This is a genomic window from Microbulbifer sp. (assembly GCF_051659245.1).
GTDB lineage: Bacteria > Pseudomonadota > Gammaproteobacteria > Pseudomonadales > Cellvibrionaceae > Microbulbifer.
On sequence record NZ_JBOFOC010000037.1, the window covers coordinates 1 to 57,671 of the forward strand.

The window sequence follows — 57,671 nt, forward strand, 5'->3', positions numbered from 1 at the left end:
CCACCCCGCTGCCGTTGGGGCTGGAGCATCGGCAGACCGAAGCGAAACTGGCCGGGTCCGGCCTCCCCCACGCGATCCTGCGCAACGGCTGGTACAGCGAGAACTATACCGCCGGCGTGCCGGTGGCACTGCAGTTCGGAGCTGTCATGGGCTGCGCCGGCGACGGCCGCATCTCGTCCGCCTCACGGGCCGATTACGCCGCCGCGGCCGCAGCCGTACTCCTGGCCGAAGAGCAGGCCGGCAAGGTCTACGAGCTGGCGGGAGACGACTTCTACACCCTGGGCGAGTTTGCAGCCGAAATCGCAGCGCAGTCCGGCAAGGCGATCAGCTACCAGGACCTGCCGGAAGCGGAGTACCAGCAGGCGCTGGTGGGCGCCGGACTGCCGGAACCGATCGCAACCCTGCTGGCAGAGTCCGATACCGGCGCCTCCAAAGGCGGCCTGTTCGACGACAGCAAACAGTTGAGCGCGCTGATCGGTCGCCCGACCACGCCAATGGTCGAATCGATCCAACTGGCGCTGGCGTCTCTGGGATAACCCTCCAAAGGCCGGACCAGCGCCCGGCCTTTCCCGTGCGCGTATCTATCTACTATCGAGGAAAAGTTGCCGCCGATTCTCGACAGGTTGCAGATCGATCCCCAGCACTGGCTCTACCTGAGCCGGAACTTCGAGAGCCGCTTCAAATCGCTGGTAGCTGCCGCCCACTCGGTGCGCAGCACCTGCGAACAGCTCGGCAAGCGCTGGGGCCAGGGTATCCGGAATTGCGAGCGCTATTTCCCGCCACCCGCCGATTCCTGACCTTTTGTTTTTTCTCTTAAGGAGCGCCATCGCAGGCTTGCTGCGAGGGTTGCTTTGCCTCAAAAACGCTGCTTGGCGCTTCTATATACAATCTGCTTATCGAAATCAGGCAGTCGTCGTATTTCAAAAGCTTCCGTATAACTCAGAAACTGCCTCGGATTTGCTTTCTCAACTGGTGGCTGTCCAGTTTTTCGTTTTTCGGAAAATACTGCGCCGACACGCCATTAAAATTGCAGCACCGCACGTAAGTAGCTCATTTTCAATGGCAGGTCCTAGGAAGAAACGGCCTTGCCAGTCCCTGTTCTTATCATCGAGAAATAATGTGCTGCCTATTACTGTGAAATGGTAAGTGCCTGAGCCGTTTCATAGTCATACACAATCAACTGACCAGGGCTCCGTCCCAGATAAATATAACCAGTCTTCGGATCAACAATGCCCCCATCACCGATACTAACCCCAGAGGAAACCCTATTTTCCCTGTCACCCGTTTCCAAGTCTACAAATACCATCCCCGGCCGACCACTACTGCCATTGGTATTAGCTACTATCAATTTGTTTCGCACTGGGTCCAACCTGATTTCCATAGGTCCAGCAAGTGATGGACCTTCCCCTACTGTATCCCCAGAAAATATCGCTCTTTTCCCCGTAACCAAGTCAACCTGATAAATAGCATTTTGTTGCATATCTGATATATAAGCTTCAGACTTACTGACGCCCAAGGCAATTCCCTGCGGGGAATCCCAGTTATCTCCACTACCAGAAACTCCCACTTGACTCAGCACTGTTCTGTTACCTGTCGCTATATCTACGACAAATAGCGCCTCTAGTCCCACATCCAGCACGTAGAGTGCCTCCTTTGACTCATCTATCTCAATACCCGTCGGCCACTCCAATTTGGGTCCCAGCCCGACATCTGCACTTGAGACCTCCACCGCCTCCTTACCGGAAAAATCTAGCTCAACAAGCCTGCCATTCATTCCATCTGTAGCAAATATTCTTCCAGACTCACTTCCAATAACAAAATCAATAGTCCCGGACAACGCTGGTGTAGCGTCAGTAATTTTCTTCAACAGTATTTCCCGGTCTCCGCTATTCGAGTTTACAGCCATAATCCCCGGGGCATAGCTTTCACCAAAGTTATTAACCAAGACAATGCGCTCGTTTTCCGAGTCATAACGCATAGACCCAAAATAGTTAACAACTGGTCCCTGTCCACGATAATCTCGAGTCAATTTTGACCTTTGCCCATCATTTAAATCCACAGCCAATAGCCGATTTGCCTCGCAACTATCCAGATACAAAGTATCTCCAGCTGGATCAATAGACATATCAAAATGATCCCTGAATACAAGGTTAGACTCTAAACTTTGCTCAGCTGAAGAAACCACTTCCTGAAAACCGGAAGTCAAATCCACTTTTATAATCTTATCCTCAATATCAGCCAAATAGGCATGCTCTCCTGCCGCATCCAGAACCAACCCCATAATCCAGGTAATCTCACTACCTTCAGAATTCGAAGCATCAAATATTTTGGTCCGGTCACCAGAAGACGGGTCTATTTTCAGCAATTTATCTTCGTTAAATACAGCATAGATTTCCCCCTTCGACATCTTTATCGATGAAAACTCATTGAGTTGCGGACCGGATCCGACTCCCATGCCAGACACTATAAATCTAGACCCAGATTTCAAATCCACCGTATAGACAGCCCCCTCCTCTGACCTGGAGTACACATAAACCCGCCCAGAAAGATCATCAAAAACCATTGAAATAAAGCCATCCTGGAAATACACCTCATCTGTCCCCTCCTGAGATATAAGCTTTGCTTCGTTATTCGACAGGTCGATCTCATACAAATCGCCGTCAACATCCACCCCGTATAATCGGCTATTCCATGAATCAAACCCCAAAGCCATCCAAGATTTCGCCCCAACATCATGAAAAACCATGCGACCGGAATCTAAATCCGCTTCCACAAGGTCAACGGCAGCAATAAATGCTTTCCTGCCCCCATAATCCACTGCCATATTCCCACAGACAGGAAGTGAAAGTAATCCACTCTTACCACTATAGCGATTAATCATTCGCGTATCTGCATCTTGCGTTATATTACCAGACGTATCTTCAACCTCCACCGTCAAGGCTTCTATTCCTTCTGTGAGAGAAACCGTTGCCTGCCAAGTATGAAAGTTATCTTCTGAAGTGGCCGAAACACCATTGACGCGAACTGATCTGATTCCGCGATCATCATAGGCAGTGCCCCGAACTACGAGTGGATAAGTAACAGCCCAAAGGCCATCCAGGTGTGGAAAATGAATCTCTGCAGTAGGCGGTGTAACATCATCTGGGAGAGGAATTGTCTCATCGCCTCCGTCATCAGATCCACCACCAGACCCACCGCAAGCGACTAAAACCAACCCCAAAACCAACACACTGGCGCCGCGAATCCCATCTAATAATTTCACTTGAACTCCCCAAAAACATTCCAGAGTACATTTATATTCATGATATACAGGCAGTAGTAAGCGGTTGACTCAGCCGCGGCTATTTATTCATTCAAGGGCAATCAAACCCAGTACGCAAGTAATATCCGGTGCGCGCTGAAAAGCCGTCGCGGCTGCATGTATCCCCCAAGACTTTAAAAATTACTGCAAACTATCTGGTTAATATTGTGCGCTATGCACGATAAAAACCGGAACAATGTCACAAAATTAAACCATAGATAAGACCAAAATTCCAAAGATAAGGGAAAGCTAGAAGACAATAATTGCGCCAACCATCAACTAGTGCGGAAATTTTAGACAAACCTGTAATCGGGGTGTAATGGCTACAGGTTAAATAGGCTGGTTAGTACGTATTGGGCAGATTTTTCCCATCTTGCTCTTGGCTTCGAGTACTGATTTGGAGGGCACCCCCAACCGGAGGTGATCGCCTGCAAGCAGGCTCCTACAGGTATTTTGCAGGAACCCGCTTGCAGGCGGGATGGAAGGTTGGATTAAAACTCGGCGCTGGCTCTCAGGTACCAGAAGCCACCGTTAAATCCGAAAGGCGACGTCAGGGATTGGCGCACTCCAAGATATCTGAGATCACCATTACCTTCATCATCTGCCTTTACATCGAATATATTCTCACCGCCAAGCGCCAACTTGTACTTATCCTGAACGGTAAAAGTAGCTTCCAGGTCAACCAGCACCTCACTGCCATAACTAGTGACATCGGGACCAAATAGTCCTCCGGTAGACTCCCAACTGCCGTAACGATTGAGACGGAGATAGCTGCTGAACAGCTCGCCGGTGTCGTAGGAAAAAGTTAGCGTGGTGCGGTCGCTCGGCACTTGGTTTTCCAGATCGAACACCCGCGATTCATCGATGGTATTGGCAGCTACATTGCTCACCTTCTGCTTATTGTGATTGTGGCGCAAGTCCACGGTCAGCAGGTTACCGGCCAACTCGAAGTCGCTGGTAACCGCCAGGTCGATACCGGAAACTTCCGAATCATAGGCATTCACGAAAAAGTTCGCGTTGCTGTCTTCCAGCAGCGCGGCATCTTCGATCCCCGCGTTGGTCAGCAGCTCCACTTCCGCAGCGCCGATGGGGTTGTTGCGCAATGCCAGGCGATCTTCGATATCGATATTGTAGTAATCGATGGTCACGCTGGTGTTGTCGAACGGAGAAATCACCAGGCCGAGGGTAAAGCTCTGCGACTCCTCCGGTGTCAGCGAAACCGCACCCAGGGCTTCGGCGATTGGATGACTGACCGGGTAAGTGCCGTTGGGAATCAGGTTGCCGTTGGAATCAGAAGTGGTGGTGACGTTGAGAGTGTTCACCTGCCCCGGTGTGGGCGCGCGGAAGCCAGTGTTGGCGGTGGCGCGCACGGCAAAGTTCTCGGTGAAATCGAAACGGCCGGAGAGCTTCCAGTCGAAGGTGGAACCGAACTCCTCGAAGTCTTCATGGCGCAGGGCGGCCCCCAGGGTCAGGCGGTCGGTAATATCGGTCTCCAGGTCCACATAGCTGGCCCAGCTGTCGCTTTCGAAACTGCCGGCGGCTTCCAGCGGGAAGCCCTGGAAACCGTCTGAACCCACACCAAACTGCGCCGCGGTGGGGCCGGACTCTCTGGAAGCCTCGTCGCCGGCACCGATTTTGTAGGTCTCGTTGCGCCACTCCACACCGAATGCCAAGTTCAGCGGGGAAGCGAAAGCGGCTATGTCGATGGGTTTCACGAAATCCGCGTTAACACTGGTTTCTTCCTGGGTCAGGGTGCCCGGGTTAAAGCTGGTGGGAGACAGTGCGCCCAGGCTCGGGTTGATGGAATCCTTGAGCACATAGGATACCTCGCTCTCCGCAGTGCGCGCGCGCAGATCCCAGCTGATGCCATTGACCCATTCGCCGCGGGCACCGACCACAGCGGAGAAGTCTTTGATATCGGCGCCGAACTGCGGGTTGTAGCCGCCGGGGAACTGGCTGTAGATGGGGTTGCGCAGCACGTAGCCGCTGGGGCTGGAGGAGTCCGCCACCAGGTAATCGGACGGAGTCAGGCTCTGGGCGAGAATATTGTCAATTAAAGACTGCGGTGCCGGATCGGGCAAATAATCCCAAGTAGAAGGATCCCTGGGGTTTCCATCTGTTTGTAAGGTTTCACGCGCGCGGGATTCATATTCCGAGCCCAATACCGGAGGGCGGTAGAAAAAGTCGGAAATGGTCTCGTTATCCGAGTAGCCGAAATTGCCGTACAGCTCAGTGCTATCACCGATCTCGTAGCCGGTGTTAACGAACAGCTTGAGGATTTCCACATCCGGATCGCCCCAACGTTGCCCCAGTCCGTCCAGCGGCACCTTGTCCTCGCCCACCACGCTGCCGACGAATTCCGCATCGGGGCGCGCCTCACCGCGCCAGGTTTTGTCTGCGGTGGAGTGCTCGACGGTGGTGTTGACGAAGCCCCGGTCCCCCAAACCAAAACCGGCGTTGGCGGCCACACTGGTGCGGGTGCCGTCGCCCTCGAAGTACTCGCCCCGCTGCGCGGAGATGCTGAAGCCCTCGGCAGCATCCTTGAGGATCACGTTGACCACCCCGGCGATGGCGTCGGAACCGTACTGGGCCGAGGCGCCGTCGCGCAGCACTTCCACCCGTTTGATGGCGGCGGAGGGGATCGCGGAGAAGTCCACTGCCTGGGACCCCTGGTTGGTGGTACCAAGGGGAGCCAGCTGCAGGTTGACCAGCGCGGAACGGTGGCGGCGGGTGCCGTTGACCAGCACCAGGGTCTGGTCCGGCGACAGGTTGCGCAGGGTCACCGGGCGAATGAACGCCGTGCCGTCGGCGATGGGAAAGCGCTGGGTATTGAACGAGGGTGCAACTTTGGCCAGGGACTCGGTGAGGTCGAAGCTGGCCTGCCCGGAAAGGTTTTCACCCCCCACCACATCGATCGGCGAAAGCGTCTCGAGGGGGGAGACACCCTCCTTGCGGGTACCGGTTACCACCACTTCCTCCACGGTGTCGTTGGACTGCGTTTCCGCGGTCTGCGCCGAGCCGATGGTGGGAAGTGCGAGTGCCGCAGCGATGGCCAGGGACAAAGGTTTAATAGAATAGCTATGCATAGTGTGCCCGTCCTCTCTCATTATTCATTTATCGAGTCGAACATCGCGCCTTGTCTTACCCCAAGACAAATAGCACGATGTCGTTTAATAGATTTTTTTGTTTGTCACGCGAAGGCGTTGGGGGAGAATATTGCAATCGGGTGGGGGCTTCAATTGATTGTTTGTGGTTGGGTAAAAACGCCAATAATGTCACAGCAATCCTGGTAGGGCGGGGGAGGTTCAGGGGGACGAAAATAGCGTGTAGGAGCGGCGGGGCGGCCATCCGCCCGTGGCCGCGATCGAGGGTGGTTCAAATCACAGACCGATCGCGGCCGTGGGCCGCTCCTACAGCGGAAGAGATGTTAGCGGAAATCAGCTCTTGGCCGCTTCCTTTTGCTCTTTACTCCCCTCCGCTGTCTGCTGTGGCTTGCCCTCTTCCTCTGACTTCCGTACCAATTGCGGCCGGCGCAGGTCGGCGATGCGCTCGTAGCTGTAGCGGCTCAGTTCGAAGAGCTGCTCCCGGTCGCTGCGGCGTACGAAATACTTGTCGTCCGCGTGCAGGAACTGGTAGCTGAACTCGCCGCCATTTGCGGTGACCTGGATTTGCAGCGGCTCGGCTTCCGGCACCTCCTCCGCGGGTTTCTGTATCCGCAGGCCGGACAGGGCGTTCGCCAGTTCGCGGGCCTTGTCCGCATCCAGCTCACCCTCCGCCTCCGCGAACTGCCACTCTCCGTCGACTTTGCGCAGCTGGTAGTCGGGCCCGCTGATCGACTCCGGTTCCCCGGCCGCCAGCAGTTTTTTGTCCAGCCAGTCGTCGCCCTTGGCGGGCATTTCGTAGCTGTTCAGCTCCACCGCGTAGATGGCGTCGTCGCCGGCGCGGCGCAGGTGTACCCGGCGGAAGCCCGGCGAGGTGCCGATAAAAAACTCCGCCGCCACTTCGCCGTCACTGTACAGGCGAAGGCGCTTCTGGAATTTTTCCTCAGCCACCTCGAAGCGCTCGCGGGCGGAGCTGGTAGTAGCCACCGGCCAGCCGCTGCGCATCTCTGCGAGTTTGTCCAGCAGACCATCCAGTTTCGCGGCGTCCACCGGCAAGCTGTGCAGCTCCGGCAGTTGCCATCCGCCATCATTTTTCTGCAGGGTGACGGAATTGTCGTCGCTGCTGATTTCCAGCCTCTGCAGTTGCTCCGGCTGCAGGGCCAGCAGTGGTTCGCTCTGTTGCTGCAGTTCCTGCTGGCGGTGTTCCCGCCAGAAGAGCCCGGCGGCCAGCACCAGCTGCAGGGCGAGAAATCCACTCAGGTAGAATTGCATTTTTTTCATGGGTTTTTTCCTTCTAATTTGTAACTGCTCACTCATAGGGAACCTGCATTGGCTTAAGCGAGCCACCCTGCAGGAGCGGCGGGGCGGCCATCCGACATGCCCGCGATCAGGCTCTGTTCGCGGGCATGGCCCGCTCCTACAGGGGTGAGCGGTTACTTTTTGATTTCGCCGCGGTCGCCCCCTATCCCGCCAGCAGTTCACGGTAGCGGCTCTGCCGCGCGCGCTTGCGCAGCTGCTGCACAATCGCCACCAGCGCCAGGGCGAGGGCGGCACAGATATAGTTCAGGTATTCCCAGAACAACTGGGTACCGTGTTCCATGGGTGGCAGGGTGCGGTTGAAGTGGCCGCGGGAACGAATGCTCAGCAGCCCCGCATCCTCCAGCGCCCAGTCCACACTGTTGGCCAGCAGCTGCAGGGTATTCAGGTATTCACTGCCCGTGGCGGAGCCGCTCATGCGCACCACCTGGTCGCGCAGGAAGTCGTTGGACGAGAAGAGAATAATGCGCGCGGATTCCGGCGAGCGGCCGATCAGCGACGGCAGGGTCTCCAGCTCGCCGGCTTTTTGCCCTTCACCTTCCTCCGCGTTCTCTTCCTCCGTTTCTTCCCTTGCCGCCAATGGCGAAGTCTTGCCGGCGAAGTAGGAATCGAACCGGCCGGCGCTGATCACACCGAGCAGTTGTGCGCCCTGCTCCCCCTGCGGTTTGAAACCGCTGACCGCGCCGTTTTCCAGCCGCGGCATCACATCGGTGGAAGTGGACAGCCAGCTGCCCGCGGAGCTTTTCAGCAGTTCGGTGACCTGGCGCCCGCCCTGCTTCTCGCTGTCCACGCGGATGGGCGATGCCCAGCTCAGGGTGGCCTGGGGCAGACCGGCGGTGATGGGGTTGTCGCCGTTCAGTCCCTCGCCGCGCACGTCGACGAAATAGGGGTAGTCGAGCATGCGCAGCTCCTGCATCTGGAAGCCGCCGATATTGCGGCTGACCGGAACGGGAAAGGCGCTGTTCTGCGGGTCCAGTACCAGTTTCTTGTCGATGTCGAGGCCGTTGTGGGCGAGCCATTTTTCCAGGCCGCTGGTCACCGGGGACAGGCTCAGGCTGCGGTTGCTGAGGCTGGCGCTATAGGGCGAGGTGGCGGCGACCACGGTGCCACCCTGCATCAGAAACTGGTCCACCGCGAACAGCTGCTTTTCATCCAGGTTTTTCGGCGCGAGCAGCAGCAGGATATCCGCGGCGCCGGATACCCTGCCGTCGCTCAGATCCTCGCGCTCGATATTCAGTTCGGCGCCGAGCAGGTTTTCCAACTGGCTGAAGCTGGGTCCGCCCATGCCGAACTGCGCGTGCGTGGGATCGCCGGGCGGGGTTACCAGGGCCACTGTCTTGGTAAACCCGCTGGCAAAGCGCTTGATGCCCGCCTCCAGGTTGCGCTCCAGTGTCTCCTTCTTCAGGTCGTCCAGCGGAATCTGTACTACCTGGTCGCCGCGACCCAGGGTCAGGTAGAAATAGAAGGCGTCGGCGCTGAACAGGCCCGCGGCCATCGGCTGGAAGCCGTAGTCGTCGGCGATCTGTTTGGCCACTGCGCCGCCGTCCGCGTCCGGGTCGATAAAGCGCACCTGCAGCCGCCCGCGGGCGTCTGTCTGCAGTTTTTCTGTCACTTCGCGCACCGCGCCTTTGAATTCCACCAGCTGCTGCGGCAGATTTTCATCCGCGGACACATAGGCGTTGAACACCAGTTCGCTCTTTACCGTATCGAACAGGTTGCCGCCGGCCTGGTAGCCGTGCAGCACCTTGCGGATGGCGCGGGTGACGTCCAGTTCCGGGTTGCGCAGTTGCACGTCAATATCCGCCTCGCTGGCCGCCTTCACTTCGATCAGGTCGCGGAAGCCCAGCACCTGGTATTCGTCGCCGTACTGCACCAGCACGTCGAAATAGGAGCTGACGATGGAGGCCTGGTAGCGATCCGCCACCTGCAGGGGCACCGGCGCTATGCCGTATTTCTGGTTGGCCTCCTTTTCCAGTTCCGGTTCCCGCGCCGGGTCCACGAACTCCACCCGCACCTTGCCGCCGCCGGCCACCTGGTATTCCCGCAGCAGGTCGCGCATTTGCGGTACCAGCGGCGAGAGCAGCGGGTGGGTCTTGGCGCTGAAGTAGCCGCGGATCAGCAGCGGCTCCTGCAGCTGTTCCAGGTACTGGTGGGTGGCCGGGGAAATGGAATAAAGGTTGCCGCGGGTGGCGTCCAGGCGCAGTCCGTGCACCTGGCCCAGCCAAAGATTGGCCCCCAGGGCATTGGCTACCAGCAGCGCGGTGACCGCGCGCCAGCGGTTGCGGTTGCCGGCGTCACCGCCGCCGGACCAGCGCTCGCGCTCCAGCACCAGGGTGTTGAGGGCGAGAAATACCGCGACCATGCTCAGGTAGTAATAGAGGTCGCGCAGGTCGATTACCCCGCGGGTGATGGCGTCGAAGCGCGAACCGGTGCCCAGCAGACGCAGCCACTCGGCGGCGGTGTTGCCGAAAAATCCGGTGACCAGCGGCGAGCCCAGCAGATAGAAAAAGCCGCACAGGGCCGAGGCCAGGATCAAGCTCACTATCTGGTTGTTGGCCCGCGCGGATACGAACAGGCCGATGCTGAGATAGGCCGCGCCCAGCAGGAAAGTGGCGAGATAGCCGGCCCACACCGGCCCCCAGTCCAGTTCGCCCATCAGCGAAACCGTGACCGGCAGCGGCAGAGTAATGAGCAGCGCAATGGCCAGCAGCGCCAGGCAGGCGGCAAACTTGCCCAGCACGAAATGCCACAGCCCCGCGGGCTGGGTGAGCACATGCTCCAGGGTGCCGCTGCGCCGTTCCTCGCTCCACAGGCGCATGGTCAGCGCCGCGCACAGGAAAATCAGCAGCAGCGGCATCCACTCGAACAGCGGGCGCACATCGGCGATATTGCGCGAGAAGAACGCCTCGCCCCAGAAAAACACGAACAGGCCGATGGCCGCAAAGCTGGCCAAAAACAGATAGGCGATCGGCGAAGCGAAAAACAGGGTGATCTCCTTGGCGGCGATTCGGCGCACCAGGGAACCGTGAGACAGGTTGTTATGCGGCATGGCTCAGCTCCTCCTTCCCGTTGACCGCGGCCTTCTCGTTCACCTCCCGGAACAGGGCCTCCAGGTCCCGCTGCTCCGGCTGCAGCCGGTAGAGTTCTCCGCCGCCCTGCACTACTGCGCTGGCGACGGCGGCGCCCACCGCGCGCGGATCTGCGTCCGTCTCCAGAGCAATGCAGTAATTGCCCTTGCCCGCGTCCTCCACCGAAGCGACGCCATCGATCTCCGCGATGCCGGGCGCGGCACTGGCCTCCAGCAGCAGCCGGTTGCCGCGGCGCAGCGCGTCCAGACGCTCGTCCACCGCCAACCGGCCGGCGCTGACGATCAGCACCCGGTCGCAGAGCGCGTCCACCTCCTGCAGGATGTGGGTGGAGAGGATCACCGTGGCCTCCCGGGAGATCTCGCGGATCAGTTCGCGCATCTGCTGGGTCTGGCTCGGGTCCAGGCCGTTGGTGGGCTCGTCGAGGATCAGCAGCCTGGGCCGGCCGAGAACCGCCTGGGCCACGCCCACCCGCTGCTTGAAGCCGCGCGATAAGGTGTTGATGGGGGAATCCAGTTTGGCCGCCAGTTGGGTGGCGGCTATGGCGCGGCGGATCTCCGCGCGTTTTTCGTCGCCGGTGAGGCCCTTGAGGTCGGCGGCATAATCCAGGTAATCCGCCACGCTCAGTTCCCCGTAGAGGGGCAGGTTTTCCGGCAGGTAACCCAATTGGCGCTGGATGCGTTTGGTATGGACGGCCAGGTCCAGGCCGTCCATGCGCACGCCGCCGGCGTCCGGCTCCAGGTAGCCGCTGAGCATTTTCATGATGGTGGTTTTGCCGGCGCCGTTGTGTCCCAACAGGCCGACGATCTCGCCCTTGCCAATGGCGAAGCTGACGTTGTCCACGGCCTTGAAGGCGCCGTAGCAACGGCTGAGGTTGCTGACTTCCAGCACGATGTCCTCCTTTTTTCTACGGTTTATTCTTCTCCGGGTAGCTGCGGAATGGCGGGCTCAGCGCGGCGGAGGACGGGCCGCGAGGCGCTTGTCAGTCGAGAAAACCATTGCTCTTATTCCGGTAAAAACAAAGCTCAAACGAGTGATGGGCGGTTAGATAGGGGCGTTTGGGAAAAGTTCAAGTGGTTGGAGGCTGGGGACTCGCCATGGTTATCCGCTGTAGGAGCGGGCCATGCCCGCGATCGAACTCTCGGCTGGCGGAAAGGCCGATCGCGGCCATGGGCGGATGGCCGCCCCGCCGCTACAAGGACAGCACGTAGGAGCGGCTTGTGGCGTATTCACTGGATTTGGGGGTCGCTGTTGGCGCGCAGGTTGTCGGCCGCGGCCCAGAGGTCGTTTCCCAGTTGTTTCAGTTGTTCTGCGTTCATTAGTTACTGCTTTCAAATTTGGGGGTCAGCATACTGACCGGAACGGCGAACAGTCGCTCGCCAAAGGGCGGTATGTTTTCCCCATCGTAAAACACCACACCTGCGGCAAACTGTTTGCCGCAGGCATCTTTCAGTTTATTCAGGCCTTTGAAATCACTTTGGGTGACGGTGGCGGCGGCCTTGATTTCTATGCCGGCCAGTTGCCGGCCCTGTTCGATGACGATATCCACCTCCACTTTGTCCTTGTTGCGGAAGTGATAGAAAGCCAGGTTTTCTTCGTGCCAATCCGCGTATTTGCGCAGTTCCTGATAGACGAAGGTCTCCAGCACCTGGCCGAGCAGCGCTTTGTCCTGCCACAGGGCCTGGCTGTTGACACCCAGCAGGGCACACGCGAGACCGGTATCCGCGAGATGCATTTTCGGGGTTTTGATCAGACGGCTGAGCCGGTTGTTGTGCCAGGGCTGGAGTTGTTCGATCAGGAACAACTGTTCCAGCAGCGCCAAGTATTCGCGGATGGTGGGCCGGCTGATGGCGAAGGGGGCGGCAAGGTCTGAGGCGACGAACAAGCGCGCCGTTTGGCCAGCGGCGAGGGTGATCAGCTTGGGCAGGATGTCCAGGTTGTGGATGCGGGCTATTTCCTGCACATCCTGCTGTATCAGGGTACTGATGTAGTCCCGGTACCAGGCCCTTTGCCGCCTGGCTGTGTCGCGGGCAATGGCTGCGGGATAGCCGCCGCGGCAGAGGAGTTCCGCCAGGGAATCGCCCAGGCGCGGGTTCGTCCATATGAAAGAAAGTTCTCGTCCAAATGAAAGAATGGTTTCGGCCAAGTGTAAATTTGACTTGGTGGTGGCCGGTTGGTCAGAAGATCTCGGCACCGGGGGTGCCGTCGAGGTGGAGCTGCGGAGCTGGGCTCCGCGGTCCCGGGGGGAGGGTTAAAAGAGTGGTTACGGAAATGAATCAGGCTTCAGTCTTTCGCCTTCCTGTAGGAGCGGCGGGGCGGCCATCCGCCCATGGCCGTGATCGGACTTAGGAATTACTCGTAACGGTCGCGGCCGGGGGTGTCCTCTCCGTTTCCCTTTACCGGCGGAGGCGGCAGGGCTTCCGATTCCAGCTCGCGGCGCAGCAGGTGGGAGCGGGTTTCCTCAAGTTCGTGCAACCGCTGCTGAACCCGCCCGTTGAAGGAGTGCTCCGGGAACGCCCCCAGCTTGTCTGCGCGGCCCACTTCCAGGCCGGTGAGCAGGGCCAGGGCCTCATCCACCTCCTTCACTGCGCAGATGGAGAATTTTTTCTCACGCGCCGCTTCGACCACCTCCTGCTTGAGCATCAGGTGCTGGATATTGGCCGCGGGAATAATCACGCCCTGGGTGCCGTCCAGCCCCCGGGCCCGGCAGAGTTCAAAGAAGCCCTCGATTTTTTCGTTGACGCCGCCCACCGCCTGCACCTGTCCGAGCTGGTTGACGGAGCCGGTCACCGCGTAGCACTGCCGCAGCGGCACCCGAGCGATGGCGGACAACAGTGCACAGAGTTCCGCCAGGGAGGCGCTGTCGCCGTCCACGGGGCCGTAGGACTGTTCGAACACCAGACTGACGGACAGGGACAGCGGCTGCGACGGGGCGTAGCGGTTGGCGAGGAAGGCACCCAGTATCAATACACCCTTGGAGTGCAGCGGCCCGCCCAGTTCCGATTCCCGCTCTATGTCCACCATCTTGCCACTGCCCAGGCGCGCGGTGGCGGTGATCCGCGCGGGCCGACCGAAGGCGGTGTCTCCCAGCGGAATGACGGAAAGGCCGTTGACCTGGGCCACCTGTTCGCCGGCCACGTCGATCATCAGGATGTCCCGCTCGATCGCCTCCTGCAGCCGTTCCTGTAACTGGCGCTGGCGGTATTCCCGCCGCTCTATGGCCTGCTGCACATGCGCCCAGCCCACCTGCCCGCTCTCTTCCCGGCGGCAGAAATAATCCGCCTCGCGCAGCAGTTCGACCAGTTGCCCGCGGTGCAGGGACAGTTTTTTTGCATCCCCGGCGAGACGCGCCGCCTGCTCGACCACCCGCGCGACCGCCTCTTTCGACAGCGGCCGCAAGTTTTCCCGCTTGGCCAGGGCGAGCATCTGTCGCGCATAGGCGGCCACGCTGTCGCGCTCGCGGGTAATGTCTTCGGAGAAGTCGGCGAAGACCTTGAACAGCTGGCTGAACTCCGGGTCGTAGGTCTTCAGCAGGTAGTACAGCCAGCGTTCGCCGATCAGCACCACGGTGACGTCCAGGGGGATGGGTTCCGGCTCCAGGGTGATGGTGGACAACAGGCCCATCTGCAATTCCAGGGGCTGGATGCGGATCTCCCCGGAGCGCAGGGCCCGCTTCAGGGTCTCCCACACGAAAGGCGTCATCAGCAGGCGGCGGGCATCCAGGATCAGGCAACCGCCGTTGGCCCGGTGCAGGGCGCCCCCCTGGATCAGCATAAAGTTGGTGGACAGGGTACCCATCTGCGACTCGTGCTCGATCCGCCCGAGCAGGTTGGTGTAGATGGGGTTGTCCTCGTAGACTACCGGCACCCCTTCGGCTCTCTCGTTGTCCACCAGGACATTGACGCGAAAGCGGGTGAATTCCGGCGAGTGGATCAATTTGCCGAGGGAAATGCCTTCCTTTTCCCCGCGTTCGCCGGCGGCGCGAAAGTCGTCGGCATTTTCGATCGCCTCGTGCTTGATGCTCCGGATAAACTCCTGAACATGGCTCAGCCCCTGGTAGCGCCGGAGCAGCCAGTCGATCCGCTCGTCCAGGGTGAGGTGCAGAAATTCGCGATCCAGCCGCTTGAGTTCCCGGGTCAGCTTCTCGTGCCAGCGCAGCGCGCGCCCCAGGGTTTCCTTGAGATCGCTGTTGACCTTTTCGATATTTTCCTTGAGCCGCTCCTGCTCCTCTTCCGGCAGTTCGGAGAATTTCTTCGGGCTGATAAATTCGCCGTCGATCAGCGGTCCGATGGTATAGCCGGAGGGTGTCCTCACCACGCCGATCCCGAGATCTTTCGCGCGGTCTGACAGTTTACCCAGGGCCTTCTCCTCGCGGTCCTCCAGTTGCTGCTTGAGCTCATCGTGGCGCGCGCGGTATTCGTCGCTCCTGAAAATATCGGGAATGGCGGTCAGCAAATGCTCCAGTAAATTCTCCGTGTCGCGCTTTAACTGGTGCGCCATGCCGGCCGGCAGGACCAGCGCCCGGGGCCTGTGTTCTTCTCTGAAATTGTGGATGTAGCAGAGATCGGGGGCCGGCTCCCGCTGCTTCGCCCAGGCGGAGACCCGTTTGTTTACCAGCGAGTGCTTGCCCAGCCCCACGGAGCCGGCGACGTAGAGGTTATAACCGCCACCGGGCATATCCACCGCGAAATCCAGCGCCTCCAGGGCCCGGTCCTGACCGAAGGGCCGGCTCTCCACGGCCTTCTCCGCCGCCGGCTCCAGCTCCAGCCACTCCAGGGGACAGTGCTGATACAGTTGATCCGGCGACAGGGGGGCAGGTTTCATGCGGACGCCTGAGTTAAACAGTGATTCATTGGAAAATAGTGACTCAGCCGAAATCCTGCCGCTCCATCCACGGAATAATCCGCTCAAAGGCCAATTCGATACTCCTGATGGAGGTGGCGTAGCTGATGCGCAGGGCGTTGCGGCAGGACTCGCCGAAAGTGTCACCGGCGATGGTACAGACGCCGGTCTCGCGCAGCAGGCGCAGGGCCACATTGTTGCCGTTCACCCCTTCCGGCAGCGACGGAAACAGATAGAAGGCCCCTTCCGGCATATATCCCTCCAGGAACGGCGTTTGCTCCACCAGTTGTACCAGCCGGTTGCGGCGCTTTTTGTAGGTCTCGTTGATCTCGTCGATAAAGGTGCGTTCGCCTTTCAGCGCGGCCACGCCGGCCCACTGGCAGGGGGTGTTGGCCACGGTGGTGGTGAACATATGGTAGCGGCGCAGTTTGCGGATGGCGCCCTGGCTGGCGATCATCCAGCCGATGCGCATACCGGCCATGCTGAAGGTCTTGGAAAAACTGCTGATCACTACCACGTGGTCCAGATCCGAGCAGCAGGAGAGCACGCTGGCGTATTCGCGGTTGTCGTACACCAGGTGGTCGTAGACCTCGTCACTGATCACATAGATGCCGCGGTAGGCGGCCTCCTGCACGATGGTCTCGATGGTCTCCCGCGGATAGACGGTGCCGGTGGGATTGCTGGGGGAGTTCAACACTATGGCGTGGGTATTGCTGTCGATGGCATCGATCACCTCATGCGGGTCCAGTTGGTGATTGTTCTCCGCCCGGGTGGGTACGTACCGCACTTCACCGCCGTTCATGCGGATCAGCGGCGCGTACAGCATAAAGGCGGGGTCCGGCACAATAAATTCCCGCCCCGGCGCGGACATCGCGGTAAGCGCCAGGTAGATCGCCTCGGTGGCCCCGGTGGTGACCAGGATATTTTCCGGCGACAACGGCCGGGCGTAGCGCTCGCCGTAGTATTCCGCCAGCGCCTCCAGCAGTTCCGGCAGGCCGGCGTCCATGGTGTAGCCGGTCTGGCCCGCCTCCAACGCGTCCACCGCCGCCTGGATCACGTGGGGCGGCGCCGGCGCGTCCGGCTGGCCGATGGACAGGTGAATCACATCGTCCATGGTGGCGGCCAGGTTTACCATCTTGCGGATGCCCGGCACCGGGATGGTGAGTAGTGCCGGGTTCCAGACCGGGTCCTCCGATTCGTAAAAATCGAAATCCAGGTGGCTCACGCTTCCCCCCCTTCTGCGGCGTCGGCGTAAAACAGTTTCGGCCGCCGGTCGGTCAGCGGCGCCGCGAGTTGATAGGCCTGACCGGCGCGCAGTACCGCGACATCCTCGAAGCGCCGGCCCACTAGTTGCAGGCCGATGGGCAGGCCGTCGGAGGAGAAGCCACAGGGCACCGACAGCGCCGGCTGGCCGGTGAGATTGAAGGGGTAGGTGTAGGGCGTCCAGGAAGGCCAGCGGGTTCGGGGCCAGTCCACCGGCACCTCGCGACCCGCCTTGAACGCGGTGATGGGCAGCGTGGGCGTCAGCAACAGGTCGTATTTGCGGTGGAACATCGCCATGCGCTCGCACAGCGCCGTGCGCTCATTGACCGCCGCCAGGTAGTTGAGCATGGAGAGCTGCGATGCCTTCTCCGCCACCGCCACCAGCTGCGGGTCCATCAGCGCGCGCTGGCGCTTGCCGATGGCGCGCAACGCGTTGGCGGCGCCGCCGTAGAACAGGTGGCCGAAGGCCGCCAGGGGATCGTCGAACCCGGGCGCCACCTCGGTGACTTCGGCGCCCAGGGATTGCAACAGGTGCGCCGCCTCGCGCACTGCGGATTCCACCTCGGTATCCAGATGTACATAGCCGAGGGTGGCACTGAAGGCGATGTGCAGACCGGAGAGCAGCTCGCCGGGCTCGCCGGCAATGGCGTTCAGGTAATCGATATGGCGCCGGGGGATGGCGTTGGTATCGCGATCGTCCGCCTCGATCAATACATTCATCAACAGTGCGCAGTCGGCCACCGTCCAGGTCATGGGCCCGGCGTGGGCCAGGGTGCCGAAGGGGCTGGGGGGCCAGTGGGGCACCTCACCGAAGCTGGGTTTCAGCCCCACCAGGCCGCAAAAGCTCGCGGGGATGCGGATGGACCCCCCGGCATCGGTCCCCAGCGCCAGCGCCCCCATTCCCAGCGGCACCGCCGCAGCGCTGCCACCGCTGGAACCGCCGGCCGTCTTGTCGATATCCCAGGGGTTGCGGGTTACGCCGTCGATGGGATTGTCCGTCACGCCCTTCCAACCGAATTCGGGGGTCGTGGTCTTGCCCAGGGGCACATAGCCGTTGCGCGCCAACGCCGCCACCGCCGGCGCCTCCTTCCCCAGGGTGGAGGAGGGATTGACCGTCTTCGAGCCTTTGAGAGTGGGCCACATGGGCGTGAGGAACACATCCTTGATCGCTACCGGCACCCCGTCCAGCTTGCCTTTCGACTCGCCGGCCAGATAGCGCTGCTCCGACTCCCGCGCAAATGCCAGAGTGGTTTTCTCGTCCACCAGACAATAGGCATTCACCGCCGGGTTGCAGCGCTCGATCTGGCGCAACATGGCCCGGGTTACTTCCACCGGGGAGAAAGACTTGCCTTTGTACCCGGCCAGCAATTCCACCGCGGTCATGCGGACAAAATCACTCATCGGTATTCCCTCTTCTTCTGGCTTTATCCCCCTAGCCTAGTCGGGGGGGCGCCTTAATACGGGACGGGGGCACGGATTCGCGTGGATTCAAGCGCCCCGATGGCCGCCGATCAAGTTTGTGATACAGTTCTCATTTTGCACATTTGCTTCAGGGTGCAGTCAGCCTCGATGGGATAAATTGCACCTCGACGCATCCTGTGACGGGAACAGACAGTGAAATCAATAAGCAGAATAATTCCACTCGCGGTTCTGGTCTTGCTGGCCGGCGGCTGCGCCACCATGAGCGAAGAGGAGTGCCTGATCGCCGACTGGCACGCGATCGGCTACGAGGACGGCGCCGCCGGCCTGCAGGTAACGCAGTTGGGCAAACGCCGCGAGGCCTGCGCCGACCATGGCGTGCGGCCGGATACGACCGCCTACCGAGCCGGCCGCGACGAGGGGCTGCAGCTCTACTGTACCGAACACCGCGGCTTCCGCCTGGGGCGCGCCGGTGGCGGTTACAACGGCGTCTGCCCGGCAGGCCTGGAGGGTCTTTTCCTACGCGGCCACCAGGCCGGGCGCGAAATCTACCTCGCCAGGAACGCCGTGAACCAGGTGGCCGGCGCTATCAGTGAACGACAGCAAGAGCGCGAGCACATCCTCGATGACATCACCGAAATGAGCGCGCACCTGATCAGCGACGAGGCCACCAAGGAAGAGCGTATTACCCTGTTGGCCGATATAGCCCGTCTGAAGGATCGCCACAGCGAGCTGGGCGTAGAGATCGAAGACCTGGAGTACGAATTAGCAATGCGCGAAGCGGAGTATCAGGAGGTGCAGGCGCGCTCGCCCTATCGATAAGCATGACAACTGAAACAGTCACGCTATACCGCCCTACTGGCCCGGAAGAACTGGAACTTGTCAGGCAAAGCGGCTTCAAACGCTGGCCCCCAAGACTGCCCGGGCAACCTATTTTCTATCCAGTGACAAATGAGGCCTATGCCAAACAAATCGCAACTCAGTGGAACATCAAAGACAGCGGTGTCGGCTATGTCACGCGGTTTGAAGTCAGAAAGCCTTTTATGGATCGCTACCAGATTCAACAAGTTGGCGGATCTGATCACACTGAGTGGTGGATTCCGGCCGAAGAACTTGAAGAGCTGAATGACAATATCGTGGGATTGATTGATGTGATTGGCGAATACCGTAAAGACTCATAAGAATTGGTACCCGTAAGGTACTCCATTTTGTATATGGCCCATCGCAGTTGCCGGACGGAGCTGAATGGGCGAATCCGGTGTAAAACTTGCCAATCTCGTGTGATTATGGGCACGTTGGTTCGCTCCTTTGCCCGTGCTCCTTTCCATCCGGACAACCCTTGTAGGAGCCTGCTTGCAGGCGAATTGAAGTGGTTGATTTGAAGTTCGGAGATGTTCGCCTGACAGATTTTTGCTCCTGCAAAATCTGTATTTCCGCTGGGCGGCATTCCGCCATCCATGGCGGTCACCGCAGGCTCCTACAGAAAAATCCAATAACTTTGCGGGGCACTCACTTCTCATTAGATTACCTGTGCCGTGGGAAAAGAGAAAGTGCAGAGCCTTGAGCGAGGGTGATCGCGGCCATGGGCCGCTCCTACAAAGGGGGCCCCTCCCTTTTCAGGAGAGGGGCGTTGAAGTGGTTAGCGGTAGAAGGCTCCCATATCCTCCAATGCGTGCACCAGGGGGGCGCGATCGAAGGTGGGCTCCCCTGGCGAGAAAGCGAGGATATCGCCAGCGGCACCGCCGGTGATCAGATTCCATACCATGCTGTTGAGATGGAAACGGTAGAGTCGGAACACCTCGTGATTGATGCACACCAGAATCAAGCCGGCGGTGAAAATTCCCACCGCCAGCCAAAACGCGAACCGCCGGCGCCACAGGCCCGCCAAACCAAGACGGGCAGTGCCAGCAACGCCGCCAGGAACAGGAAGTGACCGGGCAGTGCCAATGAGAGGAACAGCAGGGACCAGCCGTTGTGGATGGATGCCGGGGTAACCAGAGTGGCGGTGATCAGGGCTGCCAACAGGCCGTTTGCGGCACCGTACCAGCAGAGCCAACGGCTATAGCCTTTGTGGGAATCAATTGCGGACATATGTCATCAAACTGCAATAATCTGGGCACGCAGTTTAAGAGACGATAATACCGCAAGGCAATCCGTTCCCCTCTACAGGGCGCCAGAACGGGACACAAAAGGAGAACCCGGGCCGGCGCCACGCTCGCCGCAACGTCGGGAAGATCTGGGAGCATCCACTATCAGCATGTCCCGCAAAGAACCCCCGGTAGCAGGCCGCCCGCCTTAACTTAATGCCTTTGAGGCCCGGTCCCAATGGCCATAACCAGCCTGATGGCCAAAATGCCCCTCCCAGTGTTTTCAATAGCTTGCTAACACAATTGCGCTTCCAACTCTGGTAAGGCATCAAACAGGTCTGCAACCAAACCATAATCCGCGATATCAAAAATAGGGGCTTCAGCATCTTTGTTGATTGCAACCACCACTTTCGAATCCTTCATTCCAGCGATGTGCTGGATAGCTCCAGAAATCCCCACTGCTATATACAGCTCAGGGGCCACCACGCGACCGCTCTGGCCCACCTGCAAATCGTAGGGTACGAATCCCGCATCCACCGCTGCCCGGGAGGCGCCGACCGCTCCATTGAGCTTGTCCGCCAAAGAATACAGCAATTTAAAATTCTCACTGCTGCCGACTGCCCGCCCGCCGGAAACCACCACGCTTGCGGTACCCAGGTCGGGCCTGTCTGATCGTCCGACTTCAATCTTAGTACGACGGGAGAGCTGCAGATCGAAAGCCTTATTCAGAACCTCTAAAGTGCAGGCTTCCGTTCTTCGCGTGACAGGAGGAAAAGCCGATGTGCGGACGGTCATAGCCTTGACTTTGTCATTCGACTGGATTCTCGCAATCAGGTTTCCTGCATATATGGGTCGAAGAAAAATATCAGTATCTTCAATATGCAAAACATCAGTAAGTGGCTGAACGTCCAGCAACGCCGCCAACCTCGGCATAAGGTTCTTCCCGAATGTGCTGGCGGGAGCGAGAATATGACTATAGGGGGGCGCGACCTCCGCCACGAGTGAAGCCAGGTTTTCTGCCGACGATGATTCGTAGCAAGAGTGGTCAGCAAGTATCACATTGGTCACGCCTTCTAGATAACGGGCGTCCTCCGCAACTGCCCGGCACTCACAACCGGCCACCAACAGGCTGATGTCCTCGCTGATCGCCTGTGCCGCCCTAATAACGTTCAGAGTATTCGCATCCAGAATACTTTCGCTGTGCTGCGCAATAATCAATACCTTCATAGAATCACCTTAGCCTCGTTCTTCAGCTTTTCAATCAGAGCGGTCACCGAGTCAACCTTTATTCCAGGCTTACGCTCGGACGGAAGACTGACACCCAACAATGTTTGTCTGGCACGGGCATCCACTCCGAGACCACTCAGCGCCATGACTTCCAGAGGCTTTTTCTTAGCTTTCATAATGTTGGGTAAAGAGGCATAACGCGGCTCATTGAGGCGAAGGTCCGCCGTTAACACCGCTGGCAGCGGCAGTTCCCAAACTTCTGAACCACCGTCTATTTCCCGCGTTATAGCAACCACATCACCGATAATATCAATGGCTGAGCAGAAAGTACCCTGAGGATAGCCACAAAGTCCGGCAACCATTTGTCCCGTCTGGTTATTGTCGCTATCAATACCCTGCTTACCAAAAATAAGTAGATCCGGACATTCCCTGTCAGCTATGATTTTCAAACATTTGGCAACTGCCAACGGCTCCAGGGGGCTACCTGCTTCGACCAATATTCCCCGATCGGCGCCCATGGCCAGGGCTGTGCGAATCTGTTCCTGCGCCTGCTTCTCACCAACAGATACAGCTATCACTTCGCACTGGTCGTTCTCATCCTTGATTCTCAGAGCCGCCTCAATAGCAATTTCACAAAATGGATTGAGCCCCATCTTTACCATGCTCAGATCGACATCAGACCCATCATCCTTAGGTCGTGCTTTTACGTTGTAATCAATAACGCGCTTTACGGGCACAAGGATCTTCATGGTTCTAAGGCCTCATTTAATCTGTAGTGAATCAACAATCTGTATCTCGGGCGCAGCAGCGCCGCGCCTATTGGTTTTCCAAACCTCAATGCCTACCTGGTGGGCCAGCGCAATATAGGACTGCGCCAAAGTACTGCCGGGCGATTCAACCACCGTAGGCGATCCGGAATCCACATCAGTTCTGATTTGCTTATCCAACGGCAAAGTTCCAAGCAACTGCACCTGGTAACTATCAGCCAGATGCTGAGCCCCACCGGAACCGAAGACAGTTTCCTCAAAGCCACAATTTGAGCATCGATGCGTGGCCATGTTCTCAACAATTCCCAATACCGGGATTGAAACCTTATTGAACATTTCCAGCCCCTTGCGCGCATCAATTACTGCCATTTCCTGAGGAGTAGTAACCACTATCGCGCCGGACACATTGACTTTCTGTGCTAGAGATATGTGAATATCTCCCGTTCCGGGGGGCATGTCGATTATCAGGTAATCAAGGTCTCCCCACAGAGTATTTTCCAACAATTGCTGCAGAGCTCTCACCGCCATAGGTCCCCGCCATATCATCGGCGTTTTATCTTCCGACATGAACGCAACCGACATGGACTTCAAACCGTACTTCCTGACTGGACTTACATATTTCTGATCTACAAGTTCCGGCTTTATATGGTTATCGATTCCCAACATGGTGCGCAAACTCGGGCCATATATATCCGCATCAAGTATGCCTACCTTGGCCCCTTCGGCCTGCAATGCCAGAGCTAGGTTCACAGAGGTTGTCGACTTGCCTACGCCCCCCTTTCCCGACGCCACCATAACAATGTTCTTTACGTCCTTGAGATGTCCCTGGCGGGCGATCAGCGGCGAGGCAAATACCTCACTGTTAATATGCACGGTAACCCCTGGAATACCGGATTTCTCCAGTTCATTGCTGAGTGTCATTGCCAAAAGATTGCTCTTCGATTGCATCTGCAAACCAACTTTCAGATACAGATCCACGCCCCTTTCACCAATATTGATTGACTCTATTGCTTCCATCTCAATGTAGCTGGAGCCAAAGGAACTATACCCAATCTCCCCTAATGCCCTGCGTATACCTGCTTCGGTTACCTCTGACATAAGCGTCCTCATCTTTCCATACCAAATGGTATCCTGTGCGGTGTGTTCGGTGACAGCCTATAATTCAAGTTTCGACAAATGCGCGCTCAATGACATAACTTCCCAACTTTCCATGATGAGTTTCGATAAAGCCCAAACTATCCAGAATTCCGGCGCAGTCTTTCAACATTGAGGGGCTTCCACATAACATCACGCGATCCACCTCCGGATTGAAAGGCGGCATAGCAATATCATCGAACAGCTTTTCGGAGTTGATCAGATCCGTCAGCCGGCCCTGGTACTGGTGATCTTCCCGGGTCACAGTCGGATAATAGATAAGCTTCTCCCTCACGTCCTCTCCCAGATATTCATGCTCTGGCAAATGTTCAGTAATCAGCTCTCTATAGGCCAACTCATTAACTCTCCGAACACCGTGCGTCAAGATGACTTTGTCGTATGCCTCATAGGTCTCCGGGTCCCGAATAATACTCAGGAAAGGCGCCAGACCAGTTCCTGTACTTAGCAAATAAAGATTCTTTCCCGGGAGCAAGTTGTCTATCGTCAAAGTTCCTGTTGGCTTGCTGCTAACATAAATTTCGTCGCCCACTTTAAGATGTTGAAGTCGCGACGTCAGCGGACCATCTGGGACTTTGATGCTGAAAAATTCCAGCTCATCCTGGTAATTGGCGCTGGCAATACTGTAAGCGCGAACCAGGGGACGGCCGCCGTTATCCAGGCCAATCATGGTAAAGTGACCATTCTTGAATCGGAATGATCTATCCCTCGTTGACTTAAAACTGAACAACGTGTCGTTCCAGTGATGTACTTCAGTAATACTCTCTTTCATTAAATTCGCCACGTCAAATCTCCTCTCGTATCTATTTAAATAATCAAAAGCAAAGACATCGCCGCAATGAACAGGGTATTAATGATTATCAACAACAACGGCCTTCCACCAATACGCCAGAGGTCAACCAGGTTGGTTTTGGCCCCCAATGCAGCCATCGCCATCCACAGACAGGCCTGCGAAATATCACCGAGTAGTACCCAACCCTCCCGGGGAAGTACCTGGACGTTTGCGAGGATCACAAAACCAACAAACGCCACGAGAAACGGAGGGACAACCCGACTAAAACCACCGGCTTTCGCCTCAGGCTTGTGGTAAATCAGCGCCAGTATGACAACTGTGGGTACAAGCAAAGCGATCCGCAGCATCTTTGTGTAGGTGGCCAGCTCCGCAACGTCAGGCGAGATCATCTCACCTGCGCCAAAAACCTGAACAACGTCGTGAATGCTTGCCCCGATAAACAAGCCCATCTGTTCCGGTGTCATTCCCATGCTGGTCAGCAGCCCCGGGTAGAGGACCATGCAGATGGTACTGATACCGGTTACCGCCACGACAGTACACAACAGGTGCTTTTCAATTGCCTTGTTACTCGGCAGTACCGATGCCACGGCCAGTGCGGCCGAAACTCCGCAGATTCCAACGGCTGCGCCCGAAATAATGCCCCTGACAGGGTCAATCTTAAAAAGTCTGGCAAGAACTATGCTAAATATTATAGTGCCGGTCACCGCTGTGCTGACCAGTATCAATGGCGCGACTCCCAACTCTGTCATTTGATCGAAGCTAATCCGGATTCCCAGAATCGCCACGCCAGCCCGTAGTACCGTTCTTGCGCAGAAATCCAGGCCCGGGGAAAACTCCTGATACTGGGATATAGCCTGGAACGCCATGCCCAGAAGCAGCGCTCCGAGTATTTTTGACATTCCATAATGATCAGAGAGATAGCTGGCCCCCAAAACAAGTAACAGACAAAACGATATCCCCGGAAGGTACTCGATAATTTTTTGTCTGGCGCTGGTGGCGGACCTCCAAATATACCTTGTTTTTACAGCCTCCAATTCACTCATCAAGATAATCCTGTGCAAGCCCCTGACCTATGGCGAACAAATAGGGCCAGGGGTAGATCCCACGATCATGGCCATCGGAAAATTCAATCTGCAGTGCGTTATTTCCCATCAGCCTGGCGGAGCAAATCTCGGTCGACTCCGTAACAAGCACAACACCCACCACCTTGCGCGCCCGGCAGCTGGAACAGGCGCAATAACGGCGCAATTCGCTTCCGGCGATATGACTCTTCTCTCCGCCTTTCCAGACAATTCTGAGTTCACCCGCAGCTTTATCGAGGGTGACCTGGATCGGTGGATACAACACTTCATTCATGCGTACACCTCTATCTCTGAGCGAGCCATCCGCTGCCTTCAAACCCCGACGTGCTTGAGCTTAAGTGCGACATACAAAGCGCCTCGACGCGAGACTTGCAACAACTTGTTATGACAAGTTGCTGCAAAGTTAAACCTGCTCAGCGTCCAATACCAGGAACTGACGCTTATCGGGCTTATCAGCCCATTCGTCCGCATCCGGTAACGGGTCCTTCGTCGAAGATATCTCTGGCCATCGCGTGGCCAACTCAGCGTTGATTTCGACAAAGTCGGCAAACTCCTCCGGCAACTCACCCTCCTCGAAGATTGCATCGACCGGACACTCAGGGACGCACAGAGCACAGTCAATGCAGACTTCCGGGTCAATCACCAGGAAATTTGGGCCTTCATGGAAGCAATCGACAGGGCAAACATCCACACAATCGGTAAATTTACATCTGATGCATTGCTCGGTTACAACGAACGTCATAACTAACCTCCAATTCCAGCCACATTGGATTCAATTTTTGCTTTGGCCCATCGAGCCAGCTTCCTGACATCCGGGTCATTGTCATTAAGGGCTTCTTCGACAATAGGCATCCCCTCCGGCCGGGCAATCTCACCGGTAGCGGCTACCGCCGCCTTGCGCAAGTTGCTGATGGGATCGGAGGCGCACTTGGCCAGGGCCGGCAAAGCGGCGGCCAGGCCAATCTTACCCAGGGCTTCCGCTGACTTTTCCTGAACCTGCCACATTGCGTCATCCGTAACCGCTGTCATTAACGAGTCGACCGCCGCCGCAACACCCAAGCGGCCTATGCTCTTGGCCGCTTCTGACCGAACAAGCCAGTTAGCGTCTGAAAGGCCATTAATCAGTGCTTTTTCCACTTGACCCGGATCAGCGTAAACCAGAGTGCCGATGGCTGCGCGGCGCACTTCCGGATCGGCGTCCGTACCCGCGATAGATATTAACTGCGGTAGATTTTCATTTTCCTGTAGGTAGCCCAGAACACCGACAGCTTCGCGTCGCACGTTGGCATCGCTATGGTCCAGAAACCGAAGCGCATGCGGCCTGGCCTCCTTGAGCCGTAGCTGCTTAAGTGAGCGAAGAATAGAAGCCAGTACAAAAGGGTCGCTCTCCTGAAGCGCCTCTATCAAGGCCGGCGCGGCATCATCGTCCTTTAAGTCGGCCAGAGCGTTGGCGGCGGCATTGCGTACGTTCTGGTCGTCCGAGGTTAAAGCTCCCACAAGCGCATCCATCATGTCGCGCGGCTCGAACTCATCAATCATTCTTGCCGCTTCCATCCGCACCGCCTCATCTTCATCACCCAATGCGGCAATGAGCAATTCGACAGCCTCTTCTTCCGGACTATCTACCAGGTCCAGCACCGCCACACGACGTATACCCGGGTCGGAATCTCGCAAGCGCTCGGCCAATGAACCCGACAAAGGATTTGAATAATCGGACATCGTTCACCTCAACTCAGCAAATAAGGGATGTTCACTGTAACGGCGTCTGTTGGGCAATCCGCCTCACAGGGCATGCAGTACCAGCACTCGTCGTACTTCATGTGTGCTTTTCCGGTTTCTTCATTGATCCACAACACATCTAACGGGCAGACATCGATACAGGTTCGACAACCCTTATCGGCGATACATTTATCGTCATCCACGACGACGGGAACCATAGAAATTTGGGATGCAGTTGGCATAAATTTTCTCCTGAATGTCCGCTAATGGTTAGCCGGCTTGCACTCGCAACTGTTGATAGGCATTCTTCTCTTCCTCATCGAGCTCTACAACGTACGGCTCAATCTCTCTTTTCCGACATGTCATATTATTGTTCTCGTCTTTGAACAACTGGACATGACAGAACCAGCTTTCATTGTCCGTTTCGGGGTAATCGACATAGTTGTGGTACAGGCCCCAGCGACTCTCCTGTCGATAAAGGGATGCAACAGCCGCCATCTGTGCGCAATCAAAAATGTGCTGCGCTTCGTTTGCACGCAGTAGCTCATGGGGATCACGGGCGTACAAATAGGGAATATCATTTTCCATTGCCCGTATACGGGCAAGTCCGATATCCATTTTTTTGCTTACCTTGGGTGGCTGAAGATAATCGTTAACCAAACGGCGAACTTTGTACTCAAACTGGCTGGGCGGTATCCCGTCAGTGCGTTTTAACGGCGCCAGAATACGATCTCGTTCCGCAATAATGTAGTCTTCATCCAGCTTCGGAACATCGCGCTCACGCGCAAACTCCACCGCATTTTCGCCGCAGATTTCTCCGTAAACGAAAGCCCCCAGCATATAACTGTGTGGAATAGAGGCCATATCGCCAGCCCCATACAGACCCGGCACACTCGTTTCGCCCTTTTCGTTGATCCAAACTCCCGAAGCGGAGTGGCCCGCACAGAAACCAATTTCCGAAATGTGCATTTCCACCATCTTTGTTCGGTAGTCCGTGCCACGACCATCGTGAAAACGGCCACGACTGGGACGCTCATTGGTGTGCAGAACGTGCTCAATTTCCTGAATAGTTTCCTCGGCCAGATGGTCCAGCTTCAGGAACACAGGGCCATTCCCGCCTTGGAGTTCATTGTAGAACTCCATCATCATCTGCCCGCTCCAGTAATCGCACTCTATGAAGCGATCACCCTTGGCATTGGCGGTATAGCCGCCCAGGGGCCCGGTAACATAGGCACAGGCCGGTCCGTTGTAATCCTTGAGCAAGGGGTTGATCTGGTAGCATTCCAAACCGGTCAGTTCGGCACCCACATGGTAGGCCATGGAGTGGCCGTCACCACAGTTGGAGGGATTCTCGTAGGTGCCGAACAGATAGCCTGACGCGGGCAGACCAATACGGCCGGCCGCGCCACTGCACATGATCACAGCTTTTGCCCGAACCACAATCACTTCGGCGTCCCGCGTACCCAACGCGATACAGCCACTCACCACACCGGCTTCATCCTTCAGAAGACGGATAGCCTGATAGCGGTTCTCGACCTTGACCCGATGGCGCCGGAGGCGACGGTAAAGAATCTTTTTGACATTGTGTCCCTCCGGCATTGGCAACACGTAGGTACCCAAGTGGTGTACCTTTTTCATGTCAAACTCGCCTGTTTCATCCTTTTGGAAGTAAACACCCCATTTATCCAGCTTCTGAATCATACTGTAGGAACGCTGCGCGTAAGCCATGACGCCTTTTTGGAGGAGAATCCCATCGTTAGCTATGGTGATCTCTTTCACGTAGTCTTCCGGAGTTGAATGGCCGGGAACAACGGCGTTATTCAAGCCATCCATACCCATACTGATGGCACCGGAACGCTTAACGTTGGCCTTTTCCAGAAGCATGACGCTCGCATCTGGATTTTTCTCTTTTGCAGTGACGGCAGCCATTGGGCCGGCCGTGCCGCCGCCAATAACCAATACATCAACATCCATAACTTTTATGTCATCGGGAATTGCCATTACTTATTATCCTCTTGGATGGAAGCGTTCTTTGAAGGATCGCGTTGTATCTGGAAGCGATATTTGTAGGAATCGCCGCGGAAAGCGAGATATTCGAAATCAATAGGCTGGCCGGTGCTGTCACGGGTCAACCGCTCCACCCACATAATCGGGCTGCCCGGTTCTATTTTTAGAAACTTGGCAACGTCCGCATCTGCAGGGCGCGCTTCCAGGCTTATTTCAGCCTCACCGAGTTCTATTCCAAGCTGATTTTCCAGCATCGGAAATATGTCCTGGCTCAGATCCTTCGAGAAAAGCCCTGTACCAATGGCCATCGGGAAGTAGGAGCTGTCCACTGACACCGGTTCGCGATTGAGGTATCGAACACGCACAACTTCCACTACCCTTTCCTTGGCAGTAAGCCCCAGATTTTCCTGCACATTCTTACTCACGCTCGTTTCGCGAATGCTGACCAGGCGTGCAGACGTCTCATAGCCCTGGGGCTTCATTGCCTCATCAAATCCCTGCAAGTGCTTAATGTCCTGGGTCGCCTTGGGTTTGCTGGCGAAGGTACCTTTTCCCTGCGCTGAGAAAATAAGCCCTTCACTGTGCAGATCTCTCAGGGCCTGCCGAACTGTAATACGACTCACGCCGAAGTTCTTCATTAGCTCACTTTCCGAGGGCATACGCTGGTAAGGCGCATATTCTCCCGCGAGGATTTGCCTTTTCAGCGCCTCTTTTATCTGCAGATAAAGAGGTTGATGTGACATATCTTTCGGTTGCAGTGGTTTCATAAATTCTGCCTCCTGTAGCCTTCTATACTACTTATTATAACTTGTTATAACAAGCAAAATATAAGCTAATTTTAGGGAAATTTCGCCTAACCGCTGCATCCGCTAAAACCTGATTTAACATGCCCCTTTTCAGTGCGCTTCAGCGCTCTATTGAAGTGCACGAGAACTTGTTTTTGGCGCGTTCAAAACGCGTCAATGACAAGTAATAAGCAACGGCTTCAATTTCCTCCCCAGTAAGCTCTCTGACCGCTTTTTGCATTGCCATACCCTTATCGTTGTTGCGCACACCCTCTTTGAAATCAATAATCTGTTTGCGCAGATACTGACGGTGTTGGGCATCGAGCCAGGGCATTGAAGGGTCGCCGCTGCCATGGCAGCCGATACAGGCGGGGACATCGTCCCGACCGGTGCAGAATGTTGATCGCCCCAGGTTGTAGCGTCTGCTATCCAGGGGGGTGTCCAGGTCCTCCAGACCGGCCTCGGGCGGGGGAAGCCGTGCAAAATAACTGGCGACACGCTCCAACTCTCCCGACTCCAGTTCAGAGAGGATTGAACGCATCTGGCCGTTGTCGTTGCTCCTTCTACCCGTTGAAAAATCCAGAACCTGGCGGGCAATGTAAGCTTCTTTTTGCCCGGCAAGCTTGGGGAACTTGTCCGCATGACTAATGCCGTCCGCGCCGTGGCACAGGGCACAGGTTTCCCAAGGTGCCATCCCCTTCTTGTCGATCATTCCCGCATTGCCAATAGCCCCACCCAAAAGGGCCAGAGCAACAAGAGGCAGTTGCAGGAAAGGGAGCTTACTCATGATGCCCCTCATGGGAAGCTGAGCCATATCCGGCCCGGCGGGTCTTGACAGGCATTGTGAATGATTTGGTTGCGCCATTGCTGAACACCAGAGCGACATCAATATGATCACCCTCACCAAGCGTCCGCTTCGGCTTTTGCATCATTAGATGTAGAGATTCCGGTTCAAACTTTACCGTTTCTCCAGGAGCTATACTCAGGCGCTCCAATGCCTCCATACCGGCTATTCCCTCCACCACAACGGAGCGGTGCATTTCAACCGACTCGAACGCTGAACTCATTACCTCTATCAGAGTAATTTTTTCTGATGAAGTGTTTGTCAAGGTAAAATAGCCTGCCTTCACCAAAGAAGGTGCGTCTGGCTGCCAGGCGTCCGCAATAATCACTTCGGAGGTCGGGTGAACATCTTCCCTATCAGCACCATTCGCCCAGTGGGTCATCGCCAGAGCTATAGCGAAGGTACACACAGGTGACAGCCTTCTCATGGTCTTTTTCCTCTTCGGATCAAATGAGTTAGAAATTCCGAAACTTCCTGTACATCTAGGGGTTGACTTATCTCTGCCACCAGTTCAGCTTTCGGGTTGACTACCGCTATGGCTGCGGTGTGCGTGACGTCATAGTGAGCACTACCGCGCCCAGGTTTACCCAGCCGGTAAAAGCCACCTATGCCGGATACCAGAGTATCAATCTGCTCCGTCGGACCCGTAATGCCAACATTGTCAGGGTGGAAGTGGGCCAGGTACTCCGCCAGAACCGGTGCATCCCGCTGCGGGTCCACCGCCAAGAATACGATTTCTGGAATTCGGGACGGGGAGAACTGCAATCCCAACTCTGCTCGAACAGCTTCCAGCTTCATGAGAGTTACCGGGCAAACATCAGGACAGGATGTAAAGCCGATAAATATCAGCGCCCATCTTCCCTTCAGTCGATCCAAGTCGTAGGTCTTTCTGTGCTGATCCAGCAGCGAGAACTCGGGGAGAGGCCTGGAATCCTTGAAAATCCGGTTTTTCTCTCCCGAGCCATGAGCTTCTGAAAATCCACAAAGAATCAGACAGGAAACAAGCGCCCATATAATTCTCATTATCACTCCCCCAACTCTGAAAATGCCTTAAGGCTCTCCTGGCGAATAAATGAAAGACACTTTCGCTTAAGCCTCACGAACTCATCACTGGTCGCCAGATCTCCCTTTCTCGGCCTCTCCAAATTCACACTCAGGTCAGCGATAATGGATCCCGGGCTGGTACTCATAATCAGGATCCTATCGGCCAGGAAGATTGCTTCGTCAACATCATGAGTTACGAACAACACCGTGATTTCAAATTCCGACCAGATATCCAGCAGGCTCTCTTGCATAATCAGGCGGGTTTGAGCATCCAAGGCACCAAACGGCTCATCCATCAGTAACACATCGGGATAGTTAGCCAGCGCCCGAGCTATACCGACCCTTTGCTGCATACCACCAGATAGCTCGCCGGGCAGTTTATTCGCGATTTTGCTCAGCCCTATCATCGACAACAGGGTATTGGCAATGGAATCACACTCACGCGAACTACGGCCGGCCAACTTTGGACCGAATGCTATGTTTTGATGAACGGTTTTCCACGGGAATAATGAATATTGTTGGAATACCATTCCCCGGTCCGGCCCCGGACCGGTCACCGGACGATCGTCCACCAATACCTGGCCGGTGGTTGGCTGCACGTAACCAGCGACAGAATTAAGTAACGTTGATTTACCACAACCTGACGGCCCGAGAATACAGACAAATTGCCCGGGCTGTATGTCTAAGGTGGTTTTTTCAACGGCTCTATTGAAGGTTGTCCCTGATCTAAAATCAATCGTGACGTTATCAATTTCTATATGTCCCCGGCCGTTCGCTTTTTTTCGACCGGGCTGTGTTCTTGGATCCGGCTCCACTACGAGCTTCATATTCATTACTTGCTCCAACTCCAGGGTCTAGGTTCTAGTTTTATCGTGACTGCTCTCCCCTCTCGCTAACCTATCCCACAAAAGGGGAGAGGGGCTGTCGGGGTGAGCATCTACGTTTTTATCTATATCAGGTAAATATCCGGCGGCAACGTATAATGCTGATAACAACAATCCAAATCCAGCCATATGTAACCACCACCCTATGGGTTCAAGCCATAAGGAAGTTGAGACCCCTAAGCCCATCATGGCCAGACCGACCACCCAGCTAGGGGTGGCACAACAGACTACCCAGGAAAGTGAAATCGAGGTCAACGCAACAAGACCAGCACCTACTCCCCCTGTGGCTTGCGCGGCCCACAGATGCCGCTTTGAACAGCTGACTTCGCCGATACTGCGGATAATCAGGAAGAGCACCCCAAGAAAAGCGCCGAATGCCATTATCTCCAGTATCTTTGCCGGTGCTACAAATAAACTCCATTGCGATATCCCGATACCGAAGTCATGGTTCATATATCCGATCTCAAACAGCCATTCATCTTTAATTATCGTCAGTCTATCTGCCCACGATGGTGTAGAGGCTATAATTCTTCCCGTATTCTCGAGCCAATTATAAGTAGTAACGTAGTTTGGCCACTGTTGGAACTTTATCATCGGTGCCAGAAGCAACACTGTGTAATACAGCAGTGTAAATCCCGCACTGATACCAAGCCAAAGCGCTTTATTTCTTCGAGCCAGATGAAGGCTAATCCTGAATCTCCCCATATAGTCGCCAGCTAGTGTGTGGTCTTTTTCCATCGCAGTGATGGGGCCATAGCCAGACGGACCAGATATGTGGACAGGGACCCCAGGCCACCGATAACAAGCATTCCAACGATAATGTCTGGATAGTTAATCAGTGAATAGGCGTTCCAGGTAAAATATCCGATACCGTACTGTCCGGAAATTATTTCGCCCGCCAGCAGTGAAAACCAGCTCACTCCCATACCAATGGCAAGCCCCGCAGCAATACTGGGCAGAGCTGCCGGCAAAACCACATGCCAGAAAATATCCAGGCGGGTGGCTCCCAAGGACAGAGCTGCCCGCACAAGTACTTTTGGCGTCTGTTCAACGCCGTGAACGGTATTGAGGATGATCGGAAACAGAGCTCCCAGGAACGTGATATAAATAATGGATGACTCTTCTGTTGGCCACATAAGGATGGCCAGGGGAATCCAGGCAACTGCCGGTATGGGCCGCAGTACCTCTATGTATGGAAGAACGGCGGCTCTCGCGGATCGGGACCTGCCGACCATAACCCCAATCACAATCCCCAGGATCACCGCCAGTGAATAGGCAATGAGAATTCGTTTGATGCTAACCTGAATATGCGTGTGAAATTCTGAATCAGCACCATGTACAAAGAATGCAGACCCAACCGTTCCCGGAGACGGGACATTTTCAAAGTTGATGAAATAGTTAAAGTTGTACTTGGTTGCGTAATGCCAGATCAGCACCCCTGCTATTACCGACACGGATCCAATGCCGACCATCTTGATCTTATCGGGATTAAAATACCTTAAAAACAAATCATTCAGTCTGCTATCGGATTTGTTTTCAATGGCGCTTTCCCGCGCCTGACCCGAATCATTACTGATTTCGGACCCATCCTTGACAGGATCGACTGACCTGTCGCAACCCTCAGGGATATCCATACTGATAGCTTTATCAGATAACAATGTACTCATTACTGCCACCATTCACTAACGTTCTATAATCAGCAGATAATTTATATCGCTGCCGGCGTATCATGTTTAACTGGCGAAATCTTCGATGGCCTCTTCCAGTTGCATAACCAAACCTTTGTTCTTCACTGCATAGTTATCGGCATCCGGCTTTCTCAGGAAAGCTCTGAAACCGTCTGAAGATTTGACAAAAAACGCGGTTTTACCGAAAAGTTTTAGTCCCGTTTCTTTATCGTATACGTAGGTAGCATTCAATTTTGCACCTGTTTCTCTGAACTCTTTGATAGCCTTCAGAAAATCAGCTATTGAAGCGTAGGATATGATTCCCTTGCTGGAGTGCCAGATTTCCACCGGCAACTGTGCGTTGGCAACACCTGGATCAACGATAGTGTTCTTTTCCGCATCGTAATCGATACCCAGATCAGTATACGCATCTTTCAGATAGTCTTCCGTCACCCATTCTTCAAAATCGAGCGGGGGCATATTCATCTCTTTAGTTAAGACACCGTGATCCGCTTTCAGGGCTTCCACCCATTTTGGTTTAATGGTCGGATCGAGCGTAAGATGTCCACCTTGTGAGAAATAGATATAGAGGACTTCTTTCTCGACACCGGTCCAATTCTCCATCATATCAACTGCCTTGACCGGATCCGCCTTGATCCATTGCCCCGCCTCATGCACCGCTTTAATAAAGGCAACGGCAACTTCAGGGTATTGATTCAGAAAGTCTTCACGTACAACGACACCATGAAGATAAGGTATACCTGTTTCCCTACCGTCGTATATTTTGCGGCCAGTCCCCCTAAATTCCATCAACTCAGACCAGGGACAAAAATCCGCATGGGCATCAATTCGGCCAGAGGCAATATTCGCAGCTCCAACGGCGGGACTTTGATTCTTTAAGGCATAGTCCTTCGCGGGAATCCCTTCGTCCTGCATAGCTTTCAACAGCATCCCCCAAGCTGCGCTACCTACGGGAACCGATACTTCCTTGCCAGCGAGTTGATCAATGGTGTGAATATCGGAATCGACGGGAACGACAATGGCATTGCCACTACCCTTCAGGTTATAGCCAGTACCCGCGATATATTTGGTGCGCAAAGATTGTGTTTCCTGAAACTTGGCTCCGTTCACAATCAGCGGGTAATCGCCCATTACTCCGAAGTTCAACTTGTTTGCCATCATCTGGTTGGTAATTGGGCCACCAGAGGAATAATCACTCCAGGAAATCTCGTAATCAGCATCAGCATATTTTCCTGACTTGGGAAGGTGCTTCTCCAACAGGCCCAACTCCTTAACGACGATACCCGCCGTGTAGGTGTCCGTACACATACTTTGGTGCCCTATCGCAATGCGTATCGTCTCGGCACTCGCCGTATTCGCCAGAACTGCGGCCATGAATATTGCTGTGAACAGCTTGGTTATTGTCATTGTCATCCCCCGGTAAGGTTTATTTAGCTAACTTGTATTGCCATGTTATAACCACCTACCTAGTAGTAGCATAAGCCGTGCCAGAAAATCCTCCCCTTGCTTCCCTGACTGTATAAGTCGTTAATTCATAAACCTTTTTCTGAATATTTTCAGAGTCTCTTTAATTCCTGGGGAATCTTCCCCATATAGGAAAATGCCCCGCCATTGCGCGCACACCGCGATCCCGCACCCTATAGGCGCACAACCGACCCACATGCATTCCGCTGAGCCAATACAAGTAATACAGCTCATCCCGGAAAATGGATACTGAGGCGGACGAAATGACGGGCGCCAGGAGTACCACAATACAAAGAACGGTCATAAAATTGATTGGAATAGGGATGGTCCCTTGCGGGACTGTCGGAGATATGGACACCGACGGTGAAGGGGTGAAGGTACAAGGACGTATTCACAACGGTCCCGCAAAGGACCATTCCTCCCGGTCACGCTCAGAGACGAGAGATTATGAAACAAACTCTAAGGTAGGGAGAGATACCACTCTGGGAATGGAAATATGGTGACTTCGAGAAAGCTTTCAACAGTTACAAAGCAAGAATGGCATAGGCAGCTTTAAAGATAAGATACCTATGCCAGATCTTTGCGATAGAAAATATCAGCTTATCGACAATTTTTAGAAGGCAAACTGTGTCTGGAACCGGTGGTTGACTTGTTCAACAGAATCGACATCGGAAGTCACTATCTCCAATCGCCAGCGAAAGGATAAACCTTCCAGATACTGGTCGAGCGCATAGGTCACATCTAAATCTGTCGCCTCCCGATTCGCTGCCTGATCGAAATCAAAGGTCGCATAACTAAATTTAACTTTCACTTTACTGGAGAAACTATGATTGAAGGTTAGCTTTAATGCCTCACCGGCATCCACGTTCTCCAAGGTCTGCAGCATGTTATTAGTGTAGAGCGGGCTGGTGGAGTAACTGAAAGGAGCCAGAAATGCACCATTCCGAAAAGCAGTTTCCTCCGTAGTGACACTGTTATAGGCCAAAGTGACCTTTGAGCGCCCCAGTGCCGTGCCAAATTTAACGCCATAAAGGCTCGAATTGACCCTGCCCAGTATTTCGTCACCACTTTCACGTTGCGCGGCATATTGCAGACCCACAAAGGGTTTGACACTATCGGAGATTGAGGCGCTATAGCTACCGTTGACGTACAGGGTGTCAAAGAATCCCGAAAGCCGGGTGAACCATGCCTCCAGATTGACAGGTCCGGCTCCGTATACAGCCCCCAGGTTGGCCATGCTGCCTGTTCCAGCAGGGGCAGCGACCCCATACCGGTTTGCTGTCCACGAGTTGACGTCCGCAAATGTTTCACTATTACGGTTCTTAATCTTACTAAGATAGTTGGCCTCGAAGGAGATATCTTTCAGGCTTTTATTGGTGACGCTGTACCCGTGAAACGTAAAGGGGATAATGAAAGCATCGCCAGAGTTGGCAAAAGGAGTATTGACTTTCTGTCGCCCCAGGGTAGCTACGGTATGCCCGGCATCAAATTTCAGGTAGGCCTCCCCCAACACTTCCAGATCACTGCCCAAACGGCCATTCACCTTGTTTGGGTCGTCGTCGTTCGTGCCAAGATCCTGAGCGGTGTAGTATCCTGCACCGATCTTGATCGGGCCTACTTTACCGGTCTCAGCTCGTAGCGCTCCCCCTAAGGAGAAAGCACTTTCATCGGTACGATCCTCATACTCCCGGATGTTGTAGTAGGCTCTGATATTTCCATCCAGACTTCCGTTGTCAAATATATCCCCTAATTGCTCTTCGGAAAAAGCCAGCGAAGAGCATCCTGATACCCCTGCAAGCAGGATCAGCTTATTGATTGTGTTCATGTACCCCCCTATTCTGAAAATTTCAGGCTGCTCTTACATCACGGTTGAGCAATGCCCCGGTTTGAATGAAGTCCACTTGTACTAATAAGTTATAACGACTCAGTATTAATAAAGCGATTTCTATGCCAAAAGCGGTTTTGGAGACCTGAGTTGACACCAAGGCCTTGTATTTCAATAGTTTTTAGTGGGATTCTTTACGGCCTCAACAACTATCCTCCCACTTCTGTCAGACGTTGGATGCCCTACATTGGCCCACCGATGCCCTACAAACGAAGCTCTTCGTGCAAATCTGGCAACAGGTTTATAACGACTAGTACAAGTCCAACACAGAAATTACAGCAAGGGGCAGTCAAATATTTTCAGATAGATGTAGGAAGAGTGCTCCGAAACGTTTGAAAGTAACTTTCGGAGGTTGAAGTCCCTGCTGTGAGAGAGATGGATGATCGTGCCGAGGGGTACTTCTGTGCGTAGTTTCTCGCTTAACGGGTGTCCGTCCTTGGTGGGCAAGATCATTTCGTTGGAGTGACGAAAGGCTGACGTTCCACCGCTTATTGGTCTGCGACCAGGCTCCCACAAACCTTCAAAGCGGTTTGGGCGGCATTACGCCCAGCTTTTCCGCCCAGGGCTCCAGGTCCTTCATGATGGAGGGATAGAGCTCCACCCCCTCCTCCAGCTGTCGCGCCCGGGCGGCCCAGGCGCGCTGGCCGGGCACTCGAGCCGGAGAGCCGCCCTCGCTGCGACTGCATTCCCACAGGTGGCACAGCGCCCTGGTCTGGCGCAGAAAATCCGCCCGCGGGCCGAATGCCTCGGGATCGATAATCTGCAGAAATACCGAGTTGGCCTCATCGTCTCCTTTCGATTCTTCGTCTCCCCGACCGTAACCGCCCAGGGCCATGGACAGCACCTCCAGCATGGCGCTGAGCGCCGCGCCCTTGTATCCATGGTCGGCGCCGCCCACCGGCAGGATGCTGCCACCGTTTTCGAAGGCGGCCGGATCGTCGGACAGGTTGCCCTCCCTGTCCTTGAGGTATTCGCCCGACAGTTTCCTGCCCTCCCGTTGCGCCCGGCTGACGTAGCCTCCGGCGGTGACCGACATGCTGATATCGAACAACAGCGGGTACTCCCCGGCGGGGGCGGCGAAGGCAATGGGGTTGGCGGAAAACAGCGGGTCTATGCCACCCTGGGCGCTGACGGTGCTCTCCGAAGGGGTGGAACAGGTCAGCAGCGCCACGTAACCCTTTTCGACCACCGGCGGCAGATAGGCGGCCAGGCAGGCGATGTGCTGGCTGCGGCGAATGGTGGCGGTGACCATTCCCTGCTCCGGCAGCCTCTCCAGCGCCTGCTCCACCGCCTGGGTGAGCACCCAGGGGCCGGGCAGAAAGTCGGCGTCCCAGTTGAAGCAGTTACCGCGGTCGGCGAGCACACGCGGCTCCCCCTCGCGTCGGGATTCGCCATCCAGCAGCCACCGCAGGTTGCTCGCCACCCGGTTGAGGCCGTGGGTGGTGAAGCCGAGCAGATCCGCCTGCAGGAAAACATCGGCCATCACCGAGGCCCGCTCCCCGGTAAGGCCAGCTCGCTTGAAGAGTTCGGTGGCAAACTGCTGCAGTTCACCGGCGTCGTAGCGCACAGACATAAAAGCTCCTATTCGATGTTTGTGTGAACCGCAGCCGTAGGGTGCGGCGTACGCACCGGGGAGTGCTGGAGTTCATGGTGCGCGCGGCGCACCCTACACTTACCACCAACCACCCTATTCACTGACCTTACCACGCCACACCTTCACCTGCCCCCGCCGCGTCTTGTTCTTCAACCGCCGCTCTTTCGCGGCCCTGCTGGGTTTGGTGGCGATGCGCTTCCTGGGTGTACCGGTCGCCTTTTCGATCAGGGCGCAGAGCCGTTCCAGCGCATCCGCACGGTTCTTTTCCTGGGTGCGGAAGCGCTGGGCCTTGATCACGGCCACACCGTCGGAAGAAATACGCCGGTCGCGCAGGGCCAGCAGGCGCTGCTTGACTTCCTCCGGCAGCGAGGAGGCACGGATATCGAAGCGCAGATGAATCGCGCTTGCCACCTTGTTGACATTCTGGCCGCCGGCGCCCTGGGCGCGCACCGCGCTCAGCTCCACTTCGGATTCGGCTATCCTCAGATTCCTGGAAATTTCAATCATGAAAAAGCATCTGGTTATTCGCGAAAATTTTAAGTATGGGGCTCAGCTACGTTAGAATAAGCGCCTTTAACCCGCCGCGCTCGCAAGCAGCACCGAGGAATAACAGCCATGAAGCCTCCCAAAAGCGACAAAAAAGCGCATTTCGACCCACCGGTATTCTACACGGCCACCGGGGCACTGCTGTTGCTGGTGGCCTACGCAGTGCTATTCGCCGACGACGCCACCGCGCGCTTCAAGGCGGTGCAGGCGGGTATCGTGGCCAATATGAGCTGGTACTACGTACTGGTAGTGGCGATCATCCTCATCAGTGTAGTGATGATCGGTGTATCCAGATTCGGCGAGATCAGGCTCGGGCCCGAACACTCGAAACCGGATTACGGTTATGGCTCCTGGCTCGCGATGCTGTTTTCCGCCGGTATGGGAATCGGCCTGCTGTTCTTCGGTGTCGCCGAGCCGGTGATGCACTACCTGTCGCCCCCGGTGGGTGAAACCGGCACCGTGGCTGCCGCGCGCGAAGCCATGGTACTCACCTTTTTCCACTGGGGGCTGCACGCCTGGGCCATCTACGCCATCGTCGCACTGATCCTGGCCTATTTCAGCTACCGCCACGATCTGCCGCTCACCCTGCGCTCGGCGCTCTACCCGTTGATCGGCGAGCGCATCCACGGCCCCATTGGCCACGCGGTGGATGTCTTCGCCATTGTCGGCACCGTGTGCGGCGTGGCCACTACTCTGGGCTATGGCGTGCTGCAGATCAACGCCGGACTCAATCACCTGTTCGATATTCCGGTGGGCACGGGGCCGCAGGTGGTACTGATCGTGATCACCACCATCCTGGCCACCATCTCCGTGGTGATGGGCCTGGACCTGGGCATCAAGCGGCTGTCGCAGCTGAATATGGGGCTGGCGATATTGCTGCTGATGATGGTACTTCTGCTCGGCAGCACCGTGTACCTGCTGCAGACTTTCGTGCAGAATTTCGGTAGTTACCTTTCGGTGCTGGTGAGCCGCACCTTCAATCTCTACGCCTACGCGCCCACCGACTGGCTGGGGGGCTGGACCATTCTGTACTGGGGCTGGTGGATGTCCTGGTCACCCTTTGTGGGGCTTTTTATCGCGCGGATCTCCCGCGGGCGCACCATTCGCGAATTTATCGTCGGCGCCATGCTGGTACCCGCCGGGATCACCCTGTTGTGGATGACGGTGTTCGGCAATTCCGCCATTCATATGATCCTGGACGAGGGGCTGACCTCGCTGGGCCGGATAGTGAGCGAGAACGAGTCGCTGGCGCTATTCCAGTTCCTGGAACAGTTCCCTATGTCGGGGTTCTTTTCCTTGCTCGCGGTGGTGATGGTGGTGGTCTTCTTTGTGACCTCGGCGGATTCCGGGGCCATGGTGGTAAACATGCTCGCCTCCCACGGGCGCGACGACACGCCGGTATGGCAGCGCATCTTCTGGTGCGGCCTGATCGGTGTTGTGGCCATTGCCCTGCTGCTGGCCGGCGGGCTAAAGTCACTGCAAACGGCGGTGATCGCCAGCGCGCTGCCCTTTTCCGTAATACTGCTGGTGGCCATGTACGGCCTGATCGCGGCCCTGCGCAGGGACACCGCCAAGCGGATTGCACAGAGCGCGCCGGTGGCCCCCGCCAGCCTGGGCAGCCCGGTCTCCTGGCGGCGGCGACTGAAAAACCTGGTGCGCCTGCCCTCGCTGGAGGAAGTTCGCGAGTATATTCGCGAAGTCGGGGAACCGACGCTGCGGGAATTTGCCCGCGAGATGGAGAAAAACGGCTTTTCCGCAACGGTCAGCCAGGTGAATCACTCCGTTTACCTGGAAGTGCTCCAGAGCGGGGAAATCGATTTCATCTACGGCATACATCCCAAGGCCCACCTGAAGCCCAGCGCCCCTAATCCGGACGCGGAACTGAATGACGAGGTGGACGACGGCTCCCCGGAAAAATATTTCCGTGCGGAAGTGCACCTGCAGGAAGGCGGCCAGGACTACGACGTCATGGGCTGGACCAGGGACCAGCTGCTCACCAATATCCTCGCCCAGTACGAGCGGCATTTGCAGTTTTTGCACACGGTTCGCTGAAAGACATCTGCGGTGTAGGAGCCCGCTTGGGCAAAAATTCGCGTATAGCGAGTACCACTCGCTGCGCATTTTTGCGACCGGCCATGATGGCCGGGCCGGCAATAGCTTCATGGACGGCAGCTTGAGTACTTGCCGACTCTGAGCCGAATGGCACTGACTTAAGCGTTGCAACCTCCGTAGGATGGGCACAAATCGGCGGGATTGCCGATTTGGACGCCGCAGGCGCCCGCGAAGCGGGCGAGCGCCATGGATGGTACGAGTCAACGGAGCTTAGCGACCTGCCCATCATCCGCGGCTTCGATGGGCACGCTGCGCTTTGCCCACCCTACAAAAACAGCGAATCCCGGTCTGCAAGCCGGCTCCTACAAAGAGATCTCAAGCCCGAAATGGCAAAAAAAGGCAAGACACTTCTGAGGGAACAAGTGTCTCGCCAAGGACCGTAAGGTGTTTTCAGTCAGGGATCAGTGCGCACTGGCCTCCCCCGACCCTTTCGGGAAGCGGATGCTCTCCACCATTTCCTGCACATGCGCCGGTGCTTCGCTGGTAACCCTGGCAACCGCAATCGCCACCGCAAAGTTGAGCACCATGCCCAGGGTGCCGATGCCCTCCGGGGAAATGCCGAACCACCAGTTTTCCGGGCTGTTGGCCGCCGGGTTGATAAACTTGAAGTAAATGATATAGGCCGCGGTAAAGAGAATGCCGGAGAGCATGCCCGCGATCGCCCCTTCCTTGTTCATGCGCTTATAGAAGATGCCCATGATAATCGCCGGGAAGAAGGACGACGCCGCGAGGCCAAAGGCGAAGGCGACCACCTGCGCCACAAAGCCCGGTGGATTGATTCCCAGGTATCCCGCTACACAGATGGCCACCGCCGCGGAGATGCGCGCGTAGCTCAGTTCCTGCTTGTCGGTAATATTCGGCATCAAATTCCGTTTCAACAGGTCGTGGGAAATCGACGTGGAGATTACCAATAGCAGGCCCGCCGAGGTGGACAGCGCCGCGGCAATACCACCGGCGGCCACCAGCGCGATCACCCAGGCCGGCAGGTCGGCGATTTCCGGGTTGGCCAGTACCATGATGTCGCGGTCGATGGTCATTTCGTTGCGCTCGTCACCGGCGTAGAACATGCGGCCGTCTTCGTTCTTGTCCTCCCAACTGATCAGGCCGGTGTTCTCCCAGTTGCCGATCCAGCCGGGTGCCTCGGCGTGGGGAGTGCCCTCGCCTTCCGGCCCGTTGATGGTGTCGATCATATTCACCCGCGCGAAGGTGGCGATGGCCGGCGCAGTGGTGTACAGCAGAGCGATAAACAGCAGCGCCCAGCCGGCGGATTTGCGCGCGTCGCGCACCTTGGGCACGGTAAAGAAGCGCACGATCACATGGGGCAGACCGGCGGTACCCACCATCAGCGCGGCAGTGATAAAGAAGACGTCGATGGTGCTCTTGGTGCCCGAGGTGTACTCGGTAAAACCCAGCTCCGTCGACAGGCCGTCGAGCTTATCCAGCAGGTAGGTGCCTGAGCCATCGGCCAGTTCAGAGCCGAAGCCGATCTGCGGAATCACGTGGCCGGTCATCATGATGGAGATGAAAATCGCCGGCACCAGGTAGGCGCAGATCAGCACGCAGTACTGGGCCACCTGAGTATAGGTAATGCCCTTCATGCCGCCGAGCACCGCGTAGAAGAATACCACCCCCATGCCGATAATCACCCCGGTGGTAATATCCACTTCCAGGAAGCGGGAGAAGACCACCCCCACGCCGCGCATCTGTCCGGCCACATAAGTGAAACACACAAATACCGCGCAGATTACCGCCACAGTACGCGCCGTATTCGAATAGTAGCGGTCGCCGATAAACGCGGGCACGGTGAACTTGCCGAATTTGCGCAGGTAGGGTGCCAGACACAGTGCCAATAGCACATAGCCGCCGGTCCAGCCCATCAGGTAGACGGCGCCGTCGTAGCCCATAAAGGAGATCAGTCCGGCCATGGAGATAAACGAGGCCGCGGACATCCAGTCGGCTGCGGTGGCCATGCCGTTGGCCACCGGGTGTACGCCGCCGCCGGCCACGTAGAAATCGTGGGTGGAGCCGGCGCGGGACCAGATGGCGATACCGATATAGATCGCAAAGGTGGCGCCGACAATCAAAAAGGTAAGGGTTTGAATATCCATGATGGGCTCCTATTGACCGAACTCTTCTTCGAGTGCTTCCTCGAATTCGTCTTCGTCTTCGTGGTCTTCGTGCACGTTGTACTTGCGATCCAGTTTATTCATCTTGGCCACGTAGACGGCGATCAATACCAGAAACACATAAATGGAACCCTGCTGGGCGAACCAGAAGCCCAGCTTGAACCCTCCCAGCTTGATGGCATTAAGCACATCCACCAGCAATATTCCGAAGCCGAAGGACACCGCAAACCAGATGCACAACAGGGTGAGCATCAGGCGCAGATTCTCCCTCCAGTAGTCTTTGGCGTGTTGTTCGCTTTCGAAACTCATCTTTTTATCTCCGCTGTTGTTATCAAGTTATCGGATATCGATTTATCGGAATCTTCTCAGGTCGTGACCCCGGCGAAGGCCGGGGTCAAGCTCTCCGGAGCATGGATTCCGGCATACGCCGGAATGGCGAATGTCAGAAAACATACTTGACAGAAAACTGCAGGCGCCTCAGCTCGCCTTTGTCGTCCGCCAGTATACCACTCGCATTCTCCACCTCCTTGCTCGCCAGGATATATTCGCCTCCCAGGGTGATTTTGGGAACCGGTGAATAGAGCAGATTCAGGTGCATGCTCCGGTAGTCGGAAGCGGTGACGTCGGACACGGTATCCGGATTGTCCGCGGTGGAGGCCGAAAGCACCAGGTTGCTGCGCCACTGCTCGCTCCAGAAATGGCGCAGTGCCACAAAGCCACCGGCCTGGTCGATCAGTTCGATATCGCCATCCGCTTCAATAATGCCGGCCCGAAAACCGTTCAGGCCCATATAGCGCCCCAGGGCATTGCCGGAGCTGAGCATAAAACGGATATCGTCGCGCCCGAACTGGTATTTTCCGGATACGCTGACCGCATAACCGCGCACCGACTCATCGGTGGCGCCATCCTCGTAGGCCAGCTCCCGGCTCATGGAGGCCACCGAATAGCTGAAATCGCCGATGCTGTTGTTGTAGCGCAGGACGATGTCCGGCACGCTGTTGTCGTCGTAGGGGTTTTCCGTGCCGTTGTACAGGGTGGAGGCCGGATTCTCCGCGGAGATCTGAAAACTGCCGCCGCCGACTTTATGGGTGTAGCGCAGCTGTGGCTGGCGTTCAAAAATGGTGCCCACCGGGCCGACAAAATCCATGCCCTCCGGCAGCGCGCCCACATTGAAAAAGGTGGACCAGGTCTGACCGGCCAGCAGGCTGCGGTTCTCATCGATATGCCAGTCCACATAGGCGTGGCGCAGTCGCTGGGAATAGGAGTTGCTGATGCGCTCGTCGCCCTGGCCGCTGGCCATGGCGTCGATCTCCAGGTGGGTGTTCACGTGGCCGCCGGCCAGGGCCGTATGACTCTTGATAAACAGCCGCGAGGACTTGGCGTGGGAGTGGTACTTGGTATCCCCGTCCTCGCCGCCCACCGGAATGGTGGAGGGCACCAGGAAATCCTCGCCGATACCGGCGGTGGCGGAGCTGCCATCGGAGTAGTCGCTGAACTGGCTATCGAGTTTCATAAAACCGCCGATCTCGATCTGCGTGCCCTCCTGCGGCTGCTCCGGCTCCGGGTTTGCCACCACCTCCCGGCGCTTTGCCTCTTCGGCCAGTTGTGAAACCTGCGCCTGCAGCTCCTCGACGCGCAGTTGCAGTTCCTCGTTGGTAGCCTGCGCCCCCGCCGCCAGCGGGATCATCGCCGATAACGCCAGGGCGCCCGTGGACAGGCGGACAGTATTGTTCTCTTTGTTCTCTCTACTGGACATTCCCTCATCCTCCCAAGATTTTTTTATCTCGGGTACAGATGTAATCTCTTATTCGCGGGCGCGGCTATTAACCATTGGTCTAAATCGGGGGTGCTTTCGACTAATGTCTAATAGCGGGAGCGGAGCCTGATTCGACTTATGTCTAATACGCACTACGGATGCGGAAATGCAGAATGCCGGTAAGTTATAAGACCGAAGAGGCCCCGCCGTGTCCCGAGAAACCGTCCACCCAGTCCCCACGGCCTACGCCGAACAATCACTGCTGAACGAAGCCGACTATTTCGAGATGTATAGTCGCTCCATCGACGACAGCGAGGGATTCTGGCGCGAACAGGGTCGGCGGCTGGACTGGATCAGACCCTACACCCAGGTGAAGGACACGTCCTTCGCCAAGGACGATCTGCATATCCGCTGGTACGCCGACGGCACCCTGAACGTATCCGCCAACTGCCTGGACCGCCATCTGGACGAGCACGGCGACAATACCGCCATTTTATGGGTCGGCGACGAGCCCGGGATCTTCCGCGAGATCAGCTACCGGCAGCTGCACGCGGACGTGTGCCGTTTCGCCAACGGCCTCAAATCCCTGGGCGTGCGCAAGGGCGATGTGGTGACCATCTATATGCCGATGATTCCCGAGGCGGCGGTGGCCATGCTCGCCTGTGCCCGTATCGGCGCCGTGCATTCCGTGGTCTTCGCAGGCTTTTCCCCGGAGGCGCTGGCCGGACGCATGGACGACGGCAAATCGCGCATCGCAATCACCGCCAACGCCGGAAAGCGCGGCGGCAGATCGGTGGTGCTGAAGGAAAATGTGGACAGGGCCGTGGCCCTGTGCCGGGAGACCTCTGTGGACAAGGTGGTGGTGGTCAATTACACCGACGACCAAGTCCCCTGGGATTCCGCCCGCGACTGCGACTACGGCGAACTGGTGGCACAGCAGAGCGACGACTGCGCAGCGGAGGAAATGAACGCGGAGGACCCGCTGTTTATCCTCTACACCTCCGGCTCCACCGGCAAACCCAAGGGCGTGCTGCACACCAGCGGCGGCTACCTCACCTACACCTCCCTGACCCACGAATACGTCTTCGACTACCGCCGTGGCGAGCGCTACTGGTGCGCCGCGGACATCGGCTGGGTCACCGGCCACTCCTACATCATCTACGGACCGCTGGCCAACGGCGCCACCACGGTGATGTACGAGGGTGTGCCCAACTACCCGGACGTGACCCGGGTGGCGCAGATTATCGACGAGCACAAAATCCAGACCCTGTATATCGCCCCTACCGCCATCCGCGCGCTGATGGCCGAGGGCGACAAGCCCACCGCCGGCGCCAGCCTGGAGAGTTTGCGCCTGCTGGGCACCGTGGGCGAGCCCATCAACCCCGAGGCCTGGAACTGGTACCACCGCAACTTCGGCCGCGGCCGCTGCCCGATCGTGGACACCTGGTGGCAGACGGAGACCGGCGGCGCCATGCTCACCCCCCTACCCGGCGCCACCGCGCTCAAACCCGGCTCCGCCACCCGCCCCTTTTTCGGCGTGCGGCCGGCGCTGGTGGACAACGAGGGCAAACTCCTGGAGGGCGCCGCCGAGGGCAATTTGGTGCTGCTGGACAGCTGGCCCGGCCAGATGCGCACCGTGTTCGGCGACCACCAGCGCTTTATCGACACCTATTTCAGCACCTTCGAGGGCATGTACTTCACTGGCGACGGCGCCCGCCGCGACGCCGATGGCTACTACTGGATCACCGGGCGCGTGGACGACGTGCTCAACGTGTCCGGCCACCGCATGGGCACCGCGGAACTGGAGAGCGCGCTGGTGGCCCACGAGGCCGTGGCCGAAGCCGCGGTGGTGGGCTTCCCCCACGAGATCAAGGGCCAGGGTATTTACATCTACGTGACCCTGAACAGCGACCGGGAACCCAGCGAGGAAATGTGCCGGGCCCTGCGCGACTGGCTGCGCAGCGAAATAGGTCCCATCGCCACCCCGGATGTGATCCAGTGGGCCCCGGGCCTGCCCAAGACCCGCTCCGGCAAGATCATGCGGCGCATCCTGCGCAAGATCGCCGCGGACGAGTGCGACCAGTTGGGGGATATCTCCACCCTGGCGGACCCCTCGGTGGTGCAGCAACTGATCGACGGCCGCGTCGCGCTGGCGCAGACGGCCTAGCCGGGAGCGCCGAGCCCCAGCTCGGGACTCGGGACTCGGGACTCGGGACTCGGGACTCGGGGTCGGGAAATACTACCCCCTGCAGGAGCGGCGGGGCGGCCATCCGCCATGCCCGCGATCGATCTCACTTCGTAGCTAAGGTCGATCGCGGCCATGGGCCGCTCCTACAGGGAGAATAGAGAACGTACCGGCAGGGAAAAGCCGCTCAGCCGTATTCCAATAGCAATAAACAATAACAAAGTCTCAAGACACCCGCGTACACTGCAAAAAGTATAAAATTCGTGCGCGCCGCCCCTGCCAAGGGGCTATTGATAATGAGGGAGCGATGGCCATGCACTTGAATGCCGAGGATGCGGTACCTAAGTTCATTGTCGCCGACGATCACCCGCTGTTCCGCAGCGCCCTGCGCCAGTCCATCACCCAGACTTTCCCCGGTGCCGAACTGTACGAGGCGGAGGATATGCAGAGCCTGCAGCACTGCGTGGCCGGGCACGGCGACGCCGATCTGTTGTTGCTGGACCTGCATATGCCGGGTGCGCGGGGCTTTAGCGGGCTGATTTTTCTCAGCGGCCAGTGTCCGGAACTGCCGGTGATGGTGGTGTCCGCCAACGAGAAGCCGGAAGTGATGTGTCGAGCGATCGATTACGGCGCCTGTGGTTTCCTGCCCAAGTCAGCGCCAGTGGAGACCATCGCCCGGGCGCTGCGGCAGGTTCTGGCGGGGGATATCTGGCTGCCGGAGGCGGTGGCCGGTCACCGCGGGGAGGGTTCCCCGGAGCTGGCGGTGGCGGACGTGGTGGCCTCGCTGACCCCGCAGCAGTTCCGCGTGGCCAACATGCTCGCGGAAGGGCTGCTCAACAAGCAGATCGCCTACGAGATGAACGTCACCGAGGCCACGGTGAAAGCGCACCTCACCGCGCTGTTCCGCAAACTGAACGTCAGCTCGCGCACCCAGGCGGTACTGGCCCTGGGCAGCCTGGACGTGGAGCCGCCGGGGCAGTTCACCCCGCCGCCACCGAAGCCCTCGCCGGCCCTGGTCTAACAGTTGGGAACTCGCAATGCCGCTCCTACAGGGGCTCGCTCGATACCACCTGCCGCCTCGCCAGCCGCCGCACCAGGTTGCGCAGCGCCGCCGGTTTCACCGGCTTGGACAGGTAGTAGCAACCCCGCTCCACCGCTGCCTCGCGCACCTGTTCGGAGATGTCCGCGCTGATCAGTATGCCCGGCAGCGGCTGTCGCCAGTGCCGGCTCAATCCCTCCAGGGCACCGATGCCGGTCTCCCCCCGATCCAGGTGGTAATCCACGATCACCAGCTGCGGCGGCTCGCCGCCGGGCCAGACCGCCAGGGCCTCTCTCAGGGATCGGGCCGCCACCACCCGGCAGCCCCAGCCCGCCAGCAAACTCTGCATCCCCCGCAGGATCGATTCCTCGTTGTCGATGCACAGCACGCCGATTCCCGACAGGTCACCGCCCGCCGCCAGCGGCTGCGGCCGCGGCCGCGGCGCCGCCTCGGCCCGGCCCAGGGGCACGCGGATACCAAACAGGGAACCGCGGCCCGGCGCGGACTGCACGCCGATGGGATGCTGCAGCAGGTCGGCGCTGCGTTTGGCGATCGCCAGGCCCAGGCCCAGCCCCTTGTCGGCCGGCCTGCCGGCGGAGGAAGAGCCCTCAGCGGCAGGAGAAGAGCCCTCAGCGGCAGGAGAAGAGCCCTCAGCGGCAGGAGAAGAGCCCTCAGCGACAGGGGAATAGCCCTCAGCGGCGGAGGAATAGCCCTCGGCGGCAGGGGAATAGCCCTCGGCGAAATAGCCCCTGGCGGGAGATAGCCGCACAAATTCCTCGAAGATCTGCGTCTGGGCTTCCGGCGCTATGCCCGGACCGGTATCCCACACCTGGATTTCCAGTGCCTCCCCGCGCCGCCGCACCCCCAGCAGCACCCGACCGCGAGTGGTGTAGTGCAGCGCGTTGCTGAGGAAATTCTGCAGGATGCGGCGCAACAGGTGGCGATCGGTGTACACCCAGGCAGCGGTGGGCACGTAGCGCAACTGCAGGCCGCGGCTGGCGGCGATGGCCCGGAACTCCAGGGTGAGGGCATCGAGCAGCTCCCCCAGCGGAAAGTGTTCGCGCCTCGGGGTGAGGTTGCCGGCGTCCAGGCGGCTGATCTCCCGCAGCGCGCTGATCAGCTGCTCCGCCGAGTTGAGCGCGCTGTCCACATGGGCCATATCCTCCAGGGTCTTCGCCCAGGCATAGCTCTCCGCCTTCTGCTGGGCGGAGGCGATAAACAGGCGCGCGGCGTTGATCGGCTGCAGCAGGTCGTGGCTGGTGTGGGCGAGGAAGCGGGTCTTGGCCGCGTGCAGCTCGCGCATCTTCGCCTCCACTTCGGCGCGACGGCGGTTCTCCGCCTGCAGCGCCTCGTTGCTGCGCAGCAGCTCCGCGGTGCGCTGCTGCACCCGCTCTTCGAGAGTGCGCTTGTTTTCCTCCAGGGCGTCCACCGCAGCGCGGTAGTCGCTGATATCGGTAAAAGTGGTCACGAAGCCGCCGCCGGGCATGGGCGTGCCGCGCACCTCCACGATGGTGCCGTTGAGCAGGCGGCGCTCGAAGCGATGGGCACTGCCGTGGCGCAGCAGCTCCAGGCGACGCTCGATCTCCGCCTCGACGTCCACACCCGCGCCGTAGAGGCCGCGCTCGGCGTTGTAGCGGTACAGATTGGCCACCGGGCAGCCGATGTACAGCAGCCGCTCCGGGTAGTCGAACAGCTCCACATAGTGCCGGTTCCAGGCCACCAGGCACAGATCCGCATCCACCACGCTGATCCCCTGGCCGACGGTCTCCACCGTGGTCTGCAGCAGTTCCTGGCTAAAACGCAGCTTCTGTGAGGTACCGTCCACCAGCCGCGCGATATCCTCCAGCCCGAAGGGCCGGTTGCTGCGCAGCAGGTCCATCACCTGGTGCGCGGTGGCGGAGCCGACGATACCCGCCAGAATGCCCTCCGACTCCTGTACCACAAAGCGCGGCGCCGCATCGTCCGCCAACAGACGCTGCTGACTGCGCCGCTCGAAGCCGCCCCAGATCTCCTCCAGGCGCTCCGGCCCCACGAAGGGCTGCATCAGGCTGCGCAGCTGGCCCACCTGGATGGCCGTCAACTCCAGGTCGGCGCTGCGGTCCTGTTCGGTCAGTTCCACGAAAGCGTCCGCCTGGCGGCGGTCGCGTGCCTGCGGGCGGCGCACCAGAGATACCGCGGCGAACAACAGCAGGTTGACCAGCAGGCTCCAGAAGACGCCGTGGCTCAGCGGGTCCAACCCCGAGAGGCCGAACAGCTGCTCCGGCCTCAGCCACTGGAATCCGAACAGGCCCTGGGAGAGCAGCAGGTGCTGCGGATACACCGCCGGCAGCACCAGGCAGTAGAACCAGAGCCCGTAGCCGGCCACCAGTCCGGCCAGTACCCCCAGGCGGTGGGCGCGGCGCCAGTAGAGGGCGCCGATCAGCGCCGGCGCCAGTTGCGCGGCGGCGGCGAAGGACAGCAGGCCGATGGACGCCAGCGGCGCCACTCCGGTGATCGCCTTGTGCATGCCCCAGCTCATCAGCAGCAGCAACAGGATGCTGGCCCGGCGGATCAGGCGCAGGTGGTTGCCCAGGGATGCGGCGGACAGGGGAGTGTAGCGACTCAGGAACAGCCACAGGGGCGCCACCAGTTCGTTGGAGATCATCACCGCCAGGGTCACCGCGGCCACGATCACCATGCCGGTGGCGGCGGAGAAACCGCCGATGTAAGCGAGCAGGGTCAGCGCGCTGTTGCCCCCGACCATGGGCAGGGTCAGCACCAGGCTGTCCGGTTCCGGCAACCCGAGGGCCAGCAGCGGCTCCCCCACCAGGGCGATGGGCAGGATCAGCAGGGAGAAGAGCCCCAGGTACAGGGGCAGCAGCCAGCGCGCGGTGCGCAGGTCGCGCTGGTCCTGGAACTCCACCACCGCCATATGGAACTGCCGCGGCAGGCAGATGATCGCCACCGTGGCCAGCAGGGTCTGGGTGAGGAAATTGGCGTCCGGCACCAGGGGATCCAGTTGCCCGGCGGAAATCACATCGCCGCCGTCGAGCAACAGCCCGGTGGCCAGCACGGCCACCGCGCCAAAGGCGAACAGCTTGACCACCGACTCCAGGGCAATGGCCGCCACCACCCCGCGGTTGCGCTCGCGCCCCTCCATGTGACGGGTGCCGAACAGAATGGCGAAGAGTCCCATCAGCAGTGCGGTGGCCAGGGCGGTGTCGAGATCGATAAAACTGCCGGAGGCCGGCCCATCGCCGACCGTGTCCCAGGCCATGGTCACAGCGCGCAGCTGCAGGGCGATATAGGGCAGGCTGCCGACGATCGCCAGCAGGGTCACCAGCGCGGACAGTCCCTGGCTCTTGCCGTAGCGGGAGCCGATAAAGTCGGCAACGGAAGTGACCTTCTGCCGCTCGCTCACCAGCATCAGCTTGCGCAGGAAGCCGCCGCCGAACAGGAACAGCAGCATGGGGCCGAGGTAGATGGGCAGGTAGCTCCAGGTGCTGTTGACCGCCTGGCCCACGGCGCCAAAGAAGGTCCAGGAACTGCAGTAGACCGCCAGGGTCAGGGCATAGACCAAGGGGCGGTAGCGCAGCAGCCAGCCCTTGCGCCGCTCGGCGCGCCAGGCCACCCAGAACAGCACCGCCACATACAGCAGGGCAAAAACCAACAGGAAGGGCTTGCTGATCATTCGCTCACTCCACGCGATCTTTTTTGTCTATTTGTCGCGTCAGAGCACTTTATAACCGATGGGGAGTGGGAGAGGCTATTGGCGATTGGTCGATGCGTGGGCTAGGCTCCAACGTAAGTCCCCAGCAGCCCGGAGAGGCCGTCATGATCATTGCAACCGATATGCCGGAAGTGACCCAGTGCGCCGTGACCCAGTGCGCCTACAACGCCGGCGCAGCCTGCCACGCCAGGGCGATCACCGTCGGGGAGGGCGACGAGCCCGACTGCGACACCTTTTTCGGCAACTCCCACCATACCAAGAGTGCCCGTACCGCCGGTGTGGGCGCCTGCAAGATGACCGACTGCGTGCACAACGACGACCTGGAGTGCTCCGCGGATGGCATCAAGGTGGGTCCATCGATCAACTGCCTGACCTATACCCACTGAGCGATGGGACTGCATATGTGGGAGCCCGCTTGCAGGCGACCAAATCGCCTGGAGCGATTTGGCGCAGCGAAGCTGCCCACAGGACCGAGCACAGGGATGTGCTCGGCGAAAAGGCGGTACCACACGGCAACACCATTATTCGCCTGCAGGCAGGCTCCCACAGCAGGGGCTCTGCAACGCCGGGTAGCAAGACGCTTCACCTGAACTCCGAAGCTCTCTACAAATCCGCCTCCGGGTCCTCCCGCTTTGCGGCTTTGTTGCCCTCGTCGGGCTCGCCCATTTTCCAGTAGCTGCTCGCGTAGACATCCCCGCGGCCGACATCGCGCTCCTTTTTGAAATAGGCGCGCAGGTTGCGCATGGTGTCGAACTCACAGGCGGCCCATACATTGACCCGGCCCGGCTGCCACGGCAGCGCCCTTACCGCATCCGCCAGCACGGTGTTGGGCCTGTCCGGGTGCGGGTTGATCACCCAGTGAAACTCCACTCCCGGCGGCGCGTCTATCTCCTGCCGGTCCCCCTCCTCCAGGATCTCCATCACCGCATACCCCCGGGCGTCCCGCGGCATCCGTTCCAGGTTGACACTGAGCGCCGGCAGCGCGGTCATATCGGCGGCGAGGAAAAACCATTCGGCTTCCATATCCACCAGCTTCTTCGGGCCCGGGCCGAGCACGGTGATCCGATCGCCCTCCGCACAGTCCATCGCCCAGGCGGAGGCGGGGCCGTTGTCACCGTGGGCGACGAAATCCAGGTCCAGTTGCAGGGCTTGCGGGTCGAAAGCGCGGATGGTGTAGGAGCGCAGCCGGTTTCTCTTGCCCTTTCGGTCCACCGCTTTCACCCCCATCGGCGCCAGCTCGCTCTCCCCTTGCGGCGGGAACACCAGCTTCACATAGCCGCTCTCCTGGTCTTCGGGAAAGCCCCGCAGGTCCTCCCCGCCCAGGGTTATGCGAATCATATTGGGAGTCAGTTGGCGCTTGCGGACAACCGTCAGAAGGCGCGGTTGCGGAGTGGTCATAAACAGCTCCTGTACAGCTCGATTTCGCGCCAGTGTACCGACAAACTTGCTCCGCAACTAATCCAGTTTGCCCGAGTCGGACTCAATCTCTTCACAATATCCCCTCAACACCGCAAAGGCCTTTTTCTTGATGCCTTTATCATCGATCAGGCCCGCGCCGCGGGAATTGAGGTGAGTCGATTTTACCCATCGGCTTACCCCCTGGTGGCGCACACCGGCTGCGCGGGGCAAATGTGGGGTATGAAATTGCAGGGCCGGTGGCGCGCGTCCAGCTGCTCCAGCAGTATCTTTTCCCAGGCGGTGCGGCAGGCACCGGTGGAGCCCGGCATACAGCAGATCAGGGTGCGATTCGCCAGCCCCGCCAGGGCGCGGGACTGCACCGTGGCACTGCCGATATCGGCAAAAGAGATTTTCCGGAACAACTCGCCGAAGCCGTCCACGGTCTTGTCGAACAGCGGCTGCAACGCCTCTGGTGTCGAGTCCCGCGCGGTAAAGCCGGTGCCACCGGTTACCAGCACTGCGTGAATATCTTCCTGTGCTATCCACCGGGAAACCTCGGCGCGCATCAGGTAGATATCGTCCGGCACTATCTTCCTGTCCGCCAGTTTGTGTCCCGTCGCCTGCAGAGCCTCCGCCAGGTACTGGCCGGAGGTGTCGGTCTCTTCGTTGCGGGTGTCGGATACCGTCAATACCGCGATATTGAGCGGAATAAATTCCTCGGAAACGTGTGCCATAAGTGTTTCGCCTGAATCAAAAAACTGAATGTGTGAGCGCCGGTGTATCGATATTGCCAAAGCTGCGCGCCGCCTCCGGCGGCTGGAGCGGCCGCCGGCCAGCACTACGCCGCAGCTTGGCGCCGGGCCTTCGTCCAGGGTTCAGCCTCCCAGCATCGCCAGGTTGCGGGTCGCCCCGGTCCGGCCGCCCGCCAATTGATGGCCGGCGGTCTTGTCGCTCACCGCCGCCCGGATCATTTCCGCCAGGGCCCGGTGGTCGCCGCCGGCGATGGCGTCGCGCAGGTCGATGCCCTGCTCCGCAAACAGGCACAGGTGCAGCGCGCCCTGTGCGGACATGCGCAGGCGGTTGCAGTCCGCACAAAAATCTTTGCTGTAGGGGGTGATCAGTCCGATGCGGCCGGCGTAGTCCGGGTGCCGGTATTCCCGCGCCGGGCCGGCACTGCGGTGGCGGGTCAGCCGTTCCCAGCCGTCCCGCAGCAACAGTGTTTCGATATCGCCGCCGGAGACGTGATTGCTGGCAAAAAAACTGCGGTTATCGCCGGTGCGCATCAATTCGATAAAGCGCAGGGTCACCGGCGTTGCCCGGACCCACTGGAGAAATTCGTGATATTCGCCCAGGTTGTGTTCCCGCAGCAGCACCGTGTTGACCTTGGTCTCGACGCCCAGCTCCAGGGCCCGCTCGATTCCGCGCAGCGCTTTTTCCAGCTTGTGGTGTCCGGTGATGCGCTCGAACTGGTGCGGGTCCAGGCTGTCGACACTGACGTTGAGCTGGTCCAAACCCGCGTCGCGCCAGCGGTCGATTTCGTTGGCAAGCCTGTAGCCATTGGAGGTGATGGCCACCCGGCGAATACCGGCGGCGCCGCTGGTTGCGGCAATAAGATCCGGCAGATCCCTGCGCAGGGAGGGTTCACCGCCGGTGATACGGACTTTTTCCGAACCCAGGGAGGCGAAGGCGCGCACCACTGTGCGGACTTCGGCAACACTCAGGGGTTTTTCCCGCCCTTGCGCTCCCGTGCACTGATAGCCATCCGGCAGGCAGTAATTGCAGCGGAAATTACAAACATCGGTCACGGACAGACGCAGGTAAAAAAACCTGCGCCCAAATTCATCGGTTAACATAAACGCCTTTATTAAACGCCTTTCCAGTTGCGGGAGGCCGGCCGGTTTCCCGGGCGGCCCTGGTGGCTGCAATATCAGCCACGGCCCCCGCGCCATACGCTGGGCGCTTAGGCATTGGGGGCTCGGTGTTTAAACTCTTTGCAGTGTATCAGCGGGCGATTGTGTTGCGCGGGGGCAAAGGTGGTACTCCCTTTGTCTGTCAGAAGGATGCCGTGAGCATTAGCCACAGCTTATCGGTATCGACACTGTAAGCATCGGCTCTGTAGCTGGCGTACTTGACCGTCGCCGATAACTGTTCGGTCAACTTGCGGCTGTAGCCGAGGTCCCACTCGCTGCCCCAGTCGGCGGAGGTCTCCACTGCGGAAAACCGGTGATAGGTGGCACTCAGGGTTCCGCCGGCCAGCCCGCCGGCGGCGCTCAGGTACAGGTCCTCGATGCCGTCCGCGGGAGTGGACAGGAACTGGTCGGCAAAGCCCTGGAATTTGTGCAGGGTGGCCAGCGGCGTGGAGAAACCCACTCCGTTGTCCGCTCCCAGTTCTTCATAGCCGAGGCGAACATTGACCGGTCCGAAATCCGTATCCAGTTCAGCGAGGTAATAGGGTGCGCTGTAGTCGAGGCCGCTGTCCCCGGCCTCCGTCTGACGGGCGTAGCCCAGCTGCGCGTTGACCGGCCCGAAGGCACCGCTATAACGCAGCGCGAGGGTACGGCTGGAGGCATCGACGGCGTGCTCCAGCTGGAGATCCACGGCCAGGAAGACCAGTTTGTGATTTTCCGTCAGGGGATAACCGGTGCGGAAAATCTGTATATCCCCCTCCAGGTTTCCCTGTTCGCTATCCTCGCCGAAAATCCGGTTGACGTTGTAGATATAGCTGTAGTCCAGCCGCAGCGCGCCGTCGCGCCCGTAGCGAAACCGGTAGCCGTCGAAGGTCTGCTCGTTCTGACGCCAGGCGACACCGCCGACGAAACGCTGGTCGTCCAGCACTATACGCTGCCGCCCCGCCGTAGCCTTGAAAGTCCCGTTGCCGTACTGCAGATAGGCCTGGTTCACCTCTGTCCCCAGCGGATCGGCGACTACGGGATAATCGGTCTGTCCGTTGGTGGTTGAGTTGTAATTGTCCTGCCCTATTGCGGTTACATCGTCCATTTCGATCATTGCGCTGAATCCGCGGTAATTTCCGCTCTGCCAACTCAGGCGCGTTCTCAGGGTGGATGCGGTGGCGTCGTTGGACAGCTTGTCCCGATCGACGTTTTCCGCGCGATAGCGCAGATTGATCGCCAGATCGCCGTTTTGCACGGCACTGGAAAACGTCTGCGCGGTGTCTTCGGCGCTGGCGTGCGAAGAGGCCACACCGCTCGCGCACAGCAATGCGCTACAAACAAGGCTGGGGAATTTCTGCGTAATCATTTTCTGGTCCTCTGCAACTGTTTGGAAATTCTGCACGACAAGTTACAGCGTCAGGTAAAACAGTGAAAACCTGCCCCATCCTTCCCATCGCGGTGGAACTGCCACCTGCCGGTGCGCAGAGCTAATACCAAATGGCTGGTAGGGATTACCCGAAAGGGGTGTCCTCCCGGTGCAGAAAATTGTGCTGCCTG

General features: G+C 58.0%; 48 protein-coding genes, 1 pseudogene and 1 riboswitch (1 of these 50 running past the window's edge). Of the genes and pseudogenes, 8 read left to right on the top strand and 41 right to left on the bottom strand.

The window, feature by feature from the left end:
- Together ACRC0P_RS03910 and ACRC0P_RS03915 are read left to right on the top strand one after the other, a co-directional pair.
- Positions 1-536 (top strand): annotated as a pseudogene (locus ACRC0P_RS03910) (KR domain-containing protein); the annotation flags it as partial.
- Positions 537-602: 66 nt separating this feature from the next.
- On the top strand, positions 603-797 hold the full coding sequence (locus tag ACRC0P_RS03915) for a hypothetical protein (RefSeq protein WP_438628480.1): 195 nt from the start codon (positions 603-605) through the stop codon (positions 795-797).
- 332 nt (positions 798-1,129) lie between these two features.
- Here ACRC0P_RS03915 and ACRC0P_RS03920 read toward each other — a convergent pair whose 3' ends face one another.
- The 9 genes from ACRC0P_RS03920 to ACRC0P_RS03960 form a co-directional block, all read right to left on the bottom strand.
- A complete protein-coding gene (locus ACRC0P_RS03920) occupies positions 1,130-3,262 on the bottom strand; it encodes an outer membrane protein assembly factor BamB family protein (protein WP_438628481.1) in 2,133 nt (710 codons plus the stop codon).
- 530 nt (positions 3,263-3,792) lie between these two features.
- On the bottom strand, positions 3,793-6,387 hold the full coding sequence (locus ACRC0P_RS03925) for a TonB-dependent receptor plug domain-containing protein (protein ID WP_438628482.1): 2,595 nt from the start codon (positions 6,385-6,387) through the stop codon (positions 3,793-3,795).
- 351 nt (positions 6,388-6,738) lie between these two features.
- Entirely contained in the window at positions 6,739-7,683 is a 945-nt protein-coding gene (locus ACRC0P_RS03930) for a DUF4340 domain-containing protein (protein WP_438628483.1), read from the bottom strand.
- A 181-nt stretch (positions 7,684-7,864) separates the two neighbouring features.
- A complete protein-coding gene (locus ACRC0P_RS03935; RefSeq protein WP_438628484.1) occupies positions 7,865-10,768 on the bottom strand; it encodes a Gldg family protein in 2,904 nt (967 codons plus the stop codon).
- Complete coding sequence (locus ACRC0P_RS03940; protein ID WP_438628485.1) at positions 10,758-11,696, bottom strand: ABC transporter ATP-binding protein; 939 nt, start codon at positions 11,694-11,696, stop codon at positions 10,758-10,760. Before ACRC0P_RS03940 ends, ACRC0P_RS03935 begins: the two co-directional genes overlap by 11 nt.
- 427 nt (positions 11,697-12,123) lie before the next feature.
- The gene (locus tag ACRC0P_RS03945; protein WP_438628486.1) at positions 12,124-12,951 is read right to left on the bottom strand and encodes an ATP-binding protein; all 828 of its coding nucleotides are present in this window, start codon (positions 12,949-12,951) and stop codon (positions 12,124-12,126) included.
- Positions 12,952-13,157: 206 nt separating this feature from the next.
- Positions 13,158-15,629, bottom strand: coding sequence for a Lon protease family protein (locus ACRC0P_RS03950; RefSeq protein ID WP_438628487.1), 2,472 nt, complete (start codon positions 15,627-15,629; stop codon positions 13,158-13,160).
- A 43-nt stretch (positions 15,630-15,672) separates the two neighbouring features.
- Positions 15,673-16,872: a pyridoxal phosphate-dependent aminotransferase gene (locus ACRC0P_RS03955; protein WP_438628488.1), complete on the bottom strand. Its 1,200-nt coding sequence runs from the start codon at positions 16,870-16,872 to the stop codon at positions 15,673-15,675.
- Positions 16,869-18,311: an amidase gene (locus tag ACRC0P_RS03960; protein WP_438628489.1), complete on the bottom strand. Its 1,443-nt coding sequence runs from the start codon at positions 18,309-18,311 to the stop codon at positions 16,869-16,871. The genes ACRC0P_RS03955 and ACRC0P_RS03960 overlap by 4 nt, the downstream gene beginning before the upstream one ends.
- Before the next feature lie 213 nt (positions 18,312-18,524).
- Between ACRC0P_RS03960 and ACRC0P_RS03965 the strand changes: the two genes are divergently transcribed.
- On the top strand, positions 18,525-19,151 hold the full coding sequence (locus ACRC0P_RS03965) for a DUF2799 domain-containing protein (RefSeq protein WP_438628490.1): 627 nt from the start codon (positions 18,525-18,527) through the stop codon (positions 19,149-19,151).
- 2 nt (positions 19,152-19,153) lie between these two features.
- The gene (locus tag ACRC0P_RS03970) at positions 19,154-19,510 is read left to right on the top strand and encodes a hypothetical protein (protein ID WP_438628491.1); all 357 of its coding nucleotides are present in this window, start codon (positions 19,154-19,156) and stop codon (positions 19,508-19,510) included.
- A 458-nt stretch (positions 19,511-19,968) separates the two neighbouring features.
- On the opposite strand, the gene ACRC0P_RS03975 is transcribed toward ACRC0P_RS03970, so the two are convergent.
- From ACRC0P_RS03975 to arfB, 23 genes are all read right to left on the bottom strand, one after another.
- Entirely contained in the window at positions 19,969-20,145 is a 177-nt protein-coding gene (locus tag ACRC0P_RS03975) for a hypothetical protein (protein ID WP_438628528.1), read from the bottom strand.
- A gap of 5 nt (positions 20,146-20,150) precedes the next feature.
- The gene (locus ACRC0P_RS03980; protein WP_438628492.1) at positions 20,151-20,420 is read right to left on the bottom strand and encodes a hypothetical protein; all 270 of its coding nucleotides are present in this window, start codon (positions 20,418-20,420) and stop codon (positions 20,151-20,153) included.
- Between the two features lie 290 nt (positions 20,421-20,710).
- Positions 20,711-21,643 carry an electron transfer flavoprotein subunit alpha/FixB family protein gene (locus ACRC0P_RS03985; protein WP_438628493.1) on the bottom strand — a complete coding sequence of 311 codons (933 nt, stop codon included), beginning with the start codon at positions 21,641-21,643 and terminating at the stop codon, positions 20,711-20,713.
- Entirely contained in the window at positions 21,640-22,392 is a 753-nt protein-coding gene (locus tag ACRC0P_RS03990) for an electron transfer flavoprotein subunit beta/FixA family protein (protein ID WP_438628494.1), read from the bottom strand. The genes ACRC0P_RS03985 and ACRC0P_RS03990 overlap by 4 nt, the downstream gene beginning before the upstream one ends.
- 12 nt (positions 22,393-22,404) lie before the next feature.
- Positions 22,405-23,508: an iron-sulfur cluster carrier protein ApbC gene (gene apbC, locus ACRC0P_RS03995; RefSeq protein ID WP_438628495.1), complete on the bottom strand. Its 1,104-nt coding sequence runs from the start codon at positions 23,506-23,508 to the stop codon at positions 22,405-22,407.
- A 64-nt stretch (positions 23,509-23,572) separates the two neighbouring features.
- Positions 23,573-24,346, bottom strand: a complete 774-nt coding sequence (locus ACRC0P_RS04000; RefSeq protein WP_438628496.1) for a ferredoxin--NADP reductase — start codon at positions 24,344-24,346, stop codon at positions 23,573-23,575.
- Between the two features lie 23 nt (positions 24,347-24,369).
- Positions 24,370-25,398: a YeiH family protein gene (locus tag ACRC0P_RS04005; RefSeq protein WP_438628497.1), complete on the bottom strand. Its 1,029-nt coding sequence runs from the start codon at positions 25,396-25,398 to the stop codon at positions 24,370-24,372.
- A complete protein-coding gene (locus tag ACRC0P_RS04010) occupies positions 25,391-25,711 on the bottom strand; it encodes a gamma-butyrobetaine hydroxylase-like domain-containing protein (RefSeq protein ID WP_438628498.1) in 321 nt (106 codons plus the stop codon). Before ACRC0P_RS04010 ends, ACRC0P_RS04005 begins: the two co-directional genes overlap by 8 nt.
- 129 nt (positions 25,712-25,840) lie before the next feature.
- A complete protein-coding gene (gene fdxA / locus ACRC0P_RS04015) occupies positions 25,841-26,179 on the bottom strand; it encodes a ferredoxin FdxA (protein WP_438628499.1) in 339 nt (112 codons plus the stop codon).
- A 2-nt stretch (positions 26,180-26,181) separates the two neighbouring features.
- Positions 26,182-27,156 carry a HEAT repeat domain-containing protein gene (locus ACRC0P_RS04020; RefSeq protein ID WP_438628500.1) on the bottom strand — a complete coding sequence of 325 codons (975 nt, stop codon included), beginning with the start codon at positions 27,154-27,156 and terminating at the stop codon, positions 26,182-26,184.
- 8 nt (positions 27,157-27,164) lie between these two features.
- Positions 27,165-27,398, bottom strand: coding sequence for a 4Fe-4S dicluster domain-containing protein (locus tag ACRC0P_RS04025; RefSeq protein ID WP_183459287.1), 234 nt, complete (start codon positions 27,396-27,398; stop codon positions 27,165-27,167).
- A 28-nt stretch (positions 27,399-27,426) separates the two neighbouring features.
- The gene (locus ACRC0P_RS04030; protein ID WP_438628501.1) at positions 27,427-29,157 is read right to left on the bottom strand and encodes a fumarate reductase/succinate dehydrogenase flavoprotein subunit; all 1,731 of its coding nucleotides are present in this window, start codon (positions 29,155-29,157) and stop codon (positions 27,427-27,429) included.
- A complete protein-coding gene (locus ACRC0P_RS04035) occupies positions 29,157-29,930 on the bottom strand; it encodes a GntR family transcriptional regulator (RefSeq protein ID WP_438628502.1) in 774 nt (257 codons plus the stop codon). The genes ACRC0P_RS04030 and ACRC0P_RS04035 overlap by 1 nt, the downstream gene beginning before the upstream one ends.
- Positions 29,931-30,069: 139 nt before the next feature.
- Positions 30,070-30,735 carry a c-type cytochrome gene (locus tag ACRC0P_RS04040; protein WP_438628503.1) on the bottom strand — a complete coding sequence of 222 codons (666 nt, stop codon included), beginning with the start codon at positions 30,733-30,735 and terminating at the stop codon, positions 30,070-30,072.
- Positions 30,728-31,219 (bottom strand): copper chaperone PCu(A)C, encoded by a 492-nt coding sequence (locus ACRC0P_RS04045; protein ID WP_438628504.1) that lies wholly within the window; start codon positions 31,217-31,219, stop codon positions 30,728-30,730. Before ACRC0P_RS04045 ends, ACRC0P_RS04040 begins: the two co-directional genes overlap by 8 nt.
- Complete coding sequence (locus ACRC0P_RS04050; protein WP_438628505.1) at positions 31,216-31,815, bottom strand: SCO family protein; 600 nt, start codon at positions 31,813-31,815, stop codon at positions 31,216-31,218. Before ACRC0P_RS04050 ends, ACRC0P_RS04045 begins: the two co-directional genes overlap by 4 nt.
- A gap of 2 nt (positions 31,816-31,817) precedes the next feature.
- The gene (locus ACRC0P_RS04055; protein WP_438628506.1) at positions 31,818-32,669 is read right to left on the bottom strand and encodes an ABC transporter ATP-binding protein; all 852 of its coding nucleotides are present in this window, start codon (positions 32,667-32,669) and stop codon (positions 31,818-31,820) included.
- A 21-nt stretch (positions 32,670-32,690) separates the two neighbouring features.
- The gene (locus tag ACRC0P_RS04060; RefSeq protein ID WP_438628507.1) at positions 32,691-33,458 is read right to left on the bottom strand and encodes a hypothetical protein; all 768 of its coding nucleotides are present in this window, start codon (positions 33,456-33,458) and stop codon (positions 32,691-32,693) included.
- A complete protein-coding gene (locus tag ACRC0P_RS04065) occupies positions 33,437-34,387 on the bottom strand; it encodes an ABC transporter permease (RefSeq protein ID WP_438628508.1) in 951 nt (316 codons plus the stop codon). The genes ACRC0P_RS04060 and ACRC0P_RS04065 overlap by 22 nt, the downstream gene beginning before the upstream one ends.
- Positions 34,388-34,453: 66 nt before the next feature.
- Positions 34,454-35,815, bottom strand: a complete 1,362-nt coding sequence (locus ACRC0P_RS04070) for an ABC transporter substrate-binding protein (protein ID WP_438628509.1) — start codon at positions 35,813-35,815, stop codon at positions 34,454-34,456.
- Between the two features lie 670 nt (positions 35,816-36,485).
- A complete protein-coding gene (locus tag ACRC0P_RS04075) occupies positions 36,486-37,697 on the bottom strand; it encodes an OprD family outer membrane porin (protein WP_438628510.1) in 1,212 nt (403 codons plus the stop codon).
- A gap of 580 nt (positions 37,698-38,277) precedes the next feature.
- Positions 38,278-39,330, bottom strand: coding sequence for an Ldh family oxidoreductase (locus tag ACRC0P_RS04080; RefSeq protein ID WP_438628511.1), 1,053 nt, complete (start codon positions 39,328-39,330; stop codon positions 38,278-38,280).
- Positions 39,331-39,444: 114 nt separating this feature from the next.
- Positions 39,445-39,858 carry an alternative ribosome rescue aminoacyl-tRNA hydrolase ArfB gene (gene arfB, locus ACRC0P_RS04085; protein ID WP_438628512.1) on the bottom strand — a complete coding sequence of 138 codons (414 nt, stop codon included), beginning with the start codon at positions 39,856-39,858 and terminating at the stop codon, positions 39,445-39,447.
- Between the two features lie 108 nt (positions 39,859-39,966).
- Here arfB and ACRC0P_RS04090 point away from each other — a divergent pair, with 108 nt between their 5' ends.
- Complete coding sequence (locus ACRC0P_RS04090; RefSeq protein ID WP_438628513.1) at positions 39,967-41,949, top strand: BCCT family transporter; 1,983 nt, start codon at positions 39,967-39,969, stop codon at positions 41,947-41,949.
- Between the two features lie 461 nt (positions 41,950-42,410).
- Here the strand turns inward: ACRC0P_RS04090 and ACRC0P_RS04095 are convergent, their stop codons facing one another.
- The 3 genes from ACRC0P_RS04095 to ACRC0P_RS04105 form a co-directional block, all read right to left on the bottom strand.
- Complete coding sequence (locus ACRC0P_RS04095; protein ID WP_438628514.1) at positions 42,411-44,117, bottom strand: sodium:solute symporter family protein; 1,707 nt, start codon at positions 44,115-44,117, stop codon at positions 42,411-42,413.
- A gap of 9 nt (positions 44,118-44,126) precedes the next feature.
- Complete coding sequence (locus ACRC0P_RS04100) at positions 44,127-44,444, bottom strand: DUF4212 domain-containing protein (RefSeq protein ID WP_438628515.1); 318 nt, start codon at positions 44,442-44,444, stop codon at positions 44,127-44,129.
- Positions 44,445-44,577: 133 nt separating this feature from the next.
- Positions 44,578-45,891, bottom strand: a complete 1,314-nt coding sequence (locus ACRC0P_RS04105) for a DcaP family trimeric outer membrane transporter (protein WP_438628516.1) — start codon at positions 45,889-45,891, stop codon at positions 44,578-44,580.
- 208 nt (positions 45,892-46,099) lie between these two features.
- Between ACRC0P_RS04105 and acs the strand changes: the two genes are divergently transcribed.
- Both acs and ACRC0P_RS04115 read left to right on the top strand, forming a co-directional pair.
- Positions 46,100-48,058 (top strand): acetate--CoA ligase, encoded by a 1,959-nt coding sequence (gene acs, locus ACRC0P_RS04110; protein ID WP_438628517.1) that lies wholly within the window; start codon positions 46,100-46,102, stop codon positions 48,056-48,058.
- Between the two features lie 331 nt (positions 48,059-48,389).
- Entirely contained in the window at positions 48,390-49,097 is a 708-nt protein-coding gene (locus ACRC0P_RS04115) for a LuxR C-terminal-related transcriptional regulator (protein WP_438628518.1), read from the top strand.
- 25 nt (positions 49,098-49,122) lie between these two features.
- Here the strand turns inward: ACRC0P_RS04115 and ACRC0P_RS04120 are convergent, their stop codons facing one another.
- The gene (locus ACRC0P_RS04120) at positions 49,123-52,785 is read right to left on the bottom strand and encodes a PAS-domain containing protein (protein WP_438628519.1); all 3,663 of its coding nucleotides are present in this window, start codon (positions 52,783-52,785) and stop codon (positions 49,123-49,125) included.
- Positions 52,786-52,928: 143 nt separating this feature from the next.
- Here ACRC0P_RS04120 and ACRC0P_RS04125 point away from each other — a divergent pair, with 143 nt between their 5' ends.
- A complete protein-coding gene (locus ACRC0P_RS04125; RefSeq protein WP_308366346.1) occupies positions 52,929-53,210 on the top strand; it encodes a DUF1540 domain-containing protein in 282 nt (93 codons plus the stop codon).
- Between the two features lie 217 nt (positions 53,211-53,427).
- Here ACRC0P_RS04125 and ACRC0P_RS04130 read toward each other — a convergent pair whose 3' ends face one another.
- The 5 genes from ACRC0P_RS04130 to ACRC0P_RS04150 form a co-directional block, all read right to left on the bottom strand.
- Positions 53,428-54,222, bottom strand: a complete 795-nt coding sequence (locus tag ACRC0P_RS04130) for a siderophore-interacting protein (RefSeq protein WP_438628520.1) — start codon at positions 54,220-54,222, stop codon at positions 53,428-53,430.
- Positions 54,223-54,416: 194 nt separating this feature from the next.
- On the bottom strand, positions 54,417-54,956 hold the full coding sequence (gene moaB / locus ACRC0P_RS04135) for a molybdenum cofactor biosynthesis protein B (RefSeq protein WP_438628521.1): 540 nt from the start codon (positions 54,954-54,956) through the stop codon (positions 54,417-54,419).
- Positions 54,957-55,097: 141 nt separating this feature from the next.
- On the bottom strand, positions 55,098-56,075 hold the full coding sequence (gene moaA / locus ACRC0P_RS04140; protein ID WP_438628522.1) for a GTP 3',8-cyclase MoaA: 978 nt from the start codon (positions 56,073-56,075) through the stop codon (positions 55,098-55,100).
- Positions 56,076-56,215, bottom strand: a riboswitch (molybdenum cofactor riboswitch).
- Between the two features lie 59 nt (positions 56,216-56,274).
- Positions 56,275-57,480 carry an alginate export family protein gene (locus tag ACRC0P_RS04145; protein WP_438628523.1) on the bottom strand — a complete coding sequence of 402 codons (1,206 nt, stop codon included), beginning with the start codon at positions 57,478-57,480 and terminating at the stop codon, positions 56,275-56,277.
- A 145-nt stretch (positions 57,481-57,625) separates the two neighbouring features.
- Positions 57,626-57,671, bottom strand: the 3' end of a protein-coding gene (locus ACRC0P_RS04150) for an MFS transporter (RefSeq protein WP_438628524.1). 1,241 nt of this gene lie beyond the right edge of the window; only the last 46 of its 1,287 coding nucleotides appear in the window; its start codon lies beyond the right edge, outside the window; the stop codon is at positions 57,626-57,628.

Coding starts and splice junctions, on each gene's coding strand:
- ACRC0P_RS04045 (WP_438628504.1), bottom strand. CDS start 31,219: ATGAGAAGGCTGTCACCTGTGTGTACCTTCGCTATAGCTCTGGCGATG.
- ACRC0P_RS03950 (WP_438628487.1), bottom strand. CDS start 15,629: ATGAAACCTGCCCCCCTGTCGCCGGATCAACTGTATCAGCACTGTCCC.
- ACRC0P_RS03970 (WP_438628491.1), top strand. CDS start 19,154: ATGACAACTGAAACAGTCACGCTATACCGCCCTACTGGCCCGGAAGAA.
- ACRC0P_RS04030 (WP_438628501.1), bottom strand. CDS start 29,157: ATGGCAATTCCCGATGACATAAAAGTTATGGATGTTGATGTATTGGTT.
- ACRC0P_RS04115 (WP_438628518.1), top strand. CDS start 48,390: ATGCACTTGAATGCCGAGGATGCGGTACCTAAGTTCATTGTCGCCGAC.
- ACRC0P_RS04020 (WP_438628500.1), bottom strand. CDS start 27,156: ATGTCCGATTATTCAAATCCTTTGTCGGGTTCATTGGCCGAGCGCTTG.
- ACRC0P_RS03960 (WP_438628489.1), bottom strand. CDS start 18,311: ATGAGTGATTTTGTCCGCATGACCGCGGTGGAATTGCTGGCCGGGTAC.
- ACRC0P_RS03990 (WP_438628494.1), bottom strand. CDS start 22,392: ATGAAGATCCTTGTGCCCGTAAAGCGCGTTATTGATTACAACGTAAAA.
- ACRC0P_RS04070 (WP_438628509.1), bottom strand. CDS start 35,815: ATGACAATAACCAAGCTGTTCACAGCAATATTCATGGCCGCAGTTCTG.
- ACRC0P_RS03985 (WP_438628493.1), bottom strand. CDS start 21,643: ATGAAGGTATTGATTATTGCGCAGCACAGCGAAAGTATTCTGGATGCG.
- ACRC0P_RS04075 (WP_438628510.1), bottom strand. CDS start 37,697: ATGAACACAATCAATAAGCTGATCCTGCTTGCAGGGGTATCAGGATGC.
- ACRC0P_RS04010 (WP_438628498.1), bottom strand. CDS start 25,711: ATGAATGAAGTGTTGTATCCACCGATCCAGGTCACCCTCGATAAAGCT.
- ACRC0P_RS04040 (WP_438628503.1), bottom strand. CDS start 30,735: ATGAGTAAGCTCCCTTTCCTGCAACTGCCTCTTGTTGCTCTGGCCCTT.
- ACRC0P_RS04050 (WP_438628505.1), bottom strand. CDS start 31,815: ATGAGAATTATATGGGCGCTTGTTTCCTGTCTGATTCTTTGTGGATTT.
- moaA (WP_438628522.1), bottom strand. CDS start 56,075: ATGTTAACCGATGAATTTGGGCGCAGGTTTTTTTACCTGCGTCTGTCC.
- moaB (WP_438628521.1), bottom strand. CDS start 54,956: ATGGCACACGTTTCCGAGGAATTTATTCCGCTCAATATCGCGGTATTG.
- ACRC0P_RS04145 (WP_438628523.1), bottom strand. CDS start 57,480: ATGATTACGCAGAAATTCCCCAGCCTTGTTTGTAGCGCATTGCTGTGC.
- ACRC0P_RS04060 (WP_438628507.1), bottom strand. CDS start 33,458: ATGGAAAAAGACCACACACTAGCTGGCGACTATATGGGGAGATTCAGG.
- ACRC0P_RS04065 (WP_438628508.1), bottom strand. CDS start 34,387: ATGAGTACATTGTTATCTGATAAAGCTATCAGTATGGATATCCCTGAG.
- ACRC0P_RS04100 (WP_438628515.1), bottom strand. CDS start 44,444: ATGAGTTTCGAAAGCGAACAACACGCCAAAGACTACTGGAGGGAGAAT.
- ACRC0P_RS04105 (WP_438628516.1), bottom strand. CDS start 45,891: ATGTCCAGTAGAGAGAACAAAGAGAACAATACTGTCCGCCTGTCCACG.
- apbC (WP_438628495.1), bottom strand. CDS start 23,508: ATGTCAGAGGTAACCGAAGCAGGTATACGCAGGGCATTAGGGGAGATT.
- ACRC0P_RS04035 (WP_438628502.1), bottom strand. CDS start 29,930: ATGAAACCACTGCAACCGAAAGATATGTCACATCAACCTCTTTATCTG.
- ACRC0P_RS03925 (WP_438628482.1), bottom strand. CDS start 6,387: ATGCATAGCTATTCTATTAAACCTTTGTCCCTGGCCATCGCTGCGGCA.
- ACRC0P_RS04025 (WP_183459287.1), bottom strand. CDS start 27,398: ATGCCAACTGCATCCCAAATTTCTATGGTTCCCGTCGTCGTGGATGAC.
- ACRC0P_RS04130 (WP_438628520.1), bottom strand. CDS start 54,222: ATGACCACTCCGCAACCGCGCCTTCTGACGGTTGTCCGCAAGCGCCAA.
- ACRC0P_RS04005 (WP_438628497.1), bottom strand. CDS start 25,398: ATGAGTGAATTGGAGGCTGTAAAAACAAGGTATATTTGGAGGTCCGCC.
- arfB (WP_438628512.1), bottom strand. CDS start 39,858: ATGATTGAAATTTCCAGGAATCTGAGGATAGCCGAATCCGAAGTGGAG.
- ACRC0P_RS03980 (WP_438628492.1), bottom strand. CDS start 20,420: ATGTCCGCAATTGATTCCCACAAAGGCTATAGCCGTTGGCTCTGCTGG.
- ACRC0P_RS04080 (WP_438628511.1), bottom strand. CDS start 39,330: ATGTCTGTGCGCTACGACGCCGGTGAACTGCAGCAGTTTGCCACCGAA.
- ACRC0P_RS03930 (WP_438628483.1), bottom strand. CDS start 7,683: ATGAAAAAAATGCAATTCTACCTGAGTGGATTTCTCGCCCTGCAGCTG.
- ACRC0P_RS04125 (WP_308366346.1), top strand. CDS start 52,929: ATGATCATTGCAACCGATATGCCGGAAGTGACCCAGTGCGCCGTGACC.
- ACRC0P_RS04095 (WP_438628514.1), bottom strand. CDS start 44,117: ATGGATATTCAAACCCTTACCTTTTTGATTGTCGGCGCCACCTTTGCG.
- ACRC0P_RS04090 (WP_438628513.1), top strand. CDS start 39,967: ATGAAGCCTCCCAAAAGCGACAAAAAAGCGCATTTCGACCCACCGGTA.
- ACRC0P_RS03935 (WP_438628484.1), bottom strand. CDS start 10,768: ATGCCGCATAACAACCTGTCTCACGGTTCCCTGGTGCGCCGAATCGCC.
- ACRC0P_RS04120 (WP_438628519.1), bottom strand. CDS start 52,785: ATGATCAGCAAGCCCTTCCTGTTGGTTTTTGCCCTGCTGTATGTGGCG.
- ACRC0P_RS04055 (WP_438628506.1), bottom strand. CDS start 32,669: ATGAATATGAAGCTCGTAGTGGAGCCGGATCCAAGAACACAGCCCGGT.
- fdxA (WP_438628499.1), bottom strand. CDS start 26,179: ATGACGTTCGTTGTAACCGAGCAATGCATCAGATGTAAATTTACCGAT.